Source organism: Streptomyces sp. NPDC006655, assembly GCF_040703965.1.
GTDB lineage: Bacteria > Actinomycetota > Actinomycetes > Streptomycetales > Streptomycetaceae > Streptomyces.
On record NZ_JBEYJU010000002.1, the window covers coordinates 113684 to 168601 of the forward strand.

Annotated in this window: 55 protein-coding genes, 2 tRNA genes and 1 riboswitch (2 of these 58 only partly in view); of the genes, 30 read left to right on the forward strand and 27 right to left on the reverse strand. The window is 71.0% G+C overall.

Annotation, left to right across the window (positions count from 1 at the left end):
* From AB0958_RS01640 to AB0958_RS01650, 3 genes are all read left to right on the forward strand, one after another.
* Positions 1-110, forward strand: partial view of a molybdenum cofactor biosynthesis protein MoaE gene (locus tag AB0958_RS01640; RefSeq protein ID WP_366888269.1) — the final stretch only. The gene continues 352 nt to the left of window position 1, outside the view; only the last 110 of its 462 coding nucleotides appear in the window; its start codon lies off the left edge, out of view; its stop codon occupies positions 108-110.
* Positions 111-226: 116 nt separating this feature from the next.
* The gene (locus AB0958_RS01645) at positions 227-391 is read left to right on the forward strand and encodes a hypothetical protein (RefSeq protein ID WP_366888270.1); all 165 of its coding nucleotides are present in this window, start codon (positions 227-229) and stop codon (positions 389-391) included.
* A gap of 71 nt (positions 392-462) precedes the next feature.
* Positions 463-1560 carry a PDZ domain-containing protein gene (locus AB0958_RS01650; RefSeq protein ID WP_366888272.1) on the forward strand — a complete coding sequence of 366 codons (1098 nt, stop codon included), beginning with the start codon at positions 463-465 and terminating at the stop codon, positions 1558-1560.
* A 63-nt stretch (positions 1561-1623) separates the two neighbouring features.
* Here the strand turns inward: AB0958_RS01650 and AB0958_RS01655 are convergent, their stop codons facing one another.
* Complete coding sequence (locus AB0958_RS01655) at positions 1624-2166, reverse strand: PPA1309 family protein (RefSeq protein ID WP_366888273.1); 543 nt, start codon at positions 2164-2166, stop codon at positions 1624-1626.
* 174 nt (positions 2167-2340) lie between these two features.
* Between AB0958_RS01655 and AB0958_RS01660 the strand changes: the two genes are divergently transcribed.
* The 4 genes from AB0958_RS01660 to AB0958_RS01675 all read left to right on the forward strand — a co-directional run bounded on the left by AB0958_RS01660 (position 2341) and on the right by AB0958_RS01675 (position 7619).
* Positions 2341-5289, forward strand: coding sequence for a UPF0182 family protein (locus AB0958_RS01660; RefSeq protein ID WP_366888356.1), 2949 nt, complete (start codon positions 2341-2343; stop codon positions 5287-5289).
* A 41-nt stretch (positions 5290-5330) separates the two neighbouring features.
* Positions 5331-5404: transfer RNA gene (locus AB0958_RS01665), tRNA-Met, on the forward strand.
* A 215-nt stretch (positions 5405-5619) separates the two neighbouring features.
* Positions 5620-7461 carry a tetratricopeptide repeat protein gene (locus AB0958_RS01670; RefSeq protein WP_366888274.1) on the forward strand — a complete coding sequence of 614 codons (1842 nt, stop codon included), beginning with the start codon at positions 5620-5622 and terminating at the stop codon, positions 7459-7461.
* A gap of 84 nt (positions 7462-7545) precedes the next feature.
* Positions 7546-7619, forward strand: a tRNA-Met gene (locus tag AB0958_RS01675).
* Positions 7620-7796: 177 nt separating this feature from the next.
* On the opposite strand, the gene AB0958_RS01680 is transcribed toward AB0958_RS01675, so the two are convergent.
* The 3 genes from AB0958_RS01680 to hisN form a co-directional block, all read right to left on the reverse strand.
* Entirely contained in the window at positions 7797-8216 is a 420-nt protein-coding gene (locus AB0958_RS01680) for a Fur family transcriptional regulator (protein WP_132888757.1), read from the reverse strand.
* 99 nt (positions 8217-8315) lie between these two features.
* Positions 8316-8708, reverse strand: coding sequence for a CBS domain-containing protein (locus AB0958_RS01685; RefSeq protein ID WP_366888275.1), 393 nt, complete (start codon positions 8706-8708; stop codon positions 8316-8318).
* A 200-nt stretch (positions 8709-8908) separates the two neighbouring features.
* A complete protein-coding gene (hisN, locus tag AB0958_RS01690; RefSeq protein WP_366888276.1) occupies positions 8909-9709 on the reverse strand; it encodes a histidinol-phosphatase in 801 nt (266 codons plus the stop codon).
* 236 nt (positions 9710-9945) lie between these two features.
* On the opposite strand from hisN, the gene AB0958_RS01695 reads away from it, so the two are divergent.
* Positions 9946-10554, forward strand: a complete 609-nt coding sequence (locus AB0958_RS01695) for a helix-turn-helix domain-containing protein (RefSeq protein ID WP_366888277.1) — start codon at positions 9946-9948, stop codon at positions 10552-10554.
* 24 nt (positions 10555-10578) lie between these two features.
* Here AB0958_RS01695 and AB0958_RS01700 read toward each other — a convergent pair whose 3' ends face one another.
* The 4 genes from AB0958_RS01700 to AB0958_RS01715 form a co-directional block, all read right to left on the reverse strand.
* Positions 10579-10902, reverse strand: coding sequence for a multidrug efflux SMR transporter (locus AB0958_RS01700; protein WP_366888278.1), 324 nt, complete (start codon positions 10900-10902; stop codon positions 10579-10581).
* Between the two features lie 76 nt (positions 10903-10978).
* A complete protein-coding gene (rsgA, locus tag AB0958_RS01705; protein ID WP_366888279.1) occupies positions 10979-11989 on the reverse strand; it encodes a ribosome small subunit-dependent GTPase A in 1011 nt (336 codons plus the stop codon).
* 12 nt (positions 11990-12001) lie between these two features.
* Complete coding sequence (aroA, locus tag AB0958_RS01710; protein ID WP_366888280.1) at positions 12002-13330, reverse strand: 3-phosphoshikimate 1-carboxyvinyltransferase; 1329 nt, start codon at positions 13328-13330, stop codon at positions 12002-12004.
* Between the two features lie 60 nt (positions 13331-13390).
* Positions 13391-14113: a M50 family metallopeptidase gene (locus tag AB0958_RS01715; protein ID WP_366888281.1), complete on the reverse strand. Its 723-nt coding sequence runs from the start codon at positions 14111-14113 to the stop codon at positions 13391-13393.
* 51 nt (positions 14114-14164) lie between these two features.
* Here AB0958_RS01715 and AB0958_RS01720 point away from each other — a divergent pair, with 51 nt between their 5' ends.
* From AB0958_RS01720 to AB0958_RS01765, 10 genes are all read left to right on the forward strand, one after another.
* Positions 14165-14980 carry an SOS response-associated peptidase gene (locus AB0958_RS01720; RefSeq protein ID WP_366888282.1) on the forward strand — a complete coding sequence of 272 codons (816 nt, stop codon included), beginning with the start codon at positions 14165-14167 and terminating at the stop codon, positions 14978-14980.
* Between the two features lie 9 nt (positions 14981-14989).
* Entirely contained in the window at positions 14990-15622 is a 633-nt protein-coding gene (locus AB0958_RS01725) for an alpha/beta family hydrolase (RefSeq protein WP_366888283.1), read from the forward strand.
* 256 nt (positions 15623-15878) lie between these two features.
* Complete coding sequence (sigR, locus tag AB0958_RS01730; RefSeq protein ID WP_366888358.1) at positions 15879-16562, forward strand: RNA polymerase sigma factor SigR; 684 nt, start codon at positions 15879-15881, stop codon at positions 16560-16562.
* Complete coding sequence (gene rsrA, locus AB0958_RS01735; RefSeq protein WP_366888284.1) at positions 16559-16870, forward strand: mycothiol system anti-sigma-R factor; 312 nt, start codon at positions 16559-16561, stop codon at positions 16868-16870. The genes sigR and rsrA overlap by 4 nt, the downstream gene beginning before the upstream one ends.
* A gap of 121 nt (positions 16871-16991) precedes the next feature.
* Positions 16992-18227: an HD-GYP domain-containing protein gene (locus AB0958_RS01740; protein ID WP_366888285.1), complete on the forward strand. Its 1236-nt coding sequence runs from the start codon at positions 16992-16994 to the stop codon at positions 18225-18227.
* The gene (locus tag AB0958_RS01745) at positions 18224-19723 is read left to right on the forward strand and encodes an HD domain-containing protein (protein ID WP_366888286.1); all 1500 of its coding nucleotides are present in this window, start codon (positions 18224-18226) and stop codon (positions 19721-19723) included. Before AB0958_RS01740 ends, AB0958_RS01745 begins: the two co-directional genes overlap by 4 nt.
* A gap of 114 nt (positions 19724-19837) precedes the next feature.
* Positions 19838-20818, forward strand: coding sequence for a hypothetical protein (locus tag AB0958_RS01750; protein WP_366888359.1), 981 nt, complete (start codon positions 19838-19840; stop codon positions 20816-20818).
* A 94-nt stretch (positions 20819-20912) separates the two neighbouring features.
* Positions 20913-21563, forward strand: a complete 651-nt coding sequence (def, locus tag AB0958_RS01755) for a peptide deformylase (RefSeq protein ID WP_366888287.1) — start codon at positions 20913-20915, stop codon at positions 21561-21563.
* 293 nt (positions 21564-21856) lie between these two features.
* Entirely contained in the window at positions 21857-22942 is a 1086-nt protein-coding gene (gene cyc1, locus AB0958_RS01760) for an epi-isozizaene synthase (RefSeq protein WP_366888288.1), read from the forward strand.
* The gene (locus tag AB0958_RS01765; protein WP_366888289.1) at positions 22939-24318 is read left to right on the forward strand and encodes a cytochrome P450; all 1380 of its coding nucleotides are present in this window, start codon (positions 22939-22941) and stop codon (positions 24316-24318) included. The genes cyc1 and AB0958_RS01765 overlap by 4 nt, the downstream gene beginning before the upstream one ends.
* A 44-nt stretch (positions 24319-24362) precedes the next feature.
* Here the strand turns inward: AB0958_RS01765 and AB0958_RS01770 are convergent, their stop codons facing one another.
* Positions 24363-25331, reverse strand: coding sequence for a helix-turn-helix domain-containing protein (locus AB0958_RS01770; protein WP_366888290.1), 969 nt, complete (start codon positions 25329-25331; stop codon positions 24363-24365).
* A gap of 93 nt (positions 25332-25424) precedes the next feature.
* Between AB0958_RS01770 and AB0958_RS01775 the strand changes: the two genes are divergently transcribed.
* Entirely contained in the window at positions 25425-25667 is a 243-nt protein-coding gene (locus AB0958_RS01775) for a hypothetical protein (RefSeq protein ID WP_366888291.1), read from the forward strand.
* On the opposite strand, the gene AB0958_RS01780 is transcribed toward AB0958_RS01775, so the two are convergent.
* The 6 genes from AB0958_RS01780 to AB0958_RS01805 form a co-directional block, all read right to left on the reverse strand.
* A complete protein-coding gene (locus AB0958_RS01780; RefSeq protein ID WP_366888292.1) occupies positions 25580-26587 on the reverse strand; it encodes a ribonucleotide-diphosphate reductase subunit beta in 1008 nt (335 codons plus the stop codon). The genes AB0958_RS01775 and AB0958_RS01780 overlap by 88 nt on opposite strands.
* Positions 26587-28950, reverse strand: coding sequence for a ribonucleoside-diphosphate reductase subunit alpha (locus AB0958_RS01785; protein ID WP_366888293.1), 2364 nt, complete (start codon positions 28948-28950; stop codon positions 26587-26589). The genes AB0958_RS01780 and AB0958_RS01785 overlap by 1 nt, the downstream gene beginning before the upstream one ends.
* A 148-nt stretch (positions 28951-29098) precedes the next feature.
* Positions 29099-29177: riboswitch (cobalamin riboswitch) on the reverse strand.
* Between the two features lie 77 nt (positions 29178-29254).
* Positions 29255-29761: a GNAT family N-acetyltransferase gene (locus AB0958_RS01790; protein WP_366888294.1), complete on the reverse strand. Its 507-nt coding sequence runs from the start codon at positions 29759-29761 to the stop codon at positions 29255-29257.
* 84 nt (positions 29762-29845) lie between these two features.
* On the reverse strand, positions 29846-31474 hold the full coding sequence (gene mctP, locus AB0958_RS01795; protein ID WP_366888295.1) for a monocarboxylate uptake permease MctP: 1629 nt from the start codon (positions 31472-31474) through the stop codon (positions 29846-29848).
* Positions 31471-31740 carry a DUF3311 domain-containing protein gene (locus AB0958_RS01800; protein ID WP_366888296.1) on the reverse strand — a complete coding sequence of 90 codons (270 nt, stop codon included), beginning with the start codon at positions 31738-31740 and terminating at the stop codon, positions 31471-31473. The genes mctP and AB0958_RS01800 overlap by 4 nt, the downstream gene beginning before the upstream one ends.
* Before the next feature lie 223 nt (positions 31741-31963).
* Positions 31964-32728, reverse strand: coding sequence for a GntR family transcriptional regulator (locus tag AB0958_RS01805; RefSeq protein WP_132888780.1), 765 nt, complete (start codon positions 32726-32728; stop codon positions 31964-31966).
* Between the two features lie 359 nt (positions 32729-33087).
* Here AB0958_RS01805 and AB0958_RS01810 point away from each other — a divergent pair, with 359 nt between their 5' ends.
* From AB0958_RS01810 to AB0958_RS01825, 4 genes are all read left to right on the forward strand, one after another.
* Positions 33088-34374 carry an extracellular solute-binding protein gene (locus AB0958_RS01810; RefSeq protein ID WP_366888297.1) on the forward strand — a complete coding sequence of 429 codons (1287 nt, stop codon included), beginning with the start codon at positions 33088-33090 and terminating at the stop codon, positions 34372-34374.
* Positions 34375-34548: 174 nt separating this feature from the next.
* Entirely contained in the window at positions 34549-35523 is a 975-nt protein-coding gene (locus AB0958_RS01815) for a sugar ABC transporter permease (RefSeq protein ID WP_366888298.1), read from the forward strand.
* Complete coding sequence (locus AB0958_RS01820) at positions 35520-36359, forward strand: carbohydrate ABC transporter permease (protein ID WP_366888299.1); 840 nt, start codon at positions 35520-35522, stop codon at positions 36357-36359. Before AB0958_RS01815 ends, AB0958_RS01820 begins: the two co-directional genes overlap by 4 nt.
* A 9-nt stretch (positions 36360-36368) precedes the next feature.
* Positions 36369-37871: a glycoside hydrolase family 3 protein gene (locus tag AB0958_RS01825; RefSeq protein ID WP_366888300.1), complete on the forward strand. Its 1503-nt coding sequence runs from the start codon at positions 36369-36371 to the stop codon at positions 37869-37871.
* Between the two features lie 249 nt (positions 37872-38120).
* Here AB0958_RS01825 and nagB read toward each other — a convergent pair whose 3' ends face one another.
* Positions 38121-38906, reverse strand: coding sequence for a glucosamine-6-phosphate deaminase (gene nagB / locus AB0958_RS01830; protein WP_366888301.1), 786 nt, complete (start codon positions 38904-38906; stop codon positions 38121-38123).
* A gap of 514 nt (positions 38907-39420) precedes the next feature.
* Between nagB and AB0958_RS01835 the strand changes: the two genes are divergently transcribed.
* Positions 39421-40887, forward strand: a complete 1467-nt coding sequence (locus AB0958_RS01835; protein ID WP_360561097.1) for a PAS domain-containing sensor histidine kinase — start codon at positions 39421-39423, stop codon at positions 40885-40887.
* Positions 40888-41053: 166 nt separating this feature from the next.
* On the opposite strand, the gene AB0958_RS01840 is transcribed toward AB0958_RS01835, so the two are convergent.
* On the reverse strand, positions 41054-41311 hold the full coding sequence (locus AB0958_RS01840; RefSeq protein ID WP_006142322.1) for a WhiB family transcriptional regulator: 258 nt from the start codon (positions 41309-41311) through the stop codon (positions 41054-41056).
* Positions 41312-41632: 321 nt separating this feature from the next.
* Complete coding sequence (locus AB0958_RS01845) at positions 41633-42601, reverse strand: diacylglycerol kinase family protein (protein ID WP_366888302.1); 969 nt, start codon at positions 42599-42601, stop codon at positions 41633-41635.
* A 118-nt stretch (positions 42602-42719) separates the two neighbouring features.
* Between AB0958_RS01845 and AB0958_RS01850 the strand changes: the two genes are divergently transcribed.
* Positions 42720-43160: a hypothetical protein gene (locus AB0958_RS01850; RefSeq protein ID WP_366888303.1), complete on the forward strand. Its 441-nt coding sequence runs from the start codon at positions 42720-42722 to the stop codon at positions 43158-43160.
* A 26-nt stretch (positions 43161-43186) separates the two neighbouring features.
* Here the strand turns inward: AB0958_RS01850 and AB0958_RS01855 are convergent, their stop codons facing one another.
* From AB0958_RS01855 to AB0958_RS01865, 3 genes are all read right to left on the reverse strand, one after another.
* Complete coding sequence (locus tag AB0958_RS01855; protein WP_366888304.1) at positions 43187-44281, reverse strand: RNA polymerase sigma factor SigF; 1095 nt, start codon at positions 44279-44281, stop codon at positions 43187-43189.
* Positions 44278-44691, reverse strand: a complete 414-nt coding sequence (locus AB0958_RS01860; protein ID WP_366888305.1) for an anti-sigma regulatory factor — start codon at positions 44689-44691, stop codon at positions 44278-44280. The genes AB0958_RS01855 and AB0958_RS01860 overlap by 4 nt, the downstream gene beginning before the upstream one ends.
* A 271-nt stretch (positions 44692-44962) precedes the next feature.
* Complete coding sequence (locus tag AB0958_RS01865) at positions 44963-45223, reverse strand: UBP-type zinc finger domain-containing protein (protein WP_132888790.1); 261 nt, start codon at positions 45221-45223, stop codon at positions 44963-44965.
* 61 nt (positions 45224-45284) lie between these two features.
* Here AB0958_RS01865 and AB0958_RS01870 point away from each other — a divergent pair, with 61 nt between their 5' ends.
* Positions 45285-46880, forward strand: coding sequence for a Na+/H+ antiporter (locus AB0958_RS01870; RefSeq protein WP_366888306.1), 1596 nt, complete (start codon positions 45285-45287; stop codon positions 46878-46880).
* Between the two features lie 36 nt (positions 46881-46916).
* Here the strand turns inward: AB0958_RS01870 and AB0958_RS01875 are convergent, their stop codons facing one another.
* Positions 46917-47798, reverse strand: coding sequence for a pyridoxal-phosphate dependent enzyme (locus tag AB0958_RS01875; protein WP_366888307.1), 882 nt, complete (start codon positions 47796-47798; stop codon positions 46917-46919).
* A gap of 81 nt (positions 47799-47879) precedes the next feature.
* Positions 47880-48470, reverse strand: a complete 591-nt coding sequence (locus AB0958_RS01880) for an N-acetylmuramoyl-L-alanine amidase (RefSeq protein ID WP_366888308.1) — start codon at positions 48468-48470, stop codon at positions 47880-47882.
* 297 nt (positions 48471-48767) lie between these two features.
* Between AB0958_RS01880 and AB0958_RS01885 the strand changes: the two genes are divergently transcribed.
* The 4 genes from AB0958_RS01885 to AB0958_RS01900 all read left to right on the forward strand — a co-directional run bounded on the left by AB0958_RS01885 (position 48768) and on the right by AB0958_RS01900 (position 52192).
* A complete protein-coding gene (locus AB0958_RS01885; RefSeq protein WP_366888309.1) occupies positions 48768-50174 on the forward strand; it encodes a family 2B encapsulin nanocompartment shell protein in 1407 nt (468 codons plus the stop codon).
* Between the two features lie 113 nt (positions 50175-50287).
* Entirely contained in the window at positions 50288-51388 is a 1101-nt protein-coding gene (locus AB0958_RS01890) for a family 2 encapsulin nanocompartment cargo protein polyprenyl transferase (protein WP_366888310.1), read from the forward strand.
* A 186-nt stretch (positions 51389-51574) separates the two neighbouring features.
* Positions 51575-51835 (forward strand): hypothetical protein, encoded by a 261-nt coding sequence (locus tag AB0958_RS01895; protein ID WP_366888311.1) that lies wholly within the window; start codon positions 51575-51577, stop codon positions 51833-51835.
* A 24-nt stretch (positions 51836-51859) separates the two neighbouring features.
* Positions 51860-52192 (forward strand): DUF952 domain-containing protein, encoded by a 333-nt coding sequence (locus tag AB0958_RS01900; RefSeq protein WP_361334682.1) that lies wholly within the window; start codon positions 51860-51862, stop codon positions 52190-52192.
* On the opposite strand, the gene AB0958_RS01905 is transcribed toward AB0958_RS01900, so the two are convergent.
* The 4 genes in view from AB0958_RS01905 to AB0958_RS01920 are tightly spaced (at most 37 nt apart) and all read right to left on the reverse strand, a layout consistent with a single transcriptional unit that may run on beyond the window.
* A complete protein-coding gene (locus tag AB0958_RS01905; protein ID WP_366888312.1) occupies positions 52158-52970 on the reverse strand; it encodes a VOC family protein in 813 nt (270 codons plus the stop codon). The two genes, AB0958_RS01900 and AB0958_RS01905, sit on opposite strands and share 35 nt — an antisense overlap.
* A 19-nt stretch (positions 52971-52989) precedes the next feature.
* On the reverse strand, positions 52990-53406 hold the full coding sequence (locus tag AB0958_RS01910; RefSeq protein ID WP_366888313.1) for a VOC family protein: 417 nt from the start codon (positions 53404-53406) through the stop codon (positions 52990-52992).
* Between the two features lie 37 nt (positions 53407-53443).
* Positions 53444-53950 carry a Clp protease N-terminal domain-containing protein gene (locus tag AB0958_RS01915; RefSeq protein WP_366888314.1) on the reverse strand — a complete coding sequence of 169 codons (507 nt, stop codon included), beginning with the start codon at positions 53948-53950 and terminating at the stop codon, positions 53444-53446.
* Positions 53928-54918, reverse strand: partial view of a tetratricopeptide repeat protein gene (locus AB0958_RS01920; protein ID WP_366888315.1) — the 3' portion only. It continues 344 nt past the right edge of the window; only the last 991 of its 1335 coding nucleotides appear in the window; its start codon lies off the right edge, out of view — the gene reads right to left on this strand; the stop codon is at positions 53928-53930. Before AB0958_RS01920 ends, AB0958_RS01915 begins: the two co-directional genes overlap by 23 nt.

Here is a 54918-nt window from a genome sequence, read left to right on the forward strand (position 1 = left end):
AGGCATTCGAAGCCTGCCGGAAGCTGATCGACGACCTCAAGCACGAGGTGCCCATCTGGAAGCACCAGAAGTTCTCCGACGGGACGGAGGAATGGGTCGGGGCCTGCTGAAGGAACCACGCCGACACTCCGGTTGCGTAACCGTGCCCCTCGCGTGAGCGTTGTCAGTGCGGGTGATTAATCTGTTGATCAGTCAGTCGCGGACGGTCGTGGGGTAGGAGGTCGGCATGGCGGCGCTCGTCTGGTTGCTGATTCCGCTGGTGGCGGCGGTCGGTGCCGCGCTGTGGGGCAGCTGGGCCAACCGGACGAGAAGGGCGCGCAGCGACGGCCCCGAGCTCGACGGGTACGCCCGGTTCCGCGAGGCCATGGAGCGGTCCCACTCCGGCGGCTGAGACCCGGCCGGGACGTGTGCGGCGGACGGCCCTGACGGTGCGCTGACAGACGCGTCCCGTACTGTCTTTCCATGCCACGCCGCACCGCGACGATGCTCGCCTCCACCCTGATGCTGATCGCGCTCCTGTGCGCGGGAGTGCTCATCAACGTGCCCTACTCGGAGATGTCCCCCGGCCCGACCGTGAACACACTCGGGGACCACGACGGCGAGCCGGTGCTGCAGGTCTCCGGGCACAAGACCTATCCCACCTCCGGGCACCTGAACATGACCACGGTCCGGGTCACCAGCGCCGACTACAAGATGAACCTGGTCGAGGCGGTCTACGGCTGGCTCTCGCACGACAGCAAGGTCGTGCCCCACGACACGCTCTACCCGGACGGCAAGACGGAACAGCAGTCCACCCAGGAGAACGCCGAGGAGTTCAGCCAGTCCCAGGAGAGCGCCAAGGTCGCCGCTCTGAAGGAACTCGGCATTCCGGTGCGGTCCTGGGTGATCGTCTCCACGGTCCTCAAGGGCTCGCCGGCCGAGGGCAAGCTGCACGCCGGCGACGTGATCAAGGCCGTCGACGGCGCCGCGGTCAAGCAGCCTTCCGACGTCGCCAAGCTGGTCACCAAGCACAAGCCCGGCCAGGACGTCGTCTTCACCGTCGTACCGGCCAAGGACCAGGCCGCCGCCGAGAAGGCGAACAAGACGGCCACCACCACCGAGAAGGTCACCGTCACCACGGCCACCTCCGACGACACCGGGGAGAAGCGCGCCATCGTCGGGATCTCCGCCGGGACCGATCACACCTTCCCGTTCTCCATCGACATCAAGCTCGCCGACGTCGGCGGCCCCAGCGCCGGACTCATGTTCTCGCTCGGCATCTACGACAAGCTGACCCCGGGCAGCCTCACCGGCGGCAAGTTCGTCGCCGGCACCGGCACCATCGACGACGACGGCACGGTCGGCCCGATCGGCGGCATCTCCATGAAGACCATCGGGGCCCGCAGCAAGGGCGCGCAGTACTTCCTGACCCCGGCCGACAACTGCGCCGAGGCCGCCAAGGGCACCCCGAGCGGGCTCACCCTGGTCAAGGTCAAGACCATGGACGACGCCCTCGGCGCCCTCAAGGACATCCGCGACGGAGACACCGGCGCCCTGCCGAAGTGCACCACCAAGGGCTGAGCGACACGGCTGCCCGGGGTGCCCTCCGGACGAGGGCACCCCGGGCAGCCGCGGGCGAGGGCCTCAGTCCTCGAACGTCGCCTTCAGAGCCTCCGCCAGGCCCGGGATCAGGTCGGGGCCGGTGAGGACCTCCGTAGGCGAGTCCTTCTCGCGCAGCCGCACGGCCGATTCCCGGCTGCCGTCGCGCAGGACGGCGACGGTCAGCCGGACCTCCTGACGGTCGGGGTGGTTCGCCACCCACTTGGTCAGCTTGGCCCCGCTCATGCCCTCCGGCACCTGGGACTCGGCGGACGGCGGCAGCATCAGGCGCTCCACGGTGAGCGCGCAGCCGACCACCGCGTCCGGCCAGGCGATGGTGCCCAGGAACTCGTCCAGCGCCTTGTCCGTTGGCACTTCGTCCTGCTCGATCGGGGTGAGACCGGTGGTCGCCGACTCGTCCTCCAGACCGAGCTGGGCGGCGAGTGCCGGTTCCTGCGAGCGCAGCCGGACGGTGTCGACGAGGGCGAAGAGGCGGGCGGGCTGGTCCCAGCCGAGGCCGGAGGCGTACTCGTCGATCTCGAGTACGGCCCGGGTGAGCGGGTTCCCTGCCATGGGAGTGTTGGACATGGTCACAATCCTGCCTCGTTCATGGCCGGAATCGGGAACCGAGTAAACCGTGAGTAAGTTGCATAGGTGTGGCCTCGCGATCACGGGGGACCACGGAAGGCCCACGAACACCCGGGCCCGACGGCAAGAAACAGACTCAACAGCGACTTCGAGGTGCGCACCTTGGCTTTCCAGATGCCGGACCGCGGCGGAGGCCCGACGGGGCCACGGATCAGAGCGGCGGGACGTCCGTCCCGGCGCGTTCGGACCCTGCTCCTGACCCTGGGCGTCCTCGCCGTGCTCGGCATGGCGTTCAGCATGTTCGCGGGCTTCTGGACGAACTGGCTCTGGTACCGGTCGGTGCACTACTCCTCGGTGTTCACCACCACCCTGTGGACCAAGATCGGGCTGTTCTTCGTCTTCGGTCTCCTGATGGCCGCCGCGGTGGGCTTCAACGTCTGGCTCGCGCACCGGCTGCGACCGCCGCTGAGCGCCATGTCGACGGAACAGCAGAGCCTCGACCGCTACCGGATGGGCATCGCGCCGTACAAGAGGTGGCTGCTGCTCGCGGTCACCGCGCTGGTCGGGCTGATCGCCGGCGCGTCCGCGGCCGGGCAGTGGCGCACCTGGCTGATGTGGGTCAACGGCGTGCCCTTCCACCAGAAGGACCCGCAGTTCCACCTCGACGTCTCCTTCTACGCCTTCGACCTGCCCTGGTACCGGTTCCTGCTGGGCTTCGGCTTCGCCGCCGCGATCCTCTCCCTGATCGCCGCCGCGCTCACCCACTACCTGTACGGCGGGCTGCGCGTCACCAGTCCCGGCGCCCGCGCCACCGGTGCCGCGACCGGTCACCTCTCGGTGCTGCTCGGCATCTTCGTCGCGCTCAAGGCGGTCGCGTACTGGCTGGACCGCTACGGACTGGCCGTCAAGTCCAGCGACTTCAAGGCCACCGACAACTGGACGGGCCTCAGGTACGTCGACGCGAACGCCTATCTGCCGGCCAAGACCATCCTGTTCTGCATCGCCGTGATCTGCGCGCTGCTGTTCTTCGCCACGCTGTGGCGGCGGACCTGGCAGCTGCCCGTGATCGGCTTCGGCCTGATGGTCCTGTCCGCGATCCTCATCGGCGGCCTCTACCCGGCGATCGTCCAGAAGTTCCAGGTCCAGCCCAACGAGCAGGCCAAGGAAGCCCCGTACGTCCAGAAGAACCTCAAGGCGACCCGCGAGGCCTACGGCATCGACGACACGAAGGTCACCGAGTACACGGGCAAGAGCACCAGCACGGACAAGACCAAGCTCCGGGACGACGTCGACTCGACGGCGAGCATCCGGATCATGGACCCGAACATCGTGTCGCCGACGTTCCAGCAGGCCCAGCAGATGTGGAACTACTACGCGTTCCCCACCAATCTGGACGTGGACCGCTACACCAAGGACGGCAAGGTCCAGGACACCGTCATCGGTCTGCGCGAGCTGAACCTCGACGGCATTCCCAAGAACAACTGGATCAACGACCACTTCCGCTACACACACGGCTACGGAGTGGTCGCCGCCAAGGGCACCGAGGCCGACGGCCAGGGGCAGCCGGTCTTCACCGAGTCCGACCTGCCGTCCACCGGCGACCTCGGCACGTACCAGCAGCAGATCTACTACGGCGAGAAGACGACCACGTACTCGATCGTCGGCGGTCCCCAGAAGGAGATCGACTACTCCGACGACAGCGGTGAGAAGACCACCAGCTACGCGGGCACGAGCGGGGTCAGTCTCTCCAGCGCGATCAACCGGGCGGCGTACGCGGTGGCGTTCAACGAGCCGCAGATCCTCTACTCCGGTGCGATCGGCGACGGTTCGCGGATCCTGTACAACCGCACGCCCAAGGAGCGCGTCGAGGCGGTCGCGCCCTGGCTCACCATCGACGGCGACGCCTACCCGGCGGTCGTGGACCACCGCATCCAGTGGATCGTCGACGCCTACACCACGTCGAACGGCTACCCGTACGCCTCTCGTACGACGCTCGGTGACACCACCGCCGACTCGCTGACCGCGGCCAACAACTCGCGCGCGGTGGTCGCCCAGCAGAACCAGGTCAACTACATCCGCAACTCGGTGAAGGCGACCGTCGACGCGTACACCGGCGCGGTCAAGCTCTACCAGTGGGACACCGCGGACCCGGTGCTGAAGACGTGGATGAAGGCCTTCCCCGGCACGGTGCAGCCGAAGAGCGCCATCTCGAAGGAGCTGCTGGACCATCTCCGGTACCCGCAGGACCTGTTCAAGGTCCAGCGCGAACTGCTCACCCGCTACCACGTGACGGACGCCCAGACCTTCCTGACCGGCAGCGAGGTGTGGCAGGTGCCCGACGACCCGACCAACAAGTCGGGCAACGCGGTGCCGCCGTACTACCTGAGCATGAAGATGCCGGACCAGAGCCGGCAGGCGTTCTCCCTGTCGACGACGTTCACGCCCAACGGGCGGAACAACCTCAGCGCGTTCATGTCGGTCGACTCCGAGGCCGATTCCCAGGACTACGGCAAGATCAGAATCCTGAAGCTGCCGACCGGTACGACCGTCGACGGACCCAAACAGGTCCAGAGCAAGTTCAACTCCGAACAGGACATCGCCGCCGCGATCAAACTCCTCAAGGGCGGCGACTCCGAGGTCGAGTACGGCAATCTGCTGACCGTGCCACTGGACGGGGGGCTGCTGTACGCGGAGCCGGTCTACGTACGCGGTGCCGGCGTCAAGTACCCGTTGCTGCGGAAGGTGTTGGTCACCTTCGAGGGCAGGACCGCCTTCGAGGACACCCTGGACGAGGCGCTCAACAAGGTGTTCGGCTCGGACGGTTCGGGCACGGGTTCCTCGGACACCGGGACGACCACACCGCCGACGTCCGGAAACCCGACGGTCCAAGCCGCGCTCGACGACGCCCAGAAGGCCTTCGAGGCGGGCCAGGAAGCCCTGAAGAAGGGCGACTGGACCGCGTACGGCAAGGCCCAGGACGATCTGCGGGACGCGCTGAAACGGGCCGAGGACGCGCAGGCGAAGGCGAACGGCAAGGGCGGCGGCACGACCGCGAGCAGCAGCCCGAGCCCCGCCGCCGGTCCGAGCGGCAGCCCGGGTTCCAGCAGCAGCCCCGGCGGGTGATCAAGTCCGCCCCGCGCCGTGGTACTGTTGACAGGCAACGGCGCGGGGTGGAGCAGCTCGGTAGCTCGCTGGGCTCATAACCCAGAGGTCGCAGGTTCAAATCCTGTCCCCGCTACTGCAATCGAAGGCCCGGATCCTCTTGGGATCCGGGCCTTCGTGGTGTCCGGACCGGCGACGAACGCATGTACCGGTCGAGAGGACGCCGTGCCGCCGTGGGGAGTTGCGTGAGATGTGTTTGACTTGTCGTTCTGTGGGCATGTCGACAAAACGCTGAAGTGACCTCACGGTCTGCGGTATACGTGGTGTACCCAGGTTGCAGGTGGTGCGACGATGGACGTTATGGGGGACAAGGCAACTCTGTTCGAGACAGGGCGATTTGTGCAGCCTTCGGGCGAGGAGCCGACCCGCGACGAGGCCGCCGAGGCCGCTGAGGAGGCACGCTGCCGACTCCAGGCCGAGGGCGGTGACGTCGAGGCGATGAGCGTCCTCGGCGCCATGCTGCTGCGCCGCGGCGACCTCGACGGAGCCGAGCCCCAACTGCGTGCCGCCACCGCCGCGGGCGACCGTGCCGCCGCCAACAACCTCGGCGTCCTGCTGCACCAGCGCGGTTATCCCGACGAGGCGGCCGGCTGGTGGCGGATCGCCGCCGTCGCCGGCTCGGCGGCCGCCGCCCACGCGCTGGGCCGCCACCACCGTGAGCGCGGGGACGAACCCGCCGCCGAGTACTGGCTGCGCCAGTCCGCCGAGCAGGGGCACGCGCTCGGCGCCTACGCGCTCGCGGACCTGCTGGAGCACCGGGGGGACGTGGCCGCCGGGCGGTGGATGCGGGCCGCCGCCGAGCGCGGGCACCGGGAGGCGGCGTACCGGCTGGCGCGCGCGCTCGACCGCAGGACGGCGGTGGAGGAGGACGGCCCCGGGGGTGACAACGGTGCCGGCCCGCAGCTCTCGGCGGGTGCCGAGGAGGCCGCGGAGGCCGAGCAGTGGTACCGCCAGGCCGCCGCGCGCGGGCACCGGCGGGCCGCCCTGCACCTCGGCGCGATCCTGGAGAAGCGCGGCGAGCTCAAGGAGGCCGGACGCTGGTACCTGACCGCCGCCAAGGACGGCGAGGCGCGGGCCGCCTGTGCGCTCGGCTTCCTGCTGCGGGACGCCGGGGACACCGAGAACGCGGCCATCTGGTGGCTGCGGGCCGCCCAGGACGGCGACGGCAACGCGGCGAACGCGCTCGGCGCCCTGCACGCCGAGCGCGGCGAGACCCAGACCGCCGAGCGCTGGTACCGGGCGGCGATGGACGCCGGTGACGACAACGGCGCGTACAACCTCGGGCTGCTCTGCGCCGAGCAGGGACGGACCGCGCAGGCCGAGCAGTGGTACCGGCGGGCCGCGTACGCCGGGCACCGCGAGGCCGCGAACGCGCTCGCCATCCTGCTGCTCCAGGGCGGCGACACGTCCGGCGCCCTGCCGTGGTTCTCCAAGGCCGCGGAGGCGGGCAGCGTGGACGCCGCCTTCAACCTCGGCATCCTGTACGCCGGACGGGGCGAGGACCGGGTCGCGCTGCGCTGCTACGAGCAGGCGGCCGCCGCCGGGCACACCGAGGCCGCCCTTCAGGTGGGCATCGCCCGGCTCCGTGAGGGCGACGAGGCCGCCGCCGAACGGCACCTGCGGTGCGCGGCGGGCGGCGGCAGCGCCGAGGCCGCCTACCGGCTGGCCGCGGTGCTCGACGCGCGCCGCCCGGCGGTGTCCGAGCACGAGCTCGGGGAGTCGTCGCTGAACGTGAAGACGGAGTGCGAGGAGTGGTACGAGCGGGCCGCCTCGCAGGGGCACCGGCGGGCCCAGGTGCGGGTCGGGATGCTGGCCGCGGCGCGCGGGGACGTGGTGGAGGCGGCGCGGTGGTACCGGACGGCGGCCGAGGCCGGTTCGCGGAACGGGGCGTTCAACCTGGGTCTGCTGCTGGCCCGTGAGGGCAGCGAGCCGGAGGCCGCGGTGTGGTGGGAGCGGGCCGCGGACGCCGGTCACGGACGGGCGGCGCTGCGGCTGGCCCTGGTCTACGCGCGTCGGGGCGAGCTGGCCGAGGGCCAGCGCTGGGCCGACCGCGCGGTGGTGCTGGGACCGGCCGAGGTGAGCGAACGGGCGGGGCGGCTGCGGGACGCCCTGCGAGAGGAGCTGTCCGCGTGAGCCGGCCCTTTTCGCAGGTCAGCCGGGCTTGCGGGAATGGATTTGCTTCTTCCCGTCTCCCTCACGTAGTGTTCCATTCATCGACGCGGGGTGGAGCAGCTCGGTAGCTCGCTGGGCTCATAACCCAGAGGTCGCAGGTTCAAATCCTGTCCCCGCTACTGAAGGCCGAGGGCCGGAATCCGGAAACGGATTCCGGCCCTCGGTTTTTTCTCCAGCCGGTTCGTCAGTCCGGTCCGTCAGCCCGGCCCCGTCGGCTGCGGGAACCCGGTGCGCCGGTGCGACGCGAAGGCCCCGGCGCTCATGGTGAGCGGCCGGGGCCTTCGGGGAAAATCGTGTCAGGCGGCTGTCGCGCAGTCCGGGCAGAGCCCGCGGTAGGTCACCTCGACGTCGGAGACCGTGAAGCCGAACCGCTCCGAGCTGGGGAGGTCGGCCAGCGGGTCGCCGGTCGGGTGGACGTCGCGGATGGACCCGCACCGGGAGCAGACCAGGTGGTGGTGCGGCCGGTGCGCGTTCGGGTCGTACCGCTTGGCGCGCTTGTCCGTGGAGACCTCGGTGACCTCGCCGAGCGAGACCAGCTCGCCCAGCGTGTTGTAGACGGTGGCACGGGAGATCTCGGGCAGCTTGGCGACGGCTCTGGAGTGGACCTCGTCGGCCGTCAGGTGGACGTGGTCGCCGTCGAGAACCTCGGCCACGACGCGTCGCTGCGCGGTCATCCGCCACCCGCGTCCACGCAGCCGTTCCAGAAGGTCGCTCATGGAAACCAGCCTAACAGCAGGCCGACCATTTTCCGAATAGGTGTGAATTTGGACCAGATTCGGAATTGGATTGAGTCCAATTCGCTCTTCCGGTCCGGCCTAGGCGGGCTGCGGCGCCCGGGTGCCGGCCCAGCAGCGGATGATGTCGCGGACCGAGACGATCCCGGCCGGCTCGGCGCCGTCGAGGACGATCAGATGGCGGAAGCCGCCGTCCGCCATCGCCCGGGCCGCCTCCTCCAGGGTCCAGGTCGGGGCGGCGAACACGACGTCGTTGGTGGTGTGGGCATGGATGTGCTCCCGGTCCGGGTCCTGGCCGAGGCCGACGGAGTTGAGGATGTCGCGCTCGGTGAGGATCCCGATGCCGCCGGCGTCCGGGTCGTGGACGACCGCCGCGCCCACGCGGCGCGCGGACATCAGGGAGGCCGCCTGGCGGAGGGTGTGGGCTGGGCCGACGGTGAGGACCACCGTGCTCATGGCGTCACGGACGAGCATGAAGGGTGCCACCTCCTAGGGATCGCCGACAGTGCGGCGATTCACAAGTTCACAAGTGGGGGTGCTTCCCAGGGTGGCAGGTAAAGCCGGGGTCAACAAGGGGGTGCGCGTAGTCAATTGAGGGCGTGTGCGCTCATATGTGAGGGAGGTGATCACTCCCTTCTGCCCCAGGTTCTCCCGCCGCGCCCCACAGGACCGTTTCAGTAACGCTCGGAGAGGTACGACAGCAGCTCGTCGTGCAGCAGCCCGTTGGAGGCCGCCGCGTTGCCGCTGTGCGGGCCGGGGCGGCCGTCCAGGCCGGTGAAGGTGCCGCCGGCCTCCGTCACGACGATCGCGTTGGCGGCCATGTCCCACAGGGACAGCTCCGGCTCCGCGCAGATGTCCACGGACCCCTCGGCGACCATCATGTACGGCCAGAAGTCGCCGTACGCGCGCGTGCGCCACACCTCGCGGGTCAGGTCCAGGAAGCCGTGCAGCCGGCCCCGCTCCTCCCAGCCGCCCAGCGAGGAGTACGCGAAGGAGGCGTCGGACAGTTTCGAGACCCTGGAGACGTGCAGCCGGGTCGCCGCGGACAGGCTCCGGCCGGTGAAGGCGCCGTGGCCCTTCGCGGCCCACCAGCGGCGGCCCAGCGCGGGCGCGGAGACCACGCCGACGACCGGCTGGTAGCCGCCCTCGGCCGCCTCCGTCAGGGAGATCAGGGTGGCCCAGACGGGCACCCCGCGGACGTAGTTCTTGGTGCCGTCGATCGGGTCGACGACCCAGCGGCGGGGACCGGTGCCCTCGACGCCGTACTCCTCGCCGAGGATCGCGTCGCGCGGGCGGGCCCGTTGCAACTGGCCGCGGATCAGCTCCTCGGCGGCCTTGTCGGCCTCGCTCACCGGGGTCATGTCCGGCTTGGTCTCGACCTTGAGGTCGAGAGCCTTGAAGCGGTCCATCGTGGCGGCGTCGGCCGCGTCCGCGAGCACATGGGCGAGACGCAGGTCATCGAGGTAGTCCGGCATGCGACGAACGCTATCTGCCGGGACGGGCACGGGGCCAGCAGGAGGCGCCCGAGGATCTCGGGGCCGCCGTGGGACGCCGCGGAGCGGCCGGGTGGGCAGCGTCGGGGGATCGGACGGGGGGCCCGGTGCGCCCGCGCGTGTTGGCCGAAGGGCGCCCCCTGGTGCCTTCGCGAACCCTTGACAGTGGATTCGTCCGCGTCAAACCTGGGCGCAGAGTCGCTCGCCCCAGGGAGGCGATGATGCCTGCAGCCCGGGAATCCCTCCTGGACGCCGCGTACGCCGCGCTGACGCGCCGGCCGTGGGCCGCCGTTCGGATGGTCGAGGTGGCCGCGGCGGCCGGGGTGTCCCGCCAGACGCTGTACAACGAGTTCGGCAGCAAGGAAGGCCTGGCCAGAGCGCTGGTGCGCAGGGAGGCCGACGGGTATCTCGCGGGGGTCGAGCGGGCCCTGGGCAGCCATACCGGGATGCCGGAGCGCCTGACGGCGACGGCCGAGTGGACGGCGGTGGCGGCCCGGGAGAGCGTGCTGGTACGGGCGATGCTCACGGGGTGCTGGAGCGAGCGGTTGCCGGTGCCGACGCTCTCCGCGGTGCCGTCGTCGTCCGCGGTGCCGGCGCAGCGGAGAGCGGACGGCCCGCTGCCGTCACCCGGGGAGTTCGTGCGGATCGTGCGGGACCGGGCGGTGGCGGTGCTGGCCGGGCCGGCGGCGGCGGCGCAGGAGGATCGGGAGCTGGCCCGGTCCTGCGAGCTCGTCGTCCGGCTCGCGTTGTCGTGTGTGGCCGCGCCGCCTGGGGAAGGTGGGGTGGCGGAACTGGTGCGGGGGGTGCTGGTGCGGCAGGCGGTGTGAAAAGGGGGGACGGCGAGGGGCGCTTCAGTGCGCGGAGCCCGACAACTGGAGCCCGATCACGCCCGCGATCACCAGGCTGATCGAGACGATCTTCAGAACGGAGACCAGGTCGCCCAGGAAGACCATGCCGTAGATGGCGGTGCCCGCCGCGCCGATGCCCGTCCAGACCGCGTACGCCGGGCCTACGTCCAGCTTCTTCAGGGAGAGGGTCAGCAGGCCGAAGCTGCCGAGGGCGAAGGACGCGAAGGCGATCGTCGGCCACAGCCGGGTGAAACCGTGGGAGAGCTTGAGGCACACGGCGAAGCCGGTCTCCAGCATTCCGGCGACGATCACCAGCAGCCACGCCATGTGCTGTCCTCCCGTACGTCCGGCTCGGTGCGATTATGCACTTACCGAACTCGGGTCAGGACAAACACCCCGGTGGTCAGTCGCCCTCCGTGCGCTCCCGCGTGGCCAGCAGCCGGCGCAGCGAGTAGAGGCGGGCGGGGTCCGCGTGGCCCTCTGCCACCCACTCGTCCAGCGCGCAGTCCGGCTCGTCGTGACTGCACGCGCGCGGGCAGTTCACCGTGCCGGGCTCCAGGTCGGGGAACGCGTGGATCACCCGGGACGGGTCGACGTGCGCAAGACCGAAGGACCGGACGCCCGGGGTGTCGACGACCCAGCCCCCGTCGTCGGCCAGGGGCAGCGCGAGCGCGGACGTCGTGGTGTGGCGGCCGCGGCCCGTCACCGCGTTCACATGTCCTGTCGTACGGCGGCGGTCCACCGGGACCAGTGCGTTGACCAGGGTCGTCTTGCCGACGCCCGAGTGTCCGACGAACGCCGTGATCTTGCCGTCGAGGTGTTCCTGGACGCGCTGTGCCGCGTCCCCCGTCTCCAGCTCCCCCCGGCTCGTGACCACGTACGGGATCTCCAGGTCGCCGTACAGCTCCAGGAGCTTGTCCGGCGGGGCCAGGTCCGACTTGGTCATGACCAGCAGGGGGGTGAGACCGCCGTCGTAGGCAGCGACCAGGCAGCGGTCGATGAGCCGGGGGCGGGGCTCCGGGTCGGCCAGGGCGGTGACGATCGCCAGCTGGTCGGCGTTGGCGACGACCACCCGCTCGAACGGGTCGTCGTCGTCGGCGGTACGGCGCAGCACGGAGGAGCGGTCCTCGATGCGCACGATCCGGGCCAGCGTGTCCTTCCTGCCGGACAGGTCGCCGACCAGGGCCACCCGGTCGCCGACCACCGCCGCCTTGCGACCCAGCTCGCGGGCCTTCATCGCCAGGATCGTACGGTCCTCGACCAGGCAGGTCAGCCGGCCCCGGTCGACGGTGAGGACCATGCCCTCGGCCGCGTCCTCGTGCTTGGGACGGATGTTGGTCCGCGGCCGGTTGCCCTTGCGGTTGGGACGGGAGCGGATGTCGTCCTCGTCGGTGTGCTTGCCGTAGCGGCGCATGGTCGTACGCCCCTACGCCCCACCGCTCCCGAGCATCCCGGCCCACAGGTCGGGGAAGTCCGGCAGGGTCTTCGCGGTCGTCGCGACGTTCTCGATCTCCACGCCGTCCACGGCCAGGCCGATGATCGCACCGGCGGTGGCCATGCGGTGGTCCTCGTAGGTGTGGAAGGTCCCGCCGTGCAGCGGGCGCGGACGGATGTGCAGACCGTCGGCGGTCTCGGTGACGTCGCCGCCCAGCTCGTTGATCTCCTTGGTGAGCGCCGCCAGCCGGTCCGTCTCGTGCATCCGGAGGTGGGCGACCCCGCGCAGCGTGGACGGGGAGTCCGCGAGGGCGGCGACCGCCGCGATGCCGGGGGTGAGCTCGCCGACGTCGCCCAGGTCGACGTCGATGCCGTGGATCCGGCCCGATCCGGTGAACTCCAGCCCGTAATCGGTCAGTTCGCAGGAACCACCCATCTCGGTGAAGATCTCCCGCAGTCGGTCACCCGGCTGGGTCGTCCGGGACGGCCAGTCCGGGATCAGCACCCTGCCGCCCGTCACCAGGGCGGCGGCCAGGAACGGCTGGGCGTTGGAGAGGTCCGGCTCGACGGTCAGGTCACGGCCGAGCAGGGCGCCCGGCGTGACCCGCCAGACGTTCGGCTCGCCACCCGACTCCGGGGTGTCCACCTGGGCGCCGACCGCGCGCAGCATGTCGACGGTCATCCGGATGTGGGGGAGGGAGGGCAGGCTCGCGCCGGTGTGGCGGACCTCCACGCCCTGGTTGAAACGCGGTGCCGAGAGCAGCAGGGCCGACACGAACTGGGAGGAGGACGACGCGTCCACCGACACCGGACCACCGTCCAGGGCGCCGCTGCCGTGCACGGTCAGCGGGAGCGCGCCACGGCCGTCGTCGTCGATCCGGGCGCCGAGGACGCGCAGGGCGTCGATCACGCCGTGCAGGGGACGCTCGTAGGAACGCGGGTCGCCGTCGAAGCGGATGTCGCCGGTGGCGAGGGTGGCGACGGGCGGCAGGAAGCGCATCACCGTGCCCGCGTTGCCGACGTCGACGGTGGCGGGGCCGCGCAGCCCCGCGGGGATCACGCGCCAGGCCTCACCGGAGCCGTCCGGGCCCACGCCCTCCTCGATGCCGACGCCCATCGCGCGCAGCGCGCCGGCCATCAGCAACGTGTCGCGGGACCGGAGCGGGCGGCGCAGCCAGCCGGGTTCGGAGGCCAGGGCGGCGAGGACGAGGGCGCGGTTGGTGACCGACTTGGACCCCGGCACGTGAACCGTCGCGTCGACGGCTCCGCGCGCGTGGGGAGCGGGCCAGAGGGCGGTTGGTGCGGTGGGGTTTGCGGCCATGGGGTCACTTTAGTGTGCCGCCGCCCGTGGAGCCCTCGGGTGCGGTGCCGTGGGGGCTTGTCATATGTGCAGCAGCCACCTGCCGCCGCCGATCAGTGAGCACAGCGACACCGTGTGGAACAGGAACAGCCAGACGGCCGCCGGGAGATGGGTGAGGCGGGACAGCTGGTCCGCGTCCGAGTCGCCCGCCCCGCCCCGGGAGCGCTTCGACTGGAGTTCGAACGCCGGACGGACGCCCCCGAGGAGCAGGAACCACACCACCGCGTACGCGAACGCCGCCTGCACCTGGGGGCCCGCCAGCCAGGACACCAGCAGGAAGGTGCCGCCCGTCAGGAACACCGTGAGGACGCCGTAGGCGTTGCGGATCATCACCAGCATGACGAGGAGCAGGGCCGTGGCGGCCCACAGGAGGAGCGTGATGCGGCCGGCGCCCAGCAGGGCCGCCCCGCCCAGCCCCAGGAGCGGGGGCGCGGTGTAGCCCGCGGCCGCCGTGAGGATCATGCCGATGCCGTGCGGCTTGCCCCGGCTGAGCGTGAGGCCGCTGGTGTCGGAGTGCAGCCTGATGCCGGTGAGCTGGCGCCCGGTGAGCAGGGCGACCAGGCCGTGACCGCCCTCGTGGGCGATGGTGACGGCGTTGCGGGATATCCGCCACAGGGTGTGCGGGACGACCACCGCGAGCGCGGCGACCAGGGTCGCGAGGACCACCCAGAGGTCGGGGTCGGTCTGGGTCCCCGTCAGACGGTCCCAGAGGTCGGGCAGCGCGAGGGCGGCGGAGCTCTCCATGGTCTGGTGGTTACTCCCTACGGGCAGGTGAAGTCTGGCAGTGTTGCACGTATGTGCGGACGGTATGCATCCAGTCGTGGGCCCGAGGATCTCGCGGGAATCTTTGAAGCGGAGAAGTGGGAGCCCGAGGAGACCCTGGAGCCCGACTACAACGTGGCGCCGACCAAGGAGGTCTACGCCGTCCTCGACCGTCCGTTGAAAGACGCCGACGACCGCCGCCCGGTTCGGCAGCTGCGCAGGCTCAAGTGGGGGCTCGTGCCGTCCTGGGCCAAGTCCCCCGAGGGCGCCGCCCGGATGATCAACGCGCGGGCCGAGACCGTGCACGAGAAGCCGTCGTACCGCCGCGCCTTCGCCGCCCGCCGCTGCATCGTGCCCGCCGACGGCTACTACGAGTGGGTCACCGCCAGGGAGGAGCGCGATCTGGAGGTCGAGGGGAAGAAGAAGCGGCCGCGCAAGCAGCCGTACTTCGTGCTCCCGGCCGACGGGTCCGTGTTCGCCATGGCGGGGCTGTACGAGTTCTGGCGCGACCGGACGTTGCCCGACGACCATCCGCTGGCCTGGTGGGCGACGTGCTCGGTGATCACGACGGAGGCGGAGACCGCGCCGCTCGCGGTGGCCCCGGCGGAAGGCCCCCGGACGCTCGCGGACATCCATCCCCGGATGCCGCTGATGCTGACCCCGGACCGGTGGGACGCCTGGCTCGACCCGGCGCGCACCGACGTCGACGACCTGCGGTCGCTGCTGGCCCCGCCGCCGGAGGGCCTGATGCGCGCCTACCCGGTCGCCACGGCCGTCAGCAACGTCCGCAACAACGGGCCGGAACTGCTGAAGGAGCTGGCGGGCCCCGAAGAGGGCACCCTCTTCTAGTCTTCTGCCGTGACCACATCGAAGATCGTCGCTACGGAGGCGGGGGACGCCCGCGTCACCTGGTACGAGGCGGAGCGGGCGCGGCTCGTGCTCGCCGTCGGCCACGGGGCCGGCGGTGGCATCGAGGCCCGGGACCTGCGGGCGATCGCCGCCGCGCTTCCGGCGCACGGCGTGACGGTGGCGCTGGTCGAGCAGCCCTGGCGGGTCGCCGGCCGGAAGGTCGCGCCCGCGCCGAAGACGCTCGACACGGGCTGGCGGGGCGTGTGGCCCGCGCTCGCGGCGCCCGGGCTGCCGGTGGTCTCCGGCGGCCGCAGCGCGGGCGCCCGGGTCGCCTGTCGTACGGCCACGGAGCTGGGCGCGGCCGGAGTCCTCGCCCTCAGCTTCCCGCTGCACCCGCCGGGCCGGCCGGAGAAGTCACGCGCCGCGGAACTGCTGGGCGCCGGGGTGCCCACGCTCGTCGTCCAGGGCGGGAACGACCCGTTCGGCAAGCCGGCCGAGTTCCCCGAGGGGAACTACGAGCTGGTCGAGGTGCCGGGCGCCGATCACGGGTTCGCGGTGCCCAAAAGGGCGGACATCGGGCAGGACGGGGCAGTGACCATCATCACGGACGCGATCGCCGCATGGATCCCGGCCCTCGGGTGACGGCGGGGAATGTTGCGTGACGGACCGCTGTTGTGGCGGACAGAAGTGCTGGGGCACCAGCGCCGACGCCGAAGGAGAGGAAGTCCGCCGCATGGGTTCGACCATCTGCCCGCGCCGTGAGCGCAGCGCTGACCTGGACTGGACGGTGCTGCATGCGGCCAAGACCGCTCCTATTCGAGCGGCGGCAGGCACGGGTCGTGTTCTATCCTCCGAGTCGAGTGGGATCGGTTTTGGTCCCGCCCGGGAACTTGAGGAGGTGGGTCCGGTCACCGGTACCGACGCAGGGACCGACAACGGCCAGGCGGAGCTGCCCGAGGGCCGGGGCGTAAGCGCGGAGTCGACCGCGGAGCGCACCGCGCGCTTCGAACGGGACGCGCTCGAATTCCTCGACCAGATGTACTCCGCCGCGCTGCGCATGACGCGCAACCCGGCCGACGCCGAGGACCTGGTGCAGGAGACCTACGCCAAGGCGTACGCGTCCTTCCACCAGTTCCGTGAGGGCACCAACCTCAAGGCGTGGCTGTACCGCATTCTCACCAACACGTTCATCAACTCGTACCGCAAGAAGCAGCGCGAACCCCAGCGCTCCGCGGCCGAGGAGATCGAGGACTGGCAGCTCGCCCGTGCCGAGTCGCACATGTCGACGGGCTTGCGCTCCGCGGAGTCGCAGGCGCTCGACCACCTGCCCGACTCGGACGTGAAGGAAGCGCTGCAGGCGATCCCCGAGGAATTCCGCATCGCCGTCTATCTCGCCGACGTCGAGGGCTTTGCGTACAAGGAGATCGCCGACATCATGGGGACACCCATCGGTACGGTGATGTCCCGGCTGCACCGGGGCCGCCGTCAACTGCGCGGCATGCTGGAGGACTACGCGCGTGAGCGCGGGCTCGTCCCGGCGGGCGCCGGAGAGTCGAACGAAGCGAAAGGCTCGGGCTCATGAGCTGCGGAGAGCCGCACGAGACGGACTGCAGTGAGGTACTCGATCATCTCTACGAGTTCCTCGACAGTGAGATGCCGGACGTCGATCGCGTCAAGTTCAAGCAGCACTTCGACGAGTGCTCGCCCTGCCTGGAGAAGTACGGGCTCGAGCAGGCCGTGAAGAAGCTGGTCAAGCGGTGCTGCGGACATGACGACGTGCCGAGCGACCTGCGGGCCAAGGTGCTGGGGCGGCTGGACCTGATCCGTTCGGGCCAGACCGTCCCGGAGAGCGACGTGGCCGTCGCCCCCGCCACCCCTCAGGACAGCTGAGCGTTCGCTACGGGTGGTCTGTCACCCGAATGTGCTAATCCTCCGGTCATGACCTCCCGTACCCTCCGGCCGTCGCCCTAGGCTCCGGAGCCTGGGCAGGCACGGTCGGGGGAGGGACGTGATGGGTACACCCTGCTGGGCTGTCGTCCTGCTGGCCGCGCTGTACGCGGCCTGCGAACGCGTCGTACGACAGCGGCTCGGCGGGACCTTCTACCCCGTGCTGCTCGCCGGAGCCTTCCTGCTGCCACCACCGGCCGCCGCCCTCGTGCCGCTGCCCGGGGCGCTGCTCTGCCCGGCCGCGCACCGGCCGCAGGCGCTGCGCCGGATCTGGCGGGCCGCCGAACTGGCGCTCGCCGTGTGGGCCGCCGGACTGGTGCACCGGGTGCTGGGCGGCGGGGACGCCGTGATGGGCTGCGACTTCCCGTACGCGCTGCTGCCGTGCGCCGCTGCGGTCCTGGCGTTCTGCGGGGTGCTCGCGCTCCTCGACGGCGGGATCCGCGTGCTCATGGAGCGGGTTCCCGCCCGCCGGGCCTGGCGCGGCCTGTTCTCCCGCTCCCTCGCGCCGATCGGTGTGCACGGGCTCGCCGGGCTGATGATGGCCGTGCTGTGGCGCAGCCCGTTCGGCCCGGTCGCCGCGCTGCTGGTGCTGCTGCCGATGGGCGTCTCCTGGTGGGTGTTCGCCCAGTACGACCGGGAGCGGGCCGCCCATCAGGCCACCATCCGCGCGCTCGTCCAGGCCGTCGACATCAAGGACGGGTACACCCGCGGGCACGGCGAGCGGGTCGGCCAGGCCTCCGCGATGATCGCCCGTGAACTGGGCATGCCGGAGGAGCGGGTGGAGGTGCTGCGCTTCGCCGGGATCCTGCACGACGTCGGCAAGCTCGGCGTCCCCACACGGCTGCTGCGCAAGGCCGGACCGCTGACGCCTCAGGAGCGGCGGATCATCGAGCTCCACCCCGAGTACGGCCACGAGATGGTGCGCGGGATCTCCTTCCTGGGCGAGGCCCGCGCGGCGATCCTGCACCACCACGAGCGCATCGACGGCACCGGCTACCCCTACGGGCTGGCGGGCGGGCAGATCCCCGAGTGCGCGCGAGTGGTGGCGGTGGCCGACGCGTTCGACGCGATGACCTCCACCCGGTCCTACAGCCGGGCCCGGCCGGTGCCGGCCGCGGTGTCGGAGTTACAGCGGTGCGCAGGCCGCCACTTCGACGCACGCGTGGTCGACGCCCTGACCCGGGCGCTGGCCAGGGACGGCTGGCACCCCACGGTGACCGCCGGTCCCCTCCCGCCCGAGATCTCCCTCCCCACCCCACCGAGCGACGACCGCCAGGAAGCCGGGCGGCCCACCCCATGAACCCCACCGACCCGCTCGACCGCGCCGCCGTCGCGCCGCCGCGTGACGCGCGGGCCGGGCCGTGCGATCGGACCGTCGGCCGCGACTCCGCCGGCCGCGACTCCGTCGGCCGCGAGTCCGTCGGCCGCGAGTCCGTCGGCCGCGAGTCCGTCGGCCGCGACTTCGCCGGCCGCGACTCCGGGGGTTCGGCGCGCGGGGGCTCGGGCGGGTGGGGTGGGCAGGCCGCGGGGCGGGGACGCGTCGGGCGGTCGAGGCGGTGCGTCCGTCTGGCGGGGCTCCGGTCCGCCGCCGTGCTGTGGTCCTTCCGGTCGGCCGCGCTGGTGCTCGGGCTCGGCTGTGTCGCCGGCACGCTGTGGGAGGGGCTCGACGACCGCGTGGCCGCCCTCGCCTTCGGCCTGCTCGTCGCCCTCGGGGAGGCGGCCCACCGGTCCGGCGCCGACGTACGGGAGGCCGCGCCCCTCGGGGCGGCCGGCGCGCTCGCCTACGCGCTGCTCGGCGCCCACGACGGCGTCCTCCAGGCCGTCGCCGTCGTGGGTGCGGCCGCGCTGCTCGGCAACGTGCCCCACATCGCCAGTGGCCGTCGCCCCACACCCGACCACCTCACCCGGCGCGTCCTCACCGTCGGTTTCGCCGCCGTCTGCTGCCAACCTCTCGACACCAGGGGCGCGTTGGAGCAGTGGGGCGGACCGGTGTACGCCCTGCTGCTGGTCGCGCTGCTCGTGCTCACCGCCCTGTGCGACGCCGTGCTCGCCGCCGCGCAGGCGCACTCCTGCACGGGGTGGCCGTTCTCCCCGCTGCTGCGGGACGAACTGCGCGGCCTGCTCGGCATCGGGTCCGCCGTCTGCGCCACCGGCGCGGTGATGGCGCTCGCCGTGGCGGTCGTGGGGCTGTGGGCGCTGCCCGTCTTCTGCCTGCCCCTGCTGCTCACCCAGCTGTCCCTGCGCCGCTACGAGGCCGTCCGGGCCACCTACCGGCAGACCATCGCCTCCCTCGCCCGCGCCACCGAGATCGCGGGGTACACCCCGGCCGGGCACGCCCGCCGGGTCGCCGCGCTCAGCCAGGCCGTCGGCCGGGACCTGGGGCTGTCCCGGGCGGAGCTCACCGTGCTGGAGTACGCGGCGCTGATGCACGACATCGGCCAGCTGAGTCTCGTCGACCCGGTCCCGGCCGGGGCCACCGCCGTGCTGCCGGCGGCGGAGCAGCGGCGGATCGCCCTGCTCGGCGGGGCGGTCGTCCGGCAGACCGGGGTGGCCGCGGCCGTCGCCGTGGTCGTGGAGCGGCAGGCCGACCCCTACCGGGAGCAGCCGCTCGCGGCGCGGATCGTGCGCGTCGTCAACGCGTACGAGGAGAAGTCCCGGGATTCCGGGCCCGGCGGGCAGTTGACCGCGCTGGAGGAGTTACGCCTGGCCACCGCGGGGGACTACGCTCCCGAGGTCGTGGAAGCCCTGGCCCGCGTGCTCGCCAGAGACTGTCTGACCCTGCGCGGGGCTGGGTAACCCATGGGTAATGAGCGGCTCTCCCGTCGTACGTGGTTGGATGCGAGGGAGAGGGTGATGTCCGGGGGCACAAGCCAGCCCACTGTGCGGAACTGGAACTGGCAGGCGGGAATCGTGAGGATCTTCGGCAAGGGACGGCACCGGCCCTCCGCCTCCTGGCGGCAGGCCACCGACCGCGCGTTCACGCTGATCGGCGACGGCCGGTACGAGGACGCGGGCGAGCTGCTGACACGCGCCGCCGACCTGGAACCCTGGCTGTCCGAGTCCTGGTTCAACCTCGCCCTGCTGCACAAGTTCCGGCACGACTGGGAACAGGCACGGGCGGCCGGCCTGCGGGCGGTGGCGCTGCTGGACCGCGAGACCGGGGCGCCGGACTGGTGGAACGTGGGCATCGCGGCGACCGCGTTGCAGGACTGGCCGCTGGCGCGGCGGGCCTGGCAGGCGTACGGGCTGCGGGTGCCGGGAGGCGCCACCGCGTCCGGTGAGCCGGCCGGGATGGAGCTGGGCAGCGCCGCGGTACGGCTGTCCCCGGAGGGGGAGGCCGAAGTGGTGTGGGGGCGGCGACTGGACCCCGCCCGGATCGAGGTGCAGTCCATTCCGCTGCCCTCGTCCGGGCGGCGCTGGGGCGAGGTCGTCCTGCACGACGGGGTGCCGCACGGGGAACGGACCACGGCGACGGGGCACGCGTACCCCGTGTTCGACGAGATCGAGCTGTGGGCGCCGTCACCGGTGCCGACGTGGGTGGTGCTGCTGGAGGCGGCGACGGAGGCGGACCGGGACGCGCTGGAGCAGCTGGCGGGGGACGCCGGGTTCGCGGCGGAGGACTGGTCCTCTTCCGTGCGGCTGCTGTGCCGGATGTGCTCCGAGTCGCGGATGCCGTCGGACGAGGGCGACGGGGTGCATCTCGATCCCCACGACCACAGTGAGCCGGGGCATCCCGGGCCGCTGGGGCACCGGACGGACGGGCAGTTGTGGGTGCCGGAGCGGGAGTGCGGGGTGGCCGCGCCGGCCGCGCTGGTGAGGGGGCTGCTGGACGGGTGGGTCGCGGACAGCCCTGATTCACGGGACTGGCGGGATCTGGAAGAGGTCTGTTGAGGGTCGTGCGGCCCCGCGCCCCTGACGGGTGCGCCCACGTACCCTGTATCAGCAACATCTTCCCCCGTTCTACCTAGGAAGGCTTACGTCGGTCATGGCGCAGCAGGACACCGATCAGCAGCACGCGGGCGTGCTTCCGGTGGACGACGACGGGTTCGTCGTCGACACCGAGGGGACCGAGGAGCGCGAGAACGCCTGGCGTGCGCGGGGGACCTCGCGGCCCATCACCGTCGTCGGGAACCCGGTGCTGCACAAGGAGTGCAAGGACGTCACCGAGTTCGGCGAGGAGCTGGACCAGCTGGTCGCCGACATGTTCGCGAGCCAGCGGACCGCCGAGGGCGTGGGTCTCGCCGCCAACCAGATCGGCGTCGACCTGAAGGTCTTCGTCTACGACTGCCAGGACGACGAGGGCGCCCGGCACGTCGGCGTGGTGTGCAACCCGAAGCTCGTCGACCTCCCGGCCGAGAAGCGGCGGCTCGACGACAGCAACGAGGGCTGCCTGTCGGTGCCCACCGCGTACGCGCCGCTCGCCCGGCCCGACTACGCCGAGGTCACCGGGCAGGACGAGAAGGGCAACCCGATCAAGGTGCGCGGCACCGGCTACTTCGCACGGTGTTTGCAGCACGAGACCGACCACCTGTACGGATACCTGTACATCGACCGGCTCTCCAAGCGGGAGCGCAAGGACGCGCTGCGGCAGATGGCCGAGAACGAGCCACGCTACCCCGTGGTCGCCAACGACTGAGACCGCACGTGCGGTGGTGACGCCTGGTCGGGACCGTTCCGACCAGGCGTTCGTCATGTCCGGTCGGACTCGCTCGGCCATCCTTCGGGGTTTCGATCCTTTGTGCGTGCCTAGCGAACCCTATTCAGTCACACAAGGGGAGATTCTCGGCACTGGGGGGTAGTGAGTGAAGCAAATCCGTTCCCAGAGCGGTCAGTTGTGGTGCTGAATGGAAGTGCGGGGATACGCAACGGCGCACGCCTGGCACAGCGGGAGGGGCGTGCGCTCCTGGCTCGGCCGAGAGGGGTTTGTTCGTGCACGCTTTCCCACGCAGCACCACATCGACGCCGACGGTGGTCGCGGTTCCACCACAACTCGCCCTCCCGGTGATCGAGGCCGAGTTTCCCCGGCAACTGCACCCGTATTGGCCGCGGCTCCAGGAGAAGACCCGCCTCTGGCTGCTGGAAAAACGGCTGATGCCGGCGGACAAGGTGCAGGAATATGCCGACGGCCTGTGCTACACCGACCTCATGGCGGGGTACTACCTGGGCGCGTCCGAGGAGGTCATCCAGGCGATATGCGACTACAGCGCCTGGTTCTTCGTCTGGGACGACCGGCACGACCGTGACGTGGTGCACGGCCGGTCGAACGACTGGCGGCGGCTGAGGTTCCGGCTGCACGCGGCCCTCGACGCCCCATTGCACCATCTGCACCACCCGGACACCCTGGTCGCGGGATTCGCGGACAGCGTCGCGCGGCTCTACTCGTTTCTGCCCACCACCTGGAACGAGCGGTTCGCCCGGCACTTCCACGACGTGATCGAGGCCTACCACCGCGAGTTCCGCAACCGCACCACGGGTCACGTTCCCGGGGTCGAGGAATACCTCGCGCTACGGCGTCTCACCTTCGCCCACTGGATATGGACGGACCTGCTGGAGCCGAGTGCCGGACTCGAACTCCCGGACTCCGTGCGCAAAAACCCGGCCTACCGCCGGCCGGCGCTGCTGAGCCAGGAATTCGCCGCCTGGTACAACGACCTCTGCTCGCTGCCGAAGGAGATGGCGGGCGACGAGGTGCACAATCTCGGAATCAGTCTCGTCACCCATGAGGGAATGAGTCTGGAGCAGGCGATCGAAGAAGTCAGGCGACGCGTCGAGGAATGCATTCGCGAATTCCTGGCCGCCGAGCGGGACGCACTTCGTTTCGCCGGACAGCTCGACGACGGCACCGTCCACGGAAAGGAGCTCGGTGCCGCGGTCCTGGCCTGTGTCGCCAATATGCGGAACTGGTTCAGCTCCGTCTACTGGTTCCACCACGAATCAGGCCGTTACACGGTCGACAGCTGGGACGACCGGTCCACGCCCCCGTACGTCAACAACGAAACGGCAGGTGAGAAATGACCGTCGAGTCCGTGGAGCCCGCGACCCCCGGGGCCCTTCAAGCCAGTGAACTGCGTGAACCGCCCCTGGCCGGCGGCGGTGTGCCGATGCTCGGGCACGGCTGGAAGCTGGTCCGCGACCCGCTGGCCTTCATGTCCCGGCTGCGCGAGCACGGCGACATGGTGCGCCTCAGGCTGGGCCCCAAGGAGGTGTACGCCGTCACCACCCCGGCGCTCACCGGCGCCCTGGCCCTCAGCCCCGACTTCATCATCGCCGGGCCCCTGTGGGAGTCCCTGGAGGGGCTGCTCGGCAAGGAGGGCGTGGCCACCGCCAACGGACCCCGCCACCGGCGCCAGCGGCGCACGATCCAGCCCGCGTTCAACCTCACCGCGATCCCGCACTACGGGCCGGTCATGGAGGAGGAGGCGCACGCCCTGACCGAGCGCTGGCGGCCCGGCGACACCGTCGACTGCACCTCGGAGTCGTTCCGGGTCGCCGTCCGCATCGCCGCCCGCTGCCTGCTGCGCGGCGAGTACATGGACGAGCGCGCCGAACGCCTCAGCGTCGACCTCGCGAGCGTCTTCCGCGGTATGTACCGGCGGATGGTCGTCCCGCTCGGCCCGCTGTACCGGTTGCCGCTGCCTGCCAACCGGGAATTCAACCGGGCCCTGGCCGATTTGCATCTCCTCGTCGACGAGATCGTCACCGAGCGCCGGGCATCTGGTCAAAAGCCGGACGATTTGCTGACGGCATTGCTCGAAGCGAAGGACGAGAATGGCGAGCCCATCGGGGAACAGGAGATCCACGACCAGGTCGTCGCGATACTCACCCCCGGAAGTGAAACAGTCGCCTCCACGATCATGTGGTTGCTCCAGGTCCTCGCCGAACACCCGGAACACGCCGAGAAGGTACGGGCCGAGGTGCAATCCGTGACGGGCGGTCAACCGGTCGGTTTTGCGCATGTCCGCCGGCTCACCCACACCAACAATGTCGTCGTCGAGGCCATGCGTTTGCGGCCCGCCGTATGGATATTGACGCGGCGGGCCACGACCGACACCGAGCTCGGCGGCTATCGCATTCCGGCCGGGGCCGACATCGTCTACAGCCCCTACGCCGTCCAGCGCGATGCGCACTCGTACCCCGCGCACCTCGACTTCGACCCGGACCGCTGGCTGCCGGAGCGGGCCAAGGAGGTGCCGAAGTACGCCATGAGCCCCTTCAGCGTCGGCAACCGCAAGTGCCCGAGCGATCACTTCTCCATGGCGCAACTGACGCTGATCACCGCAACGTTGTGCGCGAAGTACCGCTTCGAACAGGTCCCCGGGTCGGACGACGCCACCCGGGTGGGCATCACCCTGCGTCCCCAGCGCCTGCTGCTCACGCCGGTGCCCTGGTGACCCGCCGCTCCTGATACCGGCGCGCGCTCGGGCGGGCGCCGGTATCAGGCGGCGGCCTGCGGGCCCCGGAAGGCGCGCCGGTAGGCGTTCGGGGTGGTGCCCAGCGACTTCATGAACTGGTGGCGCAGCGCGGCCGCGGTACCGAAGCCGGTACGGCCCGCGATGGCGTCCATCGTCTCGTCCGTGCCCTCCAGCAACTCCTGGGCCAGCAGCACCCGTTGCCGCAGGATCCAGCGGTACGGCGTGGTGCCGGTCTCCTGCTGGAAGCGGCGGGCGAAGGTCCGCGGGGCCATCAGGGCGCGGGCGGCGAGCTGTTCGACGGTGACCTCCTCGTCGAGGTGCTCCGTCATCCAGGCCAGCACCGGGCCGACCGTGTCGCACGGCCCCTGTGGCAGCGGGCGCTCGATGAACTGGGCCTGGCCGCCGTCCCGGTGCGGCGGCACCACCATCCGCCGGGCGATCTTCCCGGCGACCTCCGGACCCTGCTCCTTGCGGACGATGTGCAGACAGGCGTCGATCCCGGCGGCGGTGCCCGCCGAGGTGATCACCGGATCCTCGTCGACGTACAGCACGTCCGGCTCGACCCGGGTGCGCGGATACCGGCGGCCCAACAGCTCCGCGTGCCGCCAGTGCACGGCGCACCGGCGCCCGTCCAGCAGCCCGGCGGCGCCCAGCACGAAGACACCCGAGCAGACGCTGAGCACCCTGGCGCCCCGCTCCACCGCCCGGCGCAGCGCGTCGAGCAGGTCGGGCGGGTAGTCCCGGGTGACGTTGGCGTCGGAGGCCGGGACCGCGATCAGATCGGCCTCCTCCAACCGGTCCAGGCCGTACGGCGTGCTGACGGTGAGACCGGGGACATGGGTGCCGAGCGCCGGGCCCTCGGCCGAGACCACCGCGAAGTCGTACACCGGCAGTCCCTCGTCGGAGCGGTCGAGACCGAAGATCTCGCAGACCACCCCGAGCTCGAAGGGATGCACGCCGTCCAGGAGCACCGCCGCCACGTTCTTCAGCATGCTGCCAGTGTGCCGCGCCGCTGGCAGTAATTCGAGGGTTCCTGGCAGTGCTGCCACTCACGGTAAGGAGCATCCGGCGCGACAGTGGTGTCCATGAACGGAAACCAGATCGAAGGTCTCGTCGGAATGCTCCTGGTCCTCGGCATCCTGGTCCTCATGGCCCTCCCGTCCGTGCTCGGCGTCCTGCGCGACAGGCGCGTCGACCGGCAGATCAGGGAGGCCCACGAGGACCGCGGGGAGCGGTGGCCTCAGAAGTCCTCGTCCAGGTCGACCGTGCCCTCGACCGCCACCTGGTACGCGGACGGACGCCGCTCGAAGAAGTTCGTCAGCTCCTGAACGCCCTGCAGCTCCATGAAGGAGAACGGGTTCTCCGAGCCGTACACCGGGGCGAAGCCGAGGCGGCCGAGGCGCTGGTCGGCGACGCACTCCAGGTACTGGCGCATCGAGTCGGTGTTCATGCCCGGCAGGCCGTCACCGCACAGGTCACGGGCGAACTGCAGCTCCGCCTCGACGGCCTCCCGCAGCATGTCGGTGACCTGCTCCCGCAGTTCGTCGTCGAAGAGCTCCGGCTCCTCCTTGCGGACCGTGTCGACCACGTCGAACGCGAAGCTCATGTGCATCGTCTCGTCGCGGAACACCCAGTTGGTGCCCGTGGCGAGACCGTGCAGCAGACCCCGGCTGCGGAACCAGTAGACGTACGCGAAGGCGCCGTAGAAGAACAGGCCCTCGATGCACGCGGCGAAGCAGATCAGGTTGAGCAGGAAACGCCGGCGGTCGGCCTTGGACTCCAGCCGGTCCAGGTTCTCCACCGAGTCCATCCACTTGAAGCAGAACTCCGCCTTCTCCCGGATCGAGGGGATGTTCTCGACCGCCGCGAAGGCCGCCGCGCGGTCCTCCGGGTCGGGCAGGTAGGTGTCGAGGAGCGTCAGGTAGAACTGGACGTGCACGGCCTCCTCGAAGAGCTGCCGGCTCAGGTAGAGCCGCGCCTCGGGGGAGTTGATGTGCTTGTAGAGCGTCAGCACCAGGTTGTTCGCCACGATCGAGTCGCCGGTCGCGAAGAAGGCGACCAGCCGGCCGATGAGGTGCTGCTCGGACGGGCTGAGCTTCGCGAGGTCGGCGACGTCCGAGTGGAGGTCGACCTCCTCCACCGTCCAGGTGTTCTTGATGGCGTCCCGGTAGCGCTCGTAGAAGTCCGGGTAGCGCATCGGGCGGAGCGTGAGCTCGAAGCCGGGGTCGAGAAGGTTCTTGGTGGACATCACTGGCAGGCCTCGCAGGACTCGGGGTTTTCCAGGGAGCAGGCGACGGCGTCCTCGGGGGCCGTCGCCTGGACGGGCACGGCGGCCCGGGCGGCGCGGGCGATCCGGGTCGCCGGGCGCGAACGCAGGTAGTACGTCGTCTTCAGCCCGGACTTCCAGGCGTACGCGTACATCGAGGAGAGCTTGCCGATGGTCGGCGTCTCCAGGAACAGGTTCAGGGACTGGGCCTGGTCCAGGTACGGCGTGCGGGCGGCGGCCATGTCGATCAGGCCGCGCTGCGGGATCTCCCACGCCGTGCGGTACAGGCGTCGTACCTCCTCGGGGATCCAGGCGAAGCCCTGCACCGAGCCGTTCGCCTCGCGCAGCGCCTCCCGGGTCCGGGCGTCCCAGACGCCCAGGTCCTTCAGCTCCCGCACCAGGTACGAGTTGACCTGGAGGAACTCACCCGACAGCGTCTCGCGCTTGAACAGGTTCGAGACCTGCGGCTCGATGCACTCGTAGACGCCCGCGATCGAGGCGATGGTCGCGGTGGGCGCGATGGCCAGGAGCAGGCTGTTGCGCATCCCGGTCTCGGCGATCCGCGCGCGCAGCGCCGCCCAGCGCTCCGGCCAGGTGAACTCGACGCCGTAGTGGTCGGGGTGCAGCACGCCCCGCGCGGTGCGGGTCTTCTCCCAGGCGGGCAGCGGTCCGTTGCGCTCGGCGAGGTCGGCGGAGGCCTCGTACGCGGCGAGCATGATCCGCTCGGCGATCCGGGTGGACAGGGCCTTGGCCTCGGGGGAGTCGAAGGGCAGCCGCAGCTTGAAGAAGACGTCCTGGAGACCCATGGCGCCCAGGCCCACCGGCCGCCACCGGGCGTTGGACCGGCCCGCCTGCTCGGTCGGGTAGAAGTTGATGTCGACGACCCGGTCCAGGAAGGTCACCGCGGTGCGGACCGTCCCGTCCAGCCGCTCCCAGTCGATGTCGCCGGTCGCCGGGTCGACGAAGGCCCCGAGGTTGACGGACCCCAGGTTGCAGACCGCCGTCTCGCCGTCGTCGGTGACCTCCAGGATCTCCGTGCAGAGGTTGGAGGAGTGCACGACGTGGCCGGGGGTCGCCGTCTGGTTGGCGGTGCGGTTGGCCGCGTCCTTGAAGGTCATCCAGCCGTTGCCGGTCTGCGCGAGGGTGCGCATCATCCGGCCGTACAGGTCACGGGCCGGGATGGTCCGCTGCGCGAGTCCGGCGGCCTCGGCCCTGCGGTAGGCGGCGTCGAACTCCGCGCCCCACAGGTCCACCAGCTCCGGCACGTCGGCGGGGGAGAACAGGGACCACGGTTCGTCGGCGTTCACCCGGCGCATGAACTCGTCCGGGATCCAGTGCGCGAGGTTGAGGTTGTGCGTACGGCGGGCGTCCTCACCGGTGTTGTCGCGCAGCTCCAGGAACTCCTCGATGTCGGAGTGCCAGGTCTCCAGGTAGACCGCGGCGGCGCCCTTGCGCCGGCCGCCCTGGTTCACGGCGGCGACCGAGGCGTCCAGGGTCTTCAGGAACGGCACGATGCCGTTGGAGTGCCCGTTGGTGCCGCGGATCAGCGAACCGCGGCCGCGGATGCGGGAGTACGACAGCCCGATGCCGCCGGCGTGCTTGGAGAGCCGGGCGACCTGGTGGTAGCGGTCGTAGATGGAGTCCAGCTCGTCCTTCGGGGAGTCGAGGAGGTAGCAGGACGACATCTGGGGGTGCCGGGTGCCGGAGTTGAAGAGGGTGGGGGAGGACGGGAGGTAGTCGAGGCGGCTCATGAGCCCGTAGAGCGCGGCGACCTCGTCCAGGGCGCGGGAGGTGTTGTCCTCGGCCAGTCCCGCGGCGACCCGGAGCATGAAGTGCTGCGGGGTCTCGACGACCTTGCGCGTGATCGGGTGCCGGAGCAGGTAGCGGCTGTGCAGGGTGCGCAGGCCGAAGTAGCCGAAGCGGTCGTCGGCGGCGGGGTCGACCAGTGCGTCCAGGCGCGCCGCGTGCAGCCGCGCGAACTCCGCGGTGCGGTCGGCGATGAGGCCCTCGCGGTGCCCCACCGCGACGGACTCGGTGAAGGACGTCACGCCCTGCGAGGCGGCCTCGTCCCGGATGGACACGGTGAGCAGGCGGGCCGCCAGCCGCGAGTAGGCGGGGTCCTCGGAGATCAGACCGGCGGCGGCCTCGGTGGCCAGCTCGCGCAACTCCGACTCGTCGGCCCGCGCGGACCGGCCGCGCAGCGCGGCGGCGGCGACCCGGCCGGGGTCGGTGTCGGGGAGGTCGGCGGTCAGCTCGGTCAGGATCCGCAGCAGGGCCGTTCCGGGACCGTCGGACTCCGGGACGGTCGTGGTCGCTGAAGCCGGTTCGGCTGGCGCGATGGTCACGTGGGGCTCTCCCTCGCTCGGCACGGGGCCTGGCGGAGGGCAGCGGGCAGCGCGAGCGCGCGAGGGCGCGCGTCGGAGACCCTGGCCCACTCCACGAGGCCCGGACGTCAGAACGCCCTGACCGGGTTGGCCGGGCGTGCTGTCGGCAGGTCCTCGGACTGACTCTCGTGCACGGATGCGCACAAGTACACCGTTGCGGGACAGTTCCGGATTCGCACCGGATTCCCCTGCGGCGACAGCGAGCATGAGCATACATCTAGTGCCGGGTCGTCACGTCACCCCCAGATGTTGTGTCGCGCCGGTGTCAGAGTGTCAACTCGTAGGTGAGGAGAGTGACGTCGTCCAGGTGCGGCACGGGATTCCAGTCCCGGTCCGGTGTGCGGACGAAGCCGAGACGTTCGTAGAGCCGGTGGGCGGTGTGCATGCTCCGCTGGCTCGACAGGACGACGGCCGTGCAGCCCTCCGTGGCCCGCGCCCGCTCGACGCACGCGCGCACGAGGGCCTCGCCGGCACCCTGGCCGCGGGCTTCGTGCGCGACCGCGAGCGCTCTGATCTCGGCCTCGCCGGGGCGGGCGATGTCGGCGACCGGGCCGGGCCCGGGGACGAAGGTGACGCCGCCGAGGAGGCGGTCCCCCCGCACGGCGACGAGCACCTCCGCGGCCGCGGCCCGGCCGGCCACGTCCTTCAGCACGGGCAGGTACTCGTCACCCTCGCCGTAGTCGAGGAGACCGTCCAGGAGATAGGCCCGTGCGGTGATGTCGCCGAGAGGTGCGTGTTCGGTGGGGTGCGCCGGCCGGATGACGATGTCCATGCGGGGGAGTATGTACGACAGCGGGCCGCCGAGGGGTGCTCTCGGCGGCCCGCTGCGCGGTGTACGGGTTGCTCGCGCGGCGCTCTAGTGGGCGCTTCCCGCGACGGCCGGGGGGAGTTCGACCTCCACGCCCGGGTCGCCCGCGTCCGCCGTGTAGTCCTCCGCCTTCGTCTCGTCGATGCCCTCCGGGGCCTTCAGGGCGCGCAGGGCGAAGGTCAGGACCACCGTCACCACCACGTTCAGCACGAACGCCGTGAGGCCGATGTAGCCGATCTCGCCGATGCCCGGGATCTCCTTGGCCGAGCCGCCGAAGTGCTTCTGGGTGGGGGAGGCGACGCCGTACGCCGCGGCCGTGCCGTAGACCATGCCGACCGCCCAGCCCGCGAGCAGGGCCCAGCGGTGGAACCAGCGGGTGAACAGGCCGCCCACCAGTGCCGGGAAGGTCTGCAGGATCCAGATGCCGCCCAGCAGCTGGAAGTTGATGGCGACCGTCTTGTCCATCGTGAGGACGAAGACCAGCGCGCCCACCTTCACCAGCAGGGACACCAGCTTGGAGACCTGGGCCTCCTGCTTCGGCGTGGCGTCCGGCTTGATGAAGTCCCGGTAGATGTTGCGGGTGAAGAGGTTCGCGGCCGCGATGGACATGATGGCCGCCGGGACCAGGGCGCCGATGCCGATCGCCGCGAAGGCCACGCCCGCGAACCAGTCCGGGAACATGTTCTCGAACAGCTGCGGGATCGCCAGCTGGCCGTTGGTGACCTTGACGCCGGCCGCGACGGCCATGAAGCCGAGCAGCGCCAGCAGGCCCAGCATCAGGGAGTACAGCGGCAGGATCGTGGTGTTGCGGCGGATCACGTCACGGCTCTTGGAGGAGAGCGTCGCCGTGATCGAGTGCGGGTACATGAACAGGGCGAGCGCGGAGCCCAACGCCAGTGTGGCGTACGTCCACTGGCCCGCCTCCGGCGGCGCCAGCGCGCCGCGCGGCTTGCCGGTCGCCGGATTGGTCTGGGCGAACGCGTGGGCCGCCTTGGCGAAGACGTCGTCGAAGCCGCCCAGCTTGATCGGGATGTAGATGATCGCCACCGCGATGACGAGGTAGATCAGCCCGTCCTTCACGAACGCGATGAGCGCGGGGGCGCGCAGGCCGGAGGAGTAGGTGTAGGCCGCCAGCACACCGAAGGCGATGAGCAGCGGCAGGTCCTTGACGAACCAGTTGGTGCCGTCGCCGCCGCCGACGCCCATCACGTCGAGCACCGCCTGGATGCCGACGAGTTGCAGGGCGATGTACGGCATCGTCGCCAGGATGCCGGTCAGCGCCACGGCCAGCGAGAGGCCCTTGGAGCCGAACCGGCCGCGCACGAAGTCCGAGGTCGTCACGTAGCCGTGCTTGTGGGAGACCGACCACAGGCGCGGCAGGAACGTGAAGATCAGCGGGTAGACCAGGATCGTGTACGGCACGGCGAAGAAGCCGGCCGCGCCCGCCGCGTAGATCGCCGCGGGTACGGCGACGAAGGTGTACGCCGTGTAGAGGTCGCCGCCCAGCAGGAACCAGGTGACCCAGGTCCCGAACGACCGGCCGCCCAGGCCCCATTCGTCGAGGCTGTGCTCGTTCTCGGCCTTGCGCCAGCGCGCGGCCAGGAATCCCATGACCGTGACGGCCAGGAAGAAGAAGACGAAGACGCCGAGCGCGACGCCGTTCACACCGTCCTTCACCGCTGCGCACCCCCGCTCGTGCGACCCGCCTTGCGGGCGCGCTGGTCACGCTGCCACAGCTGGTACGCGGTCATGGTGAGCGCGGTGGAGATCAGCACCCACAGCATCTGGTACCAGTAGAAGAACGGGATCCCGATGAACGTCGGGTCTGTCCTGGCGTAGGAGCCCACCCACAGCATCGCCACGAAGGGCGCGACGAGGCAGACGGCGATGACCACGCGTACAGGTGTCACCACCGGCTGCCTCACTTCAGGTACATCCGACATACCGCGGCTCCGTCCCCTCACCGTTCGCCTGTGTAATGCGCAGGCAATCTAGGTCACGGCGTCACCGGAGCGGAAGTAGCCGTCCGGCCTCTCGGTATGTCGATTCCGTGAAGGGTCGTGCCGGTCGGTCCGGTGAAGGGTCGTGCCGGTCGGTCCGGTGAAGGGTCGTGCCGGTCGGTCCGGTGAAGGGTCGTGCCGGTCGGTTCGGTGAAGGGGGCGCCGGTCAGTCCTGTGGGCGCTTGAGGCGGGCCACGAACTTGTAGCGGTCGCCGCGGTAGACCGACCGCACCCACTCCACCGGCTGGCCCTCGCGGTCCAGGGAGTGCCGGGAGAGCATCAGCATCGGCAGGCCGACGTCGGTGCCGAGCAGGCCTGCCTCGCGGGGGGTCGCCAGCGAGGTCTCGATGGTCTCCTCGGCCTCCGCGAGACGGACGTCGTACACCTCGGCGAGGGCGGTGTACAGGGACGTGTACTTGACGAGGGAGCGGCGCAGGGCCGGGAAGCGCTTCGCGCTCAGGTGCGTGGTCTCGATCGCCATCGGCTCGCCGTTGGCCATGCGCAGCCGCTCGATGCGCAGCACCCGGCCGCCCGCGCTTATGTCGAGCAGGCCGGCCAGCCGGTCGTCGGCCGTGATGTAGCCGATGTCCAGCAGTTGCGAGGTCGGCTCCAGACCCTGGGCGCGCATGTCCTCGGTGTACGAGGTGAGCTGGAGCGCCTGGGAGACCTTCGGCTTGGCGACGAAGGTGCCCTTGCCCTGGATGCGTTCGAGACGGCCCTCGACGACCAGTTCCTGGAGGGCCTGGCGGACGGTGGTGCGGGAGGTGTCGAACTCGGCGGCCAGGGTGCGCTCGGGCGGGACCGGGGTGCCGGGTGCCTGGGTCTCGGTGATGTCGAGGAGGTGCTTCTTCAGGCGGTAGTACTTGGGCACGCGCGCGGTACGGACGGCTGTCCCGCTCTCGTTCTCCGCACTGCTGACGTCGGTGCTCATGCTCCGCCTTCCCGGCTCCTGATGCGGCTCGCCTCGTGGCACGGCAGCGTACCGGGATTCGCCCCGCACGCTGCGTGATCCCTTCTGTATACCGTCGCGGGCCCTTCTGGTCTAGTCCACCACTCGAGTGGTCTACCGGAATTGTCTCGTCCGCGCCGCGGGTTTTCGAGGGCTTCTTACTTAAAGGTTCTTGCATATATAGGTCGCATAACGGCTGGTGGGAGCCCATTCGGCCACCCTTGACACGCCTGGTGGTCTGGGCCAAGCTTCCCGCACTGGTCTACACCATTGGTCCAGGTCCCGGCCCAACGCTCGCGCGGGGAGGCAGGGGGGTTTGTGGCATCCCTGAGGAGGGTGGCGTGAAGCGCAAGCTGATAGCCGCGATGGGTATCGCGGGCATGGTCTTCTCCGTAGCGGCGTGTGGCAGTGACAACAAGGGCGACGGCAAGTCCCAGGGCGCGGACGCCAAGGAACTGACCGTCTGGCTCACGGTGGACGCGCAGAACAACTGGCCGGAGCTGGTGAAGGCCGCCGACGCCGCCGTACAGAAGAAGCACCCCGGCATCAAGATCAAGCACGAGTACTACGGCTGGCCCGACAAGAACACCAAGCTGGACGCCGTCCTCGCCACGGACAAGGCCCCCGACGTGGTGGAGATGGGCAACACCGAGATGCTCGGCTACATGGTCAAGGGTGCCTTCGCCCCCGTCGACGCCGCCCAGTTCAGCAACTCCGGCCAGTGGCTGGACGGCCTCAAGGCCTCGGTGACCTACGACGGCAAGACCTACGGCGTGCCCTACTACGCCGGTGGCCGCGTCGCCAACTGGCGCAAGGACATCGCCGCCTCGGCCGGCATCAAGACCACCCCGAAGACCTACACCGAGCTGACCGCCGACCTGGACAAGATCCAGAAGAAGGAGGGCGACAAGTTCAGCGCCTGGTACCAGCCCACCCGCGACTGGTACGCGGCCATGTCCTTCGTCTACGACGCGGGCGGCTCCATCGCCGTGCAGTCCGGCGGCCAGTGGAAGGGCAACCTCTCCTCCCCGGAGTCCCTCAAGGGCCTCGACGAGTTCAAGAACGTCATCGACAAGTACATGCACGGTGACAAGACCAAGGACGAGTCCGACCGGTACATCGTCTACGGCCAGGGCAAGTCGGCGATGATCTTCGGCGCGGCCTGGGAGGGCGCCACCGCGGCCGACCCGAAGAACGACAAGACCGGCGGCAAGCTGAAGGACGACCTCGTCAACTTCGTGATGCCCGGCCCGTCCGGCAAGAACATGCCGGTCTTCCTGGGCGGCTCCGACCTCGCCATCCCGGTGAAGTCCAAGGCCCAGGGCGTCGCCGCCGAGTGGATCAACGCGTTCACCGGTCCCGCCGGCCAGAAGGGCCTGATGGGCAAGGGCAACCTGCCCAACAACAAGACCGACCTCGCGACGCTGAAGAACGACCCGGCGACCGCGGTGCCCGCCGAGGCGGCCGCGTCCAACTGGTTCGTGCCGATGGCGCCGGGCTGGGGGCAGGTCGAGAAGGCCCAGGTCCTGCAGAACATGCTGCAGAACATCGGGACCGGCAAGCAGTCGGTTCAGGAGGCCGCCAAGGCCGCGGACGCCGCGATCGACAAGGTCATCAACACCAAGTAGTCGGCCTGCGGCCGGGCCTGGGCGACGGGGTCCAGGCTCGGCCGGTGGGCGAGATCAGAAAGTGCCGCGTCGGGGTGTGGGGTCGCTGCGGGCCGGTGGGGGTTGATCGCGCAGTTCCCCGCGCCCCTGAAGGGGCGCTTCACCTGACGTTTCTCGAACTGCTAGGAGCGCGCGATGAGTGCCGTTGACACGACCACACCCCCCAAGGTGCCGGCACCCCCACCGGAGCCCTTGAAGAGACCCCGCGCGAACCGGCGTTCCGGCGGGCCCGCCGTCCCCTGGCTGCTGCTGGCGCCCTGCCTCGCCGTTCTCGCGCTCGTCCTCGGCTACCCCTTCTACCGGCTGGTCACCCTCTCCTTCCAGGAGTTCGGGCAGTCCCAGCTGTGGGGGTTCAAGCCCGCCGAGTGGGTCGGCCTCGGGAACTTCTCCCAGGTCCTCGGCGACACCGAGTTCTGGCAGGTCGTGCTGCGCACGATCGTCTTCGCGGTCGGCTGCGTGGTCTTCACCATGGTCGTCGGCATGCTCATCGCCCTGCTGCTGCAGAAGGTCTCCGGCTGGGTGAAGACCCTGGTCAACATCGTGCTCGTGGCCAGCTGGGGCATGCCGGTCATCGTCGCCACCACGCTCTTCAAGTGGCTCTTCGACTCGGACTACGGCATCCTCAACGCCCTGCTCAGCAAGGTCCCGGGCGTGCAGATGATCGGCCACAACTGGTTCGCCAGCGGCCCCCAGGGACTGGCCGTGATCATGCTGCTGGTCGTCTGGGGCGCGGTGCCCTTCGTGGTCATCACGCTGAGCGCGGGCCTCACCCAGGTCCCCAAGGAACTCGAGGAGGCGGCCCGCCTCGACGGCGCCGGCGCCTGGGGCGTCTTCCGCTACGTCACCCTGCCCGTCCTCAAACCGATCATCGTGATGCTCACGACGCTCTCGGTCATCTGGGACATGGGTGTCTTCCCGCAGGTGTTCGTGATGCGCGGCGGCCACCCCGAACCCGAGTTCCAGCTGCTGACCACCTACTCCTACGACCGTGCCTTCGTGGTCAACGACTACGGACAGGGCTCCGCGATCGCCCTGCTCACCGTGCTCCTCCTGCTCGGTGTCGTCGCCGTGTACATGCGCCAGATGCTGAAGATCGGAGAGGTCGAATGAGCACCGTCGCCACCCCTCGCAAGGGGTCCCGCTGGGGCTGGAACATCCTCGGCCTCCTCGTCTTCGTCATCGCCGGCTTCCCCGTCTACTGGATGCTCAACACGGCGTTCAAGCCCGCGAAGGACGCCATCGACCCGGACCCGAGCCTGCTGCCCACCGGCATCACCCTGTCCAACTTCCGCCGCGCGCTGGACATCGCCGACTTCTGGGGACCGGTGGGCCGCAGCCTCGTCGTCTCGCTCTCCGTCGTCGCGATCGGCATGGTCATCGGCCTGCTCGCCGCCCTCGCCATCTCCCGGTTCGCCTTCCGCGGCCGCAAGATCGTGATCGTCGGCATCCTCGCGGTCCAGATGGTCCCGCTGGTCGCCATGATCATCCCGGTCTTCCTGCTCCTCAACGACCTGGACCAGTACGACAAGCTCAGCGGCCTGATCATCACCTACCTGACCTTCATCCTGCCGTTCACGGTGTGGACCCTGCGCGGCTTCATCGTCAACATCCCGAAGGAGCTGGAGGAGGCCGCCATGGTCGACGGCTGCTCCCGCACCGGCGCCTTCATCCGCGTGGTCTTCCCCCTCCTCGCCCCCGGCATGGTCGCCACCTCGGTCTACGCCTTCATCCAGGCCTGGAACGAGTACCTGTACGCCCTGATGCTGCTCAGCCAGGAGCACCAGACCGCGACCGTCTGGCTCGCCAACTTCACCACCAAGCACGGCACCGAATACGCCCCGATGATGGCCGGCTCCACCATGATGGCCGTGCCGATCGTCGCCCTCTTCCTCCTCGTCCAGCGCAAGATGGCCGCGGGCCTCACCGCGGGCGCCGTGAAGGGATAACCCCATCCGATGACGACATTCGCCAGCGGTACGGCTGCGTCCAACTCGAAGGACGGTGTCACGCGCGACGCGCTGACCGTCCTGCAGCCCGGCTTCACCGGCACCACGGCCCCCGACTGGCTGCTGCGCCGGCTCGGTGAGGGCCTCGCCTCCGTGGGCCTGTTCGGCCGCAACATCGTGTCGGCCGAACAGCTGACCGCGCTCACCGCCCAGTTGCGGGCCGAACGGGACGACGTCCTGGTGGCCATCGACGAGGAGGCCGGTGACGTCACCCGCCTGGAGGTGCGCACCGGCTCCTCCTTCCCCGGCAACCACGCCCTCGGAGCCGTCGACGACCCGGAGCTGACCCGCCAGGTCGCCCTCGAACTGGGCCGCCGCCTGGCCGCCTGCGGGGTGAACCTCGACTGGGCCCCGTCCGCCGACGTCAACTCCGACCCGGCCAACCCCGTGATCGGCGTCCGCTCCTTCGGCGCCGACCAGGACCTGGTCGCCCGCCACACGGCCGCCTACGTCACCGGCCTCCAGGCGGCCGGGGTCGCCGCCTGCACCAAGCACTTCCCGGGCCACGGCGACACCGCCGTCGACTCCCACCACGCCATGCCCCGCATCGACGCGACCGCCGACGTCCTCGGCGCCCGCGAACTGGTCCCGTTCCGCGCGGCCATCGCGGCCGGCACCCGTGCCGTGATGAGCGCGCACATCCTGGTCCCCGCCCTGGACCCGGCCCGCCCGGCGACGCTGTCCCGCACCGTCCTCACCGACCTGCTGCGCGGCGAACTCGGCTACGAGGGCCTGATCGTCACCGACGGCATGGAGATGCAGGCCATCTCCGCGACCTACGGCATCGAACACGGCAGCGTCCTGGCCATCGCCGCGGGCGCCGACGCGATCTGCGTGGGCGGCGGCCTCTCCGACGAGGCGACGGTGCGCAGGCTGCGCGACGCCCTGGTCGCCGCGGTCCGCTCCGGGGAACTTCCGGAGGAACGCCTGGCCGACGCGGCGCGGCGGGTACGGGCCCTGGCCCGCTGGACGGCGACGACGAAACCGGCGCCCGCGGACCCCGCGCTCACCGACATCGGTCTGGTCGCGGCCCGCCGCGCGCTTCATGTGACGCGCGTCGACTCCGGCACCCCGCTGACCGCGGCCCCCTTCGTCGCCTCCTTCGCCCCGGTGGCGAACATCGCGGTGGGCACGGAGACCCCCTGGGGCGTGGCCGCCGAACTCACCCGCCTGCTGCCCGGCACCGAGACCGGCACCTTCACCGGCGAGGACGCGGGCGAGCGGGCCCTGGCGGCGGCCGGGGACCGCCGGATCGTCGCCGTGGTCCGCGACGAGCACCGTCACCCGTGGATGGGCCGCGCCCTGGACCTCCTGCTCGGGGCCCGCCCGGACACGATCGTGGTGGAAATGGGCGTCCCCCAGGCTCCCCCGAGGGGCGCCCTCCACATCGCCACCCACGGAGCGGCACGAGTGTGCGGCACCGCGGCCGCGGAGGCGATGACACCCCGCTAGCGCCCCGTCAGGGGCGCGGGGCTGTGTCGGATCTGCGGCTGCCGCTGCCTGGGCGCGACCAGTGCTGTGACCGGAAAGGTTCACCGGCTCGCGACGCCCGGCACGGCACCTCGCTGCGTTGTCGCAACGCCCGAGTACATCCAGTACGCGGGCGATGCTCCGCCTTGCGATGCACCGCACCGGACGCCGCGAGCCTCCGGCGAACCCTTCCGGTCACAGCACTAGTGCCCCGCACGTGACGCACGACCGTCAGATCCCCTGCCACGACGGCTTGTTGTCGAAGGTGTACCGGAAGTAGTCCGCGTGCTTCAGCTTGGACGCGGCGCCCTCGTCGACCACGACGGTGGCATGCGGATGCAACTGAAGCGCCGACGCGGGACACACCGCGGCCAGCGGCCCCTCCACGGTCGCCGCGACCGCGTCGGCCTTGCCCTCTCCGATGGCGAGCAGCACCAGGTGCCGTGCCTCCAGGATCGTCCCGATGCCCTGGGTGATCACGTGGTGCGGCACCTGCTCGACGTCTCCGTCGAAGAACCGGGCGTTGTCGAGGCGGGTCTGCTCGGTGAGCGTCTTGATCCGGGTGCGGGAGGCCAGCGAGGAGCACGGCTCGTTGAACCCGATGTGCCCGTCGGTGCCGATCCCGAGCAGCTGCAGGTCCACGCCACCGGCCTGGGCCAGCGCCGCGTCGTACGCCGCGCAGGCGCCCCGCACGTCCGCGGCGGTGCCGTCGGGGCCCAGAAACGCCTCCATCGGGATTCCGAGCGGCTCCAGCACCTCGCGCCGCAGCACCGAGCGGTACGACTCCGGATGCTCGGCCGGCAGCCCCACGTACTCGTCGAGCTGGGCTATCCGCGCCCGGGACGTGTCCACCGCACCGGCCCGCACCTTCGCCGTGAGGGCCTGGTAGACGGGCAGCGGCGTCGAGCCGGTGGCCACCCCGAGCAACGCGTCGGGCCTGCGCCGCAGCAACTGCGCCATGGCCTCGGCGATCAGCTCGCCACCCGCCGCGGCGTCCGGAACGATGACAACTTCCACGCTGGCCTGCCGTTCTGAAAGGGGCTGGAGGGGTCTCCACGTCTCTGTGGTTTAGACCAATCTAATGGGACTAATCTTACAGAACCAGCCCCTGTCGCCCCGGGTCGGGCGCCGCCGGGGAAAACTTGTCCCGGCCATCCGTCCCCACGGCCGACTCCGGCGGGCTAGGCTGCGGTCGGATCAACTGTGAACAGTCTCCAACGCATGGACACACAGGGTGGTCTAGTCCACAATTGCGTACGAGGGCTGGACGTACGGCGCGTCGACGCGGCCGTACCGCACAGCCATACCGCTTCCGTCCTCCCCGCACAGGAGGGCGGACCGAGGAACCGGCGCTCTCTGCCCTGACTGCCCCGGGTCCTCACCTTCGGCCGACCGGGACCGCACAGCCCACGGCCGTTGCTGCTCCGGGCTGCGGTGCCGGGAGGGTTGAGGGTCCCTCTCAGGCGCCGCGGCCCGCGGGTGTTTTTAGGCCACGAACAGACCCGCGGGTACGCTCGCAGACGTGCCCTCCATGAACGAACTGGTCCGCCAGCACACCGCCCTCGGCGACTCCGACCTCGAGTGGCTCCATCTGCTGGTCTCGGAGTGGCAGCTGCTCTCCGACCTCTCCTTCGCCGACCTGGTCCTCTGGGTGCCCACCCGGGACGGCACCCGCTACGTCTCGGTGGCGCAGATGCGCCCCAACACCGGCCCCACCTCCTACCAGGACGACATGGTCGGCCACCTGGTCCCGCGCGGCCGGCGGCCCATGCTGGACATCGCCCTGGACGAGGGACGCATCGTCCGCGAGGGCGACCCGGAGTGGCGTGAAGAGGTCCCCGTACGGGTCGAGTCCATCCCGGTGCGGCGCGAGGGCCGGGTGCTCGGGGTGATCGCCCGCAACACCAACCTGCTGACCGTGCGCACCCCGAGCCGCCTGGAGCTGACCTACCTCCAGAGCGCCTCGGACCTGGCGCAGATGATCGCTGCCGGATCGTTTCCCTTCGCCAACCAGCAGGTCGACATGGACGCCTCCCCGCGCGTCGGCGACGGCCTGATCCGGGTGGACGCGGACGGGGTCGTCCAGTACGCCTCCCCGAACGCGCTCTCCGCGTACCACCGCCTCGGCCTCGCCGCCGACCTGCTCGGCCACCACCTGGGCCAGACCACGGCCGAACTCGCCCCGACCAAGGGGCCGGTGGACGAGGCGCTCGCCAAGGTCGCCAGCGGCTGGGCGCCGCGCGAGTTCGAGATCGAGTCCGACGACGGGGTGATCCAGTTCCGGGCGATCCCGCTCAAGCCCAAGGGCACCCGTATCGGTTCGCTGGTGCTGCTCCGGGACGTCACCGAACTGCGGCGCCGCGAACGGGAACTGATCACCAAGGACGCCACCATCCGGGAGATCCACCACCGGGTGAAGAACAACCTCCAGACGGTCGCCGCCCTGCTGCGCCTCCAGGCCCGGCGCATCGAGTCGGAGCGCGGCCGGGAGGCCCTGGAGGAGGCCGTACGGCGGGTCGGCTCGATCGCCATCGTGCATGAGACGCTGTCTCAGAACCTGGACGAGCGGGTGGAGTTCGACGAGATCGCCGACCGGGTGCTGGCGATGGTCGCCGAGATCTCGCCGGGCAAGGTCACCGGCCGCCGCACCGGCCGCTTCGGGATACTCGACGCCGAGGTCGCCACCCCGTTGTCGATGGTTCTCACCGAGATCTTGCAGAACGCCCTGGAACACGGCTTCCGCGAGGGCGACACCGGCACGGTCGAGGTGACGGCGGTGCGCGGCGGCACCACCAAGGAGGCCCGTCTGCTGGTCACCGTCCAGGACGACGGCGTCGGCCTGCCCGAGGGCTTCGACCCGCACCGCTCGGGCAACCTCGGTCTTCAGATCGTACGAACCCTGGTGGAGGGCGAGTTGGGCGGCACGTTCGACATGGTGCCGGCACCGGAGCGGGGGACCCGGGTGATCCTGGACGTGCCGGTGCGGGCGCAGAAGTAGGCCGGTCCGGGGCGGACAGCAAAGAGCCCCGGACCTGGTGGATCCGGGGCTGTTCGCTCGTTGCTGCTCTTGAGCGCATCGGGGGTACTGCGCGCTGCGGCTCGGGGGCGGGAGATGCGTACTCGCTGTACGCGCCGCCAAGCTCAGGCTAGCGGGGTGGGTAGGGTCAGGCGGAGGCCTGACGGGCCCGGTTGCGGGCGGCACGGCGCTTCATCGCGCGACGCTCGTCCTCGCTGAGACCACCCCAGACGCCGGAGTCCTGGCCGGACTCGAGCGCCCACTGCAGACACTGGTCCATCACAGGACAGCGACGGCAGACGGCCTTGGCTTCCTCGATCTGCAGCAGCGCAGGACCAGTGTTGCCGATGGGGAAGAAGAGCTCGGGGTCTTCCTCGCGGCAAACGGCGTTGTGACGCCAGTCCATGGCTGCTACCTCTCCTTGGTATTACATGCACGTTGCTTGTGAATGTGAACGCTTTCACGAATCCCTCAACAAGTGAAGGGCCGACCGCCAGGTTCCCTGGCAGGGGGTCCTGTGAGTTGAAGGGGGATTCCGGTGATCAGTGGACGCCGGTGTTGCGGGCCGTCCCGACCGCCACGTAGAGCCTCGCAAACCTCAGCGGCGGATACAACCCCTTCCGGAAAGTTTTTTTTGATTCCTCGGTGTCGACTGGGTCACAGCCGTACTTCCATGGGGTGGACCCTGGCCTAAACGTTCGAGTGAAAGGACTTTGGCCCGTTCCGCTCACACAATCACACGCAGTGCGCGGCGTACGCCTGTGAACGTCACGCTCGTACGCAGTCCTAGGTGGTCGCCGTCCATCTGAAGGGGGAGGGGGACCTTCGAATGCAAGGTGAACTGGTCCAGGTCGTGCAGCGACACCGCATGCCTGCCATGGGGTCCGCGCTCGGGGGACGAAGTGAGCAACTGTGTGCCATACCGGGCAGCCACGGCGGACGACAGGCGGGTGAGACCGAGGACGTCGATGCCTTTATCGAACGAGGCCTTAGGTGACGTGTACATCGGGCGATTGCCGAGATACGTCCAGGGCGACGTGTTCGAGACTATCGCCACGACCAGGTCCTTGACCGGGTCGGCACCGGGCCTCTCCAGGGTGATCGGACCGTGCCGGCGGTGCTGCTCGCCGAGGAACTGGCGGATCACCTGCCGCACGTACAGCGCGTGCGTCGACTTCTTGCCGCGTTCGCGCTGCTGCTCGACCCGGCCGACCACGCCGGCGTCGAAACCCAGCCCCGCGTTGAAGGTGAACCAGCGGGCCGGGACCGCCTCGTCCTCGGTGCCCGGGGTGCCGGCGGTCAGTCCCAGTCCGACCAGGCGCTCGCGCTTCTCGCGGAGTGCGTCCAGCAGGTCGCCGGTGGCCTCGACCGGGTCGTTGGGCAGGCCCAGAGCGCGGGCGAAGACGTTGGTGGAGCCGCCGGGAACCACCGCGAGACCGGGCAGTCGGTCCGGGTCGGGGCCGCCGTGCAGCAGGCCGTTGACCACCTCGTTGACCGTACCGTCGCCGCCGAGCGCCACGACGAGGTCGATGTCGTCGCTGTCCGCCGCCTGCCGGGCCAGGTCGCGGGCGTGACCGCGGTACTCGGTGGTGACCGCCTCCAGCTTCACCTCGCTCGCCAGCGCGTGGATCAGGACATCGCGCCTACGTGCGCTTGTGGTGGTTGCTGCCGGATTGACCACGAGAAGTGCACGCATGGATTGCAGCGTACCTACTGGAAAGTACCGGGCCCAGACCGAGTTAGGGATCGGGTAAGAGAAAGGGGCGTGAGCCTCAACACTCGGGCCCGTCCGGCCCGCGGGCTACCCTTCTGGGGTGAGCGATGCGTCTACGGCTGTGAAGGCCGACGGAACCGAAGGCCCCCGTCCGCGGCGGCTGACGTACGCCGCTGCGCTGGCCGGGCTCGAAGGGCTCGCGCTGGTGGCCGGCGGGGTGTGGATGCTCGTGCTCGGGGTAACCGGCTCACCGGACGACCGGGGCCAGGCGGTCACCGGGGGCGTCACCGTGATCGTGCTGGCGCTGCTGCCGTTGCTCGCCGCGCGCGGGTTGCTGCGGCGCAGGAGCTGGAGCCGGGGCCCGGCCGTGATCACGCAGATCATGGCGCTGCCGGTGGCCTACAACCTGCTGCAGGCCGACAGCGTGGCGATTCCGGTGGGGATCGCTCTGGCCGTGGTGGCCGTGGCCGCCCTGGTGCTGCTGGTGAACTCTGCCACCACCCAGGCCCTCGGCATCAAGGGGCCCGGGCGCAGTAGCTGATCCGGGTGCCACGAGGGCGGCGCGACCTACTCCTCGACCAGCAGCTTCTCCCGCAGCTGGGCCAGGGTCCGCGCCAGCAGCCGGGAGACGTGCATCTGGGAGATGCCGACCTCCTGGGCGATCTGTGACTGGGTCATGTTGCCGAAGAAGCGGAGGAGAAGGATCCGCTTCTCCCGCGGCGGGAGGTCCTCCAGGAGGGGCTTGAGCGACTCCCGGTACTCGACGCCCTCCAGGGCCTCGTCCTCCGCGCCGAGGGTGTCGGCGACCGCCGGGGACTCGTCGTCGGTGTCGGGGACGTCCAGGGACAGCGTGGAGTAGGCGTTGGCCGACTCCAGACCCTCCAGGACCTCCTCCTCCGAGATCGCCAGCTTCTCGGCCAGTTCGTGGACCGTGGGGGAGCGGCCGTGCTGCTGGGACAGCTCCGCCGTGGCGGTCGTGAGCGCGAGGCGCAGCTCCTGGAGACGGCGCGGTACCCGGACCGCCCAGCCCTTGTCGCGGAAGTGGCGCTTGATCTCGCCGACCACGGTCGGGGTGGCGTACGTGGAGAACTCCACACCCCGGTCCGGGTCGAACCGGTCGACCGACTTGATCAGGCCGATGGTGGCGACCTGGGTGAGGTCGTCCAGCGGCTCGCCGCGGTTGCGGAACCGGCGCGCCAGGTGCTCCACGAGCGGCAGGTGCATCCGGACCAGCTGGTTGCGCAGCTCCGCGTACTCGGCGCTGCCCTCCTTGAGCGCGCGCAGCTCGACGAACTTGGCACGCGCGCCGCTGCGGTCCTGAGGTTCGTGCTGGGATGCCTGCACCACCTCCGCGGCCAGCGCCTCGTCGTCGGCGTTTCGCTCGTGCTCGCTCATCGTCCCGCCCGTCGCCCTTCCGCGAGCCTTCGCCCCGGCCCGGTCCGGGGCCACGACCCCGTTCCGCCCTTCCGCGGGCGCGCTCTGCACGGCACCGTCCGGACCGGGCCGCACGGAGGGGTCCTCCGGATGCGGCCTGGCCTGTTCAGGGATGCCGTCGATGCCGTCAGCCATGCGGCGGGACCCGACCTCGGGGCCTTCGCCCCCGGCCGGCAGCCCCCGTGTGCCGCGCTCTTCGTCCCGCACCGGCCCGTCCCCGTTCCTCACGCCGGCCCGGGTCCCGCGCCGCGCTGTTTGTAGAGGCTGATCGACACGGTCTTGTCCTCGTCGACGGCCGACGAGACCTTGCCCGCCAGGGCCGACAGCACGGTCCAGGCGAAAGTGTCGCGCGAAGGGGCGTGCCCGTCCGTGGTCGGGGCGGAGACCGTGACCTCCAGCGAGTCGTCGACGAGGCGGAAGACACAGCTGAGCACCGAGCCGGCGACGGCCTGCTGGAGCAGGATCGCGCAGGCCTCGTCCACCGCGATGCGCAGGTCCTCGATCTCGTCCAGGGTGAAGTCCAAGCGGGCGGCGAGACCGGCCGTGGCCGTGCGCAGCACCGACAGGTAGGCACCCGCAGCCGGCAGCCGGACTTCCACGAAGTCCTGGGTCGCGGGCTCGCCTGCGATCTGGGACACCCTCACCTCCATGGTGGTACAAGCTTCTCGGGGCCGAGGGTCGCCCCCCGGGGTAACGCACTTCGTGGTTCAGCGGTGACGCTACCGCGCTCCGAACTTTTCTGTCCTCGGGACCCCGACCCCTGGCGTCACTCACAGTAAACCTGCGGATACGCTCCGTGTCTAGGGGTCCGCCTTGCCCAATTGGGAAGAGCGCGCGCCGGGTTGACGTACCCCGGCGCCGAACCGTCGAACCGTCGGCACGGCCGCGTTCAGCGGCCGTAGTGCAGTGTCACACGAGGACGTGGTCGACGAAGCACCAGCGCCAGTCCTCACCGGGCTCGAACGTCCGCATCACCGGGTGACCGGAGGTCTCGTGGTGTCCCGTCGCGTGTCTTCCCGGTGACGAGTCGCAGCACGCCACGTGGCCACAGGTCAGACAGATCCGCAGCTGGACCGGGTGCCAGCCCTTGGCGAGACACTCGGGACAGGTCTCGTTCAGGGGGTCGGGTTCAGGGTGCGGCAGCGCGCCGGCATGCGTGCACTGTTTCATGATTGCCAGATTACGACGGGCGTGCGGGTGGCCGCGCGGAAAATGAGGGTGGGCGAGGATCATGGACGTGATGCCACTGTTGCTGCTGGTGGCGGGGAGCACCGTGATCGCGGCGGCCGCCCGGCGGACCCCCGTGCCCGCACCGCTGCTCCTGGTCGCGGTCGGTCTGGCGGTGTCGTACGTCCCCGGCGTGCCGGACTACACCCTCGACCCGGAGGTCGTCCTCCCGCTCCTGCTGCCCCCGCTCCTGTACACCTCGGCGTCCGACAGCTCCTACCTCGATCTGCGGGCCCAGATGAGACCGGTCGCGCTGCTCTCGGTCGGATACGTCCTCTTCGCCACCGTCGTGGTCGGCTGGGCGGTGTATCTGCTCGTGCCCGGCATGCCGCTGCCCGCGGCGCTGGTGCTGGGCGCGGTGGTGGCCCCGCCGGACGCGGTGGCGGCGACCGCGGTGGCCCGCCGGGTCGGGCTCCCGTCCCGCATCACGACGATCCTCCAGGGCGAGTCCCTGCTCAACGACGCCACCGCGATCACGGCGTACAAGGTCGCCCTCGGGGCCGCCGTCGGCGCGGGCGCGACCTGGGTCGGGGGCATCGAGGAGTTCCTGCTCGCGGCGGTCGGCGGCGTCGGCGTCGGCCTGCTCCTCATGGCGCCGCTGCACTGGCTGCGCACCCGCCTGAAGGAGCCGCTGCTCCAGAACACGCTCTCCCTGCTCATCCCGTTCGTGGCGTACGGCGTCGCGGAGCAGCTGCACGCCTCCGGCGTCCTCGCCGTCGTGGTGGTCGCCCTCTACCTCGGCCACCGCGCGTGGGAGGTCGACTTCGCCACCCGCCTCCAGGAGGAGGCGGTCTGGAAGATGGTCGCGTTCATCCTCGAATCGGCGGTGTTCGCACTGATCGGCCTGCAACTCCCGATCGTCCTGCGGGGCCTCGGCCAGTACGAGGGGGCCGAGGCCGTCTGGTACGCCATAGCCGTCTTCCTGGTCGTCGTGGCCGCCCGCTTCGCCTGGTGCTACCCGGCGACCTTCCTGCCCCGGATGTTCTCCGCGCGGATCAGGGAACGCGAGTCCAACCCCACCTGGAAGGGCGCGATGGTGACGTCGTGGGCCGGGATGCGCGGGGTGGTCTCGCTCGCCATCGCCTTCTCGATCCCCGTCACCGTGAAGGGCGGCGGTGCCTTCCCGCACCGCAACCTGCTCCTCTTCCTGACCTTCACCACCGTGATCGGCACCCTGGTGGTGCAGGGGCTGACCCTGCCGCCGCTGATCCGCCGGCTGCGCTTCCCCGGCCGTGACCCGCAGGCCGAGACCCTCGCCGAGGCCAACGCCCAGGCGCAGGCCTCCCGCGCGGCCGAGGCCCGCCTCGACGAACTGCTCACCGACGACCGCAACCAGCTCCCGCCCTCGCTCGCCGACCGTCTCCGCATCATGCTGGAGCGCCGCCGCAACGCCGTCTGGGAGCGCCTCGGCCAGACCAACCCCGTCACCGGCGAGACGGTCGACGACACCTACCGCCGCCTCTCCCGCGAGATGATCAGCTCCGAACGCGAGGTGTTCGTCCGCCTCCGCGACCACCGCTACATCGACGACGAGATGCTGCGCACCCTGCTGCGCCGGCTGGACCTGGAGGAGGCGGCGGCCTACCGGGAGGCGGGCTGAGCCGCCGCGGGCGCCCCGGCCCGGTGGCGGCGCCGGTCAGGCCGTGACGACCGCCGCCACCCTGGTCCCCGGTGCGAACGCCCCTTCCGCCGCCAGCGCGGCGAGCCCGAACAGCAACTTGGCCACGTACAGCCGCTCGACCCGCATCCCGTGCCTGGCCTCGAAGTCCGTCGCGAAGGCGTCGAGTTCGGGTGTGGTGCGCCCGTACCCCCCGCAGTGGAACCGCTCGTCCAGCGACCAGTCACCCGACCGCGACCCGAACGCCGCCACCTGCAGCCGTGTCGTCTCCCCGTCCAGGAACCCGCCCTTGAGCACCGGCACGCCCAACGCCCGCTGCCCGGCGCCGAGGCCCGCGGCCAGCCCGGCCAGCGTGCCACCGGTGCCGCAGGCGACCGCGGCCACGTCGGCCCGCCCCCGCAGCTCCTCGCCGAGGGCACGGCAGCCCCGCACCGCCGCCGCGTTGCTGCCGCCCTCCGGTACGACGTACGCGTTCTCCGCCCCCGCCGCCCGCAGCAGACCGGCGAGCACCTCCGGCTCAGCCTTCCGTCGATACGTCGACCTGTCGACGAAGTGCAGCCGCATGCCGTCGGCCGCGCACCGTGCGAGGGAGGGGTTCAGGGGCCGGTCGGCCAGTTCGCCGCCCCGCACCACCCCCACCGTCGGGAAGCCGAGCAGGCGGCCCGCGGCGGCCGTCGCCCGCAGGTGGTTGGAGTACGCGCCGCCGAAGGTGACGATCGGCCGGCCGGCCGCCGCCTCGATGTTCGGGACCAGCTTGCGCCACTTGTTGCCGATCAGGTCCGGGTGGATCAGGTCGTCCCGCTTGAGGAGCAGCCGGACGCCGTGCCGGGCGAAGCGGTCGTCGGCCACCTCCTCAAGAGGGGACGGCAGCCGCGGCTCGAGTATGTCGGCGCTGGTCACGTCGTCATTGTCGCGCGGACGCCCGGCGAGGTGGCCGCCCGGGGCGCCCACCCGGGCGGCGGCGCGGGGCTGCTCGCGCGGTCACTTCAGACGGTCCCGGACGCGCTCGCGCAGCCAGGCCATGGAGAAACCGCGCGGATCCACCTTTCCCGGCTGCCACTCGGCGTGCCCGATCACCGACCGCTCCGACCACCCGTGCCGCCGGCACACCGCCGCGGCCACCTTCTCGACCGCCTCCAGCTGGGCCGGGGGCCAGGGATCCTCGCCGTCGCCCAGGTTCTCGCACTCGAAGCCGTAGAAGTGCCGGTTGCCGTCGGTGTTCGCCTCCCTGTCCAGGGGGAGGGCCTTCTCGGCGATCACGGCGCGCAGTACGTCGTCGTCGCCGAGCCCGGCGTGGTTGGCGCGGCCGTGGCCGACCAGGTGGACCGCGCCGTCCTTGGTGACGACGCCGTGGCACAGCGGGCCGGGCAGGTCGGGGCGGCCGTCGCGGCAGAGCCGGACGGTGCGCTCGGCGCCGGCGGTCGCCGTGTGGTGGATCATCAAGCCGTGGACGGGCCCCCAGGGGCCTTTGTGGTTGCGGTTGTGCTCCCGCCAGTCGCCGACCTCGACGACCCTGACGCCCTCGTCCCGCAGCGCGTCGAGGAAAGCACCCGCGGACATGGGTGGGGCCATGACCGCCTCCTTGGTCTTCGTGGGGGGTGTGCGATGAAACTCCGGCAATTTCTACAGAAGTCGGTCTTTCCGGGGTAGCCGCTCCCGGCCTGTTCGGATCGCGTACGAGTCGATCCGGACAAGTCGGCATATCGCGGGGCGGTAGGTGGGGCGAAGGGTCGGCATGCCCAGCGGTCCGATGATCTATTCCCGCTCTTTCGGGTAATGGTCCCGGCACGCTCGGTGATGACAGGGTGGCCGATGAGACCGATGCGCGGGCAGTTCGGCGTCCGCGCAGGTATGGGAGGGCATTTCCTTATGTCGGTAGGCGAAGAGGTCCGCACGGATCAGGGCAAGCCGCAGCAGTCTCTGGACACGGCGGCAGCGCGGAACCTGGCCACCACGACCAAGTCCGCGCCACAGATGCAGGAGATCAGCTCCCGCTGGCTGCTGCGGACACTGCCCTGGGTCGATGTGCAGGGCGGCACGTACCGGGTGAACCGACGGCTCACCTACACGGTCGGAGACGGCCGCATCACCTTCCTGAAGACCGGCGACCGTGTCGAGGTCATCCCGGCGGAGCTGGGCGAACTGCCCATCCTGCGCGCGTACGAGGACCAGGAGGTACTGGGGGAGCTGGCCCAGCGGTGCCGGCAGCGGGACTTCGGCCCGGGCGAGGTCATCGCCTCGTTCGGCAACCAGGCGGACGAGGTGTACCTGCTCGCCCACGGCCGCGTGGAGAAGGTGGGCACCGGCCCCTACGGCGACGACGCGGTGCTCGGCGTCCTCGCCGACGGCGCCTACTTCGGCGAGCAGGGGCTGATCGACCCGGACGCCATCTGGGAGTACACCGCCCGCGCGGACACGGCCTGCACCGTGCTGATCCTGTCCCGGCAGGACTTCGAGCAGGTCGCCGAGCGCGCCGACTCGCTGCGCGAGCACCTTCAGCACCTGCGCACGATCCCCGAGCAGCGCACCAACAAGTACGGCGAGAAGGAGGTCGCCCTCGCGGCAGGCCACAGCGGCGAACCCGACATCCCGCACACCTTCGTCGACTACGAGGCCCGGCCGCGGGAGTACGAACTGAGCATCGCCCAGACGGTGCTGCGTATCCACACCCGGGTGGCCGACCTCTACAACCAGCCGATGAACCAGACCGAGCACCAGTTGCGGCTCACCGTCGAGGCGTTGAAGGAGCGCCAGGAGCACGAGCTCGTCAACAACCCGGAGTTCGGCCTGCTCAGCAACTGCCAGTACGACCAGCGGCTCCAGCCGCACGACGGCGTGCCCAGCCCGGACGACATGGACGAACTGCTCAGCCGCCGCCGGGGCACCAAGCTCTTCCTCGCCCACCCGCGCGCCATCTCGGCCTTCGGGCGTGAGCTCAACAAGCGCGGACTGGTCCCGGAGACCGTCGAGATCGGCGGCAACCGCATCCCGACCTGGCGCGGGGTCCCGATCTACCCGTGCAACAAGATCCCGGTCACCGAGGCCCGGACCACCTCGATCATCGCCATGCGTACGGGCGAGTCGGAGCAGGGCGTCATCGGGCTGCGGCAGTCCGGCATCCCCGACGAGATCGAGCCGAGCCTGTCGGTCCGCTTCATGGGCATCAACGAACAGGCCATCATCAACTACCTGGTCACCGCCTACTACTCGGCGGCGGTCCTGGTCCCGGATGCCCTCGGTGTGCTGGAGAACGTCGAGATCGGCCGGTGGAGGTGACGTTTCCGCACGTGGCGGCCGTGTCCCCGCCCTCCGGGGCGGGTACACCCTCGGGGTACGTGCCGAGCCGAGGCGAAGACGCCACCGTACGCGCACCCCGCGAGAGGGAGGCCATGCCCGAGTTCGTGAGGGAAAGGCAGCAGGGTCCCACGGCGGTTCCGCCGACCGGTCCCGAGGCGCTCGACGGGGCCGAGGCGGCGGCCATACTGGAGCGCGCCCGGGCGTCCGTCGACCCCGGACTGCGTGCGGCCGTCGACTCGTTGCCCGTTTCGATGCGGCGGATCGCGCGCTACCACTTCGGCTGGGAGCACGTGGACGGCACCCCGGCCGCGGGCAACGCGGGCAAGGCCATCCGGCCCGCGCTGGTCCTCGCCGCCGCCGAAGCGCTCGGCGGCCCGCGGGCCCGCGCGGCCGCCGTAGGGGCGGCGGCCGCCGTGGAGCTGGTGCACAACTTCACGCTGCTGCACGACGACGTCATGGACCGGGACACCTCCCGCAGGCACCGGCCCACCGTCTGGACCGTGTTCGGCGACACCGACGCGATCCTCGCCGGGGACGCGCTCCACGCCGTGGCCCTGAGGCTGCTCGCACAGGATCCGCACCCGGCGTCCGGGGCGGCCGCAGCCCGTCTCGCGCAGTGCGTGCTCGAACTGTGCGCCGGCCAACACGCGGACACGGCGATGGAGGACCGGGTACCCGACGAGGTCACCCTCGACGAGGTGCTCGGCATGGCCGAGGCCAAGACCGGGGCGCTGCTCGGCTGCGCCTGCGCCGTGGGTGCGCTGTACGCGGGGGCGGGGGAGGCGGAGGTCACGGCGCTCGACGGGTTCGGCCGGCAGGCCGGCCTCGCCTTCCAGTTGATCGACGACGTCATCGGGATATGGGGTGATCCACAGCGCACCGGCAAGCCGGCCGGTGCGGACCTGGCGGCCCGCAAGAAGTCCCTGCCGGTCGTCGCGGCCCTCACCTCCGGCAATCCGGCCGCCGCCGAACTCGCCGAGCTGTACGCCGCACCGCATGCGCGGACGGACGCGGACGAGATCACGCGTATCGCACTGGCCGTGGAGCGGGCGGGCGGCCGGGACTGGGCACAGGCCGAGGCGGCCGACCGGATGGCCCGCGCGATGCAGGAACTCGCGCGTGCCGTGCCCGACCCCGAGTCGGCCGGCGGCCTGCTCGCGCTCGCCGAGTTCGTGACCCGGCGCAGCAGATGAAGACCCCGGAGTCCCCGGGCCCGTGCGGCTCCTGACCCCGCGCGGGCACCCGGGGACTCCGGTCCGACGGGTCCCGCACATCCCCACGGCGTGCGGGGCCCGCCGACTTGCGCACCGACCACCGACCGCCGACCGCCGACCGCCGACCGCCGAGCGCCGCACCCGGCTCCCGCCTACGCTGGGCACATGGACGGCCGGGAGCAGGTCTGTCCCGCCTGCGGGCAGGCCGTGGAGAGTGTCGTGCGGCGGCACAAGACGCTGGGCGCGTGGGTGCCGGTCTGGGGGCCCGGGGCCTGCCGCAATCCCGAATGCGCCGAGTACGCGGGCGCGCCCCGCGCGCGGGAGCGGTCCCCTTCGCGGCCCCCGCCGCTGCGGTCCCGGCGGCCGCACTCCTCACCACCGGAGTCCGGCCCACCGGAGTCCGGCCCACCGGAGTCCGCGTCGTGAGGGGCGGCGTCGTAGCGTGAGCGCATGACCGGACTGCCCAACATCCTGCACATCACCGAACGCTCCCTGTGGGAGGAGGCCCGCGCGCGCGGCACCTTCGAGATCTCCACCCGCGGCCGCACCCTCCAGGAGGAGGGCTTCATCCACTGCTCCACCGAGGACCAGCTCCCGCGGGTGGCGGCCTTCCTGTACGGCTCCTACGACGGCCCGGACGAACTGGTGGTGCTGGCCGTGGACCCGGCGCGGGTCGGCGTCCCGGTGCGGTGGGAGGCGGTGAAACCGGGCGGGGAGGAGTTCCCGCACGTGTACGGTCCGATCCCGGTCACGGCCGTGGTGGAGGTACGGCCCTGGGCGTGACGGCAGCGGGCGTGACGGCCGTGGGTGCGACGGCCCCGGATGTGACGGCCGGCAGCCCGCCGGTCTCGGGGTCCCGGCCGGTCAGGCAGTAGACGCCGCCCGCCGGGTCCCGCAGCACCGTCCAGTGCCGCCCGTCGGCCACGTGCACGGCGCCGAGTTCCTCGTGCCGGGCCCGGGTCGCCGCGATGTCGGCACAGGCCAGGTCGATGTGGGCGGCGGCGGGCTGTTCGCCGTCCAGCCGCTGGAGCAGGATCCGCAACGGCAGCCCGGCCGGCGGCCTGAGCACCCGGAACTCCGGCAGCGAGCCGGTCAGCGACTCCCAGCCGGTCAGCTCCGCCCAGAACGCGGTCTCGGTCTCGTACCGGGACGGCGGGATGTCGAGGCATACCTGGTCGAGCCGGCTCCCGGCCACCACCGGTGGCCGTACCGACTCGCCGTGCCAGGGCACCGCGCACCACAACTGCCCGGCGGGCGACCGCAGTACGGCCCACCCCTCGTGCTCGGCGACCTGTTCGGCGCCGAGGTCCAGGGCCCGGCGCACCAGACCCGGCACGTCCTGCGAGCAGAGGTCCAGGTGGGCGCCGCCGGGGCCGGTGGCCACCTGCTGGAGCTTGACGCAGGCGTCCGCGCCGGCGGCCGGCGACAGGGTGGTGAACTCGCCGTCACCGCCGCGCGGTGCGGACAGCCGGGTGTCCGTGACCGCGGTCCAGAAGGCCTGGGCGGCGGCGAGGCGTTCGGCGGGGCGGTCGACGAAGGCGTAGGTCCAGCGGATGGTCATGGACGGGATCGTAGAGGCGCTACTTCTCGCGGCGCTCCGTGAAGCGCAGCAGGTTGCCCGCCGGGTCCCGGAACGCGCAGTCCCGTACCCCCCAGTGCTGGTCCGTCGGCTCCTGGATCACGTCACCGCCGTACTCCCGCACCCGCTCGTACAGTGCGTCGCAGTCGCTGGTGGAGAAGATCACCCCGCGCAGCATGCCCTTGGCGAGCAGTTCGGCCATGGCCTGCCGGTCGGCGGGGGAGGCGTCGGGGTTGGCGCCGGGCGGCTCCAGCACGATCTCCACGCCCGGCTGCTGCGGCGAGCCGACGGTGACCCACCGCATCCCCTCGAACTCCACGTCGTTGTGGACCTCCAGGCCGAGGACGTCACGGTAGAAGGCCAGCGCCTTGTCGTGGTCGTCGACGGCGATGAAACACTGCGCGAGTTTTACGTCCATGGGGTCAGGCTAGGCGCACCCGGGTCGGGGTGCCGGGTCAGCTCATGGTCCACACGTAGGGGTCGTGGGCGGGGTCCGGGGCCGGTGGGGCGCCGGTGGCCCCGGCGTCGGGAGCCGGCCGCGGGACGTGCCGCGGGACGTGCCGCGGGACGTGCCGGGGGGCGGTCCGGTGGGCCGCGAGGACGGCCATGAGCACGGTGTCCGCGGCGGACAGCAGGGCGAGCAGGAGGTGGAAGGGCTCCACGGTCCGATGGCCGAGTCGGTCGGCTTCCTGCGCCGCCCCCGCCAGCAGGGCGCTGGTCGCACCGCTCAGCGGCAGGTGGTCGCCCGGCTCCACGGTGCCCCCGCCGAGGGCGTCGATCACCCCGGCGCGCAGGTCCTCGGCGGCCGCGCCCAGCACCCGTACGGTCTCCGGCTCGTCGGTGTCGAGCAGCGCCAGCAGGACGTGCCCCGGTTCCACGTACCAGTGCCGCAGCCGCCGCGCCCGGTCGGCCGCGGCGTCGACGACGTCCCGTGCCCGCTCACCGAACCTCTCGTACCCCACCGCCCACCTCCGCCAGCTCCGCCAGGTCGGTCCGCGCCCTGCGGGTGTGCGGATGATCCGCCCCCAGCACCCGCTCCCGTACCGAGACGACCTCCCGGAGCAGCGCCCGGGCCTCCTCGCGGGCACCGCTCAACGACAGGTTGCGGGCCAGCAGATGCCGGGTGCGCAGGGTGTGCGGATGGTCCGGGCCGAGGACCCGGCCCCGGTCGGCGAGCAGTGCCCGGAGCAGGTCCGCCGCCTCCTCGCGGTGCCCCGCCTCGCCCAGGTTGACGGCGAGGAACTGGCGGGTGCGCAGGGTGTCCTCGTGGTCCGGGCCGAGCAGGCGCAGCTGGTCGGTGAGGAGCCCGCGCAGCAGCTCGGCCGCCTCGGCCGGGCTGCCCGCGCCGCCCAGGCTGTGCGCGTGGGACTGACGGCCGCGCAGGGTGTCGGGGTGCTCGGCGCCCAGGATCCGGGTCTGTTCCTCGACCGTTCTCCGGAGCTGCCCGGCCGCCCCCGCCCAGTCCCCGGTCTTGCCCTGAGCGACGGCGCGCGCGTGCCGTCCGCGCAGTTCGGGGCCCGCGGTCGCGGCGAACGCGCGGTTCACGCCGAGGGCGAGGGTGTGCGCGGTGCCGGCGCTCCGGTTGAGCGGGGTGGGCAGGCCCTCGGCGGACATGACGGCCCGCAGCCGGCGGTAGAGGTCGTCGACCGTGAGCAGCTCGGGTCCGCCGGGGATCCCCTCGCGCAGCAGTCGTATCAACCGTCCGGAGAACGCCGTGTGTTCCTCGTCGGGCAGGGCGAGGGCGACCTGGTCGCGCTGGGCGGAGGTGAGGACGTAGGTGCCGGCCACCTCCAGCCCCTCGATCCGCCCGGCCTCGCCGCTCCCGGCGAGCGAGTCGCCGACGGCCCGGCCGGAGAAGCAGCAGTCGAGGACGACGACCTTGGCGGCGGCGGGGGAGTCGAGGACGGCGTCCCGGAGCTTGTCGTACTCC

What these genes read in the sequence shown, in the direction of transcription:
- AB0958_RS01645 (WP_366888270.1), top strand. Translation starts at nt 227, where the DNA reads ATGGCGGCGCTCGTCTGGTTGCTGATTCCGCTGGTGGCGGCGGTCGGT.
- AB0958_RS01650 (WP_366888272.1), top strand. Translation starts at nt 463, where the DNA reads ATGCCACGCCGCACCGCGACGATGCTCGCCTCCACCCTGATGCTGATC.
- AB0958_RS01655 (WP_366888273.1), bottom strand. Translation starts at nt 2,166, where the DNA reads ATGTCCAACACTCCCATGGCAGGGAACCCGCTCACCCGGGCCGTACTC.
- AB0958_RS01660 (WP_366888356.1), top strand. Translation starts at nt 2,341, where the DNA reads ATGCCGGACCGCGGCGGAGGCCCGACGGGGCCACGGATCAGAGCGGCG.
- AB0958_RS01670 (WP_366888274.1), top strand. Translation starts at nt 5,620, where the DNA reads ATGGACGTTATGGGGGACAAGGCAACTCTGTTCGAGACAGGGCGATTT.
- AB0958_RS01680 (WP_132888757.1), bottom strand. Translation starts at nt 8,216, where the DNA reads ATGAGCGACCTTCTGGAACGGCTGCGTGGACGCGGGTGGCGGATGACC.
- AB0958_RS01685 (WP_366888275.1), bottom strand. Translation starts at nt 8,708, where the DNA reads ATGCTCGTCCGTGACGCCATGAGCACGGTGGTCCTCACCGTCGGCCCA.
- hisN (WP_366888276.1), bottom strand. Translation starts at nt 9,709, where the DNA reads ATGCCGGACTACCTCGATGACCTGCGTCTCGCCCATGTGCTCGCGGAC.
- AB0958_RS01695 (WP_366888277.1), top strand. Translation starts at nt 9,946, where the DNA reads ATGATGCCTGCAGCCCGGGAATCCCTCCTGGACGCCGCGTACGCCGCG.
- AB0958_RS01700 (WP_366888278.1), bottom strand. Translation starts at nt 10,902, where the DNA reads ATGGCGTGGCTGCTGGTGATCGTCGCCGGAATGCTGGAGACCGGCTTC.
- rsgA (WP_366888279.1), bottom strand. Translation starts at nt 11,989, where the DNA reads ATGCGCCGCTACGGCAAGCACACCGACGAGGACGACATCCGCTCCCGT.
- aroA (WP_366888280.1), bottom strand. Translation starts at nt 13,330, where the DNA reads ATGGCCGCAAACCCCACCGCACCAACCGCCCTCTGGCCCGCTCCCCAC.
- AB0958_RS01715 (WP_366888281.1), bottom strand. Translation starts at nt 14,113, where the DNA reads ATGGAGAGCTCCGCCGCCCTCGCGCTGCCCGACCTCTGGGACCGTCTG.
- AB0958_RS01720 (WP_366888282.1), top strand. Translation starts at nt 14,165, where the DNA reads ATGTGCGGACGGTATGCATCCAGTCGTGGGCCCGAGGATCTCGCGGGA.
- rsrA (WP_366888284.1), top strand. Translation starts at nt 16,559, where the DNA reads ATGAGCTGCGGAGAGCCGCACGAGACGGACTGCAGTGAGGTACTCGAT.
- AB0958_RS01740 (WP_366888285.1), top strand. Translation starts at nt 16,992, where the DNA reads ATGGGTACACCCTGCTGGGCTGTCGTCCTGCTGGCCGCGCTGTACGCG.
- AB0958_RS01745 (WP_366888286.1), top strand. Translation starts at nt 18,224, where the DNA reads ATGAACCCCACCGACCCGCTCGACCGCGCCGCCGTCGCGCCGCCGCGT.
- def (WP_366888287.1), top strand. Translation starts at nt 20,913, where the DNA reads ATGGCGCAGCAGGACACCGATCAGCAGCACGCGGGCGTGCTTCCGGTG.
- AB0958_RS01765 (WP_366888289.1), top strand. Translation starts at nt 22,939, where the DNA reads ATGACCGTCGAGTCCGTGGAGCCCGCGACCCCCGGGGCCCTTCAAGCC.
- AB0958_RS01770 (WP_366888290.1), bottom strand. Translation starts at nt 25,331, where the DNA reads ATGCTGAAGAACGTGGCGGCGGTGCTCCTGGACGGCGTGCATCCCTTC.
- AB0958_RS01775 (WP_366888291.1), top strand. Translation starts at nt 25,425, where the DNA reads ATGAACGGAAACCAGATCGAAGGTCTCGTCGGAATGCTCCTGGTCCTC.
- AB0958_RS01780 (WP_366888292.1), bottom strand. Translation starts at nt 26,587, where the DNA reads ATGTCCACCAAGAACCTTCTCGACCCCGGCTTCGAGCTCACGCTCCGC.
- AB0958_RS01790 (WP_366888294.1), bottom strand. Translation starts at nt 29,761, where the DNA reads ATGGACATCGTCATCCGGCCGGCGCACCCCACCGAACACGCACCTCTC.
- AB0958_RS01800 (WP_366888296.1), bottom strand. Translation starts at nt 31,740, where the DNA reads ATGTCGGATGTACCTGAAGTGAGGCAGCCGGTGGTGACACCTGTACGC.
- AB0958_RS01805 (WP_132888780.1), bottom strand. Translation starts at nt 32,728, where the DNA reads ATGAGCACCGACGTCAGCAGTGCGGAGAACGAGAGCGGGACAGCCGTC.
- AB0958_RS01815 (WP_366888298.1), top strand. Translation starts at nt 34,549, where the DNA reads ATGAGTGCCGTTGACACGACCACACCCCCCAAGGTGCCGGCACCCCCA.
- AB0958_RS01820 (WP_366888299.1), top strand. Translation starts at nt 35,520, where the DNA reads ATGAGCACCGTCGCCACCCCTCGCAAGGGGTCCCGCTGGGGCTGGAAC.
- AB0958_RS01825 (WP_366888300.1), top strand. Translation starts at nt 36,369, where the DNA reads ATGACGACATTCGCCAGCGGTACGGCTGCGTCCAACTCGAAGGACGGT.
- AB0958_RS01835 (WP_360561097.1), top strand. Translation starts at nt 39,421, where the DNA reads ATGAACGAACTGGTCCGCCAGCACACCGCCCTCGGCGACTCCGACCTC.
- AB0958_RS01840 (WP_006142322.1), bottom strand. Translation starts at nt 41,311, where the DNA reads ATGGACTGGCGTCACAACGCCGTTTGCCGCGAGGAAGACCCCGAGCTC.
- AB0958_RS01845 (WP_366888302.1), bottom strand. Translation starts at nt 42,601, where the DNA reads ATGCGTGCACTTCTCGTGGTCAATCCGGCAGCAACCACCACAAGCGCA.
- AB0958_RS01865 (WP_132888790.1), bottom strand. Translation starts at nt 45,223, where the DNA reads ATGAAACAGTGCACGCATGCCGGCGCGCTGCCGCACCCTGAACCCGAC.
- AB0958_RS01870 (WP_366888306.1), top strand. Translation starts at nt 45,285, where the DNA reads ATGGACGTGATGCCACTGTTGCTGCTGGTGGCGGGGAGCACCGTGATC.
- AB0958_RS01880 (WP_366888308.1), bottom strand. Translation starts at nt 48,470, where the DNA reads ATGGCCCCACCCATGTCCGCGGGTGCTTTCCTCGACGCGCTGCGGGAC.
- AB0958_RS01885 (WP_366888309.1), top strand. Translation starts at nt 48,768, where the DNA reads ATGTCGGTAGGCGAAGAGGTCCGCACGGATCAGGGCAAGCCGCAGCAG.
- AB0958_RS01890 (WP_366888310.1), top strand. Translation starts at nt 50,288, where the DNA reads ATGCCCGAGTTCGTGAGGGAAAGGCAGCAGGGTCCCACGGCGGTTCCG.
- AB0958_RS01895 (WP_366888311.1), top strand. Translation starts at nt 51,575, where the DNA reads ATGGACGGCCGGGAGCAGGTCTGTCCCGCCTGCGGGCAGGCCGTGGAG.
- AB0958_RS01900 (WP_361334682.1), top strand. Translation starts at nt 51,860, where the DNA reads ATGACCGGACTGCCCAACATCCTGCACATCACCGAACGCTCCCTGTGG.
- AB0958_RS01905 (WP_366888312.1), bottom strand. Translation starts at nt 52,970, where the DNA reads ATGACCATCCGCTGGACCTACGCCTTCGTCGACCGCCCCGCCGAACGC.
- AB0958_RS01910 (WP_366888313.1), bottom strand. Translation starts at nt 53,406, where the DNA reads ATGGACGTAAAACTCGCGCAGTGTTTCATCGCCGTCGACGACCACGAC.